This window comes from Kitasatospora sp. NPDC089797, assembly GCF_040684795.1.
In the GTDB taxonomy this organism is placed as follows: domain Bacteria; phylum Actinomycetota; class Actinomycetes; order Streptomycetales; family Streptomycetaceae; genus Kitasatospora.
In genome coordinates, this window is sequence record NZ_JBFBGS010000046.1 from 1 (window position 1) to 56,090 (window position 56,090).

Here is a 56,090-nt window from a genome sequence, read left to right on the forward strand (position 1 = left end):
GCCGCGGCCCGGGCGCCCGGGCCGCCGCTCGGCCTCGAGGCCACCCTCGACCAACCGGGAGGCGGTCAATGGGAGGCCGGTCGGGACGGCCCTCCCGACGCGGCGGGCCCCGGGGCGGCGCGCCGCAGGAGCGTGCGCATGGCGCCCTCCGGCCCGTTCGAGGCCGCCGCCCTCACGTGGCGGTGGCCTCCGGCTCCTGCGGGGCAGGTACGCGGCGCGGGAGCAGGAGCGGGGTGGCCAGGATGAGCAGCCCCGCGACCGTCAGCGCGGTGCGCGGGCCGGTGGCGTCGGCGAGCAGTCCGCCGAGCGCGGTGCAGACGGCGATGGACGCCTGTTGCCCGATGGACCAGGCCGACAGGGTGCGGGCGACCAGGTGCTTGGGCGTGCGTTCGAGCCGGTAGGTGGCGAGCACCGGGTTGTACAGGCTCATGTTGACGATGATCGCCAGTTCGACGGCCATCACCGTGACCAGCCCGACCACCCCAGGGCGGACGAAGGCCAGGCCGATCAGCCAGACGGCGCGCAGCGTGCCGACGGTCCGGAACACCCGGTCCCGGCCGTGGCGGGCCACGACCCGCCGGGCCAGCCGGGAGCCGATCAGCCCGCCGAGGCAGGGGGCGGCGAAGGCGAGGCCGTACTGCCAGGGCGGGAAGTGGAGTTGGCGCAGCAGGAGGACGGCCAGGACCGGTTCGGTGGCCATGATCAGTCCGCCGACGAGCAGGTTGTTGAGGTAGAGCGCCCGCAGGCCCGGGTCGCCGAGGATGTGCCGCCAGCCGTCGAGCAGCGCGCCGGCCCGTACCGGGTTCCCGTCGGTCGGCCGTTGCGGGGCCTCCTCCCGGCCGCGGATCGCCGTGATGCCGAGCGCGGAGAGCAGGTAGCTGAGCGCGTCGGCGACGACGGTGGTGACCGGACCGAACAGCGCGATGGCGGCGCCGCCGAGCGGTGGCCCGATCGCGATGGAGCTCCAGTTCGTGGATTCGAAGCGGGCGTTGGCCACCAGCAGGTCCTCCGGCCGGACGAGGGCCTTGAGGTGGGCGCCGCCGGCCGCGTTGAACGCGATCTTGGCGGCGGCGACCACGGCGGAGACCAGCAGCAGCTGGACGAAGCCGAGCAGTCCGAGGGCGTACCCGAGCGGGATGGTCGCCATCGCCGCGAACCGGGCCAGGTCCATCGCGATCATCACCGGGCGTTTGCGCCGGAACTCCACCCAGGGCGCGAGCGGCACCGCGATCAGCGCCCCCACCGCGGGGCCGACCGCGGACAGTGCGGACACTTCGGCGGGTCCGGCGTGCAGCACCAGGACGGCCAGTAGCGGCAGCGCCCCGAACCCCAGTCCGGAGCCGTACGCGCTCACCGCGTAGGCCGCCCACAGCCAGCCGAACCGCCGCCCCAGCCGGGGCCGGGCCACTCCGCTCACCATGCTCCGGCGCGCTCCTTCGGTGTCCCACCCGCACAATCCGACGTTGACCGGGGAGAGCTAACCGGGCGCCGTAGTGGCAGGTCAAACAACCGGTCGGCGCTCGTCGCACAACCGCTGGTTGTTCCCTAGGGTGGGTCGGCATGGACCTCGAAGCCGTACGCACCTTCGCCGCCGTCGCGGAAGCCGGCCAGTTCCAGAAGGCCGCCGCGGACCTGGCGATCACCCAGCAGGCCGTCTCCAAGCGCATCGCCGGGCTGGAGCGGGACCTCGGTGTCCGGCTGTTCACCCGCACCCCGCGCGGCGCCGAGCTGACCATCGACGGGCAGGCGTTCCTGCCGCACGCCGGTGAGCTGCTGCGGGCCGCCGAGCGCGCGGTGGACTCGGTGCGCACCGGGCGCCGGCCGCTGCGGGTGGACGTGATCGCCTCGCGGGTGGCGCCGTCGGGGCTGTTGCGCGAGTTCCACCGCACGAATCCCGGGATCGAGCTCGACGTGGTGATGCTGTTCGACGTCGAGGCGGCCGTGGGCGCGCTCCGCTCGGGCGCGATCGACGCGTCCTTCCGGGCCGTGGCCGCGCCCGGTCGGCCGCTGCCGGAGGGCATCGGCTCCGTCCGGGTGCTGGACGAGCCGTTGCAGCTCCTCGTCGGGCCGGGCCACGCGCTGGCGGAGGCCCGCTCGGTGACCATGGCCCAGCTCGCCGGGCACCGGATCTGGATGCCGGGGATCGCCCCCGGCACCGAGTGGGCCGCCTACTACGACGACCTGGTGGCCGGGTTCGGCCTCACCATCGAGGCGACCGGTCCCAACTTCGGCTCGGACGCGCTCCTGGACACCGTCGCCGACACCCCGGCCCTGGCCACCCTCATGAGCGAGCACACCCGGCTGGTCTGGCCGGCCGGTCACGGCCTGCGCCGCGTCCCGGTGACCGACCCGACGCCGGTCTACCCGCACTCGCTGCTGTGGCACCGCGACAATCCGCACCCGGCGCTGCCCGTCCTGCGCGCCCACCTGGCAGCCGCCCGGCCGGTCTTGGACGCGGCCGGCACCTGGCGGCCGGACTGGGTGCTGCCGAGCTGAGCGGGCGCCGCCGGCCGGCGGGTGGCGCTCAGGCCTCCTCGCGCCAGCCCTCGTAGGAGCCGGCGAGGGTGTCGAGGGCGTGCAGCAGGGCGGGGGTCCAGCCGGTGGACGGGGGGTCGAGGACGACCAGCCACTGGGCGTCCTCGGCGTCGTCCTCGCCGGCCAGCGCGTCGCGGACGATCTCCAGCTCGCCGAGGTCGGGGTGGGCGGCGGAGAGTTCCTCGGCGGCCTCGTCGGCGGTGTCGCGGTCGGGCAGGACGAGCAGCTGGCGGACGAACGGGTCGTCGACCTGCGGGAGGTCGGGGGTGCGGTTCTCGGTCACCGGGACATTCTCCAGGTCGGGCACGGTGGTCCGGCAATGCGGTCGGGTCCGCCCGGGGTACCGACCGTCCCGGCCGCCCGGGACCGTCGGTACCCCGGCCGCCCGGCCGTCCGGCCGTCCGGGCGGGAGTGTCCGCGGCGCGTGGGATGCTGGTAGGCGATGGCCAGGAAGAGTGCACCCGACGACCTGCTCGCCCCGCTGACCCTCGCGGTCGGCCAGGAGGAGCTGCTGCTGGACCGCGCGGTCGCCCAGGTGGTGGCCGCGGCGAAGGCGGCGGATCCGGACACCGACGTGCGGGACCTCCCGCCCGGTGGCCTGCAGCCCGGCAGCCTGGCCGAGCTGACCACGCCCTCGCTGTTCGCCGAGCGCAAGGTGATCGTGGTCCGGGCCGCGCAGGACCTCTCCGCCGACTCGGTGAAGGAGGTCAAGGCGTACATCGAGGCGCCCGCCGAGGAAGTGATCATGGTGCTGGTGCACGCCGGCGGGGCCAAGGGCAAGGGCCTGCTGGACGCCGGGCGCAAGGCGGGCGGGCGTGAGGTGGCCTGCGCCAAGCTCGCCAAGGCGAGCGAGCGACTGGCCTTCGTCAAGGGCGAGTTCCGCACGCTGGGCCGCTCCGCGACCCCGGAGGCCTGCCAGGCGCTGCTCGACGCGCTCGGCAGTGACCTGCGCGAACTGGCGGCCGCGTGCAGCCAGTTGACCTCGGACGTCGAGGGCACGATCGACGAGACGGTGGTGGCCCGTTACTACAGCGGCCGGGCCGAGGCGACCGGGTTCGAGGTGGCCGACCTGGCGGTCACCGGCCGGGCGGCGGAGGCGCTGGAGCGGCTGCGGTGGGCGCTGGCCGTGGGCCAGCCGCCGACCGGCATCACCTATGCGCTGGCCTCCGGCGTGCGCAGCATCGGGCGGCTGGCGACGGTCGGCCGGAACATGCGTCCGGCCGATCTGGCCCGCGAGTTGGGCATGCCGCCGTGGAAGGTGGACCGGGTCCGCCAGCAGATGCGCGGCTGGACGGGCGACGCGGTGGCCACCGCGCTGACCGCGGTCGCCCGGGCCGACGCCGAGGTCAAGGGCGGCTCGGCCGACCCGGCCTTCGCCCTGGAGCGCGCGGTGGTCGCCGTCGCCCAGGCGGCCCGGGCCGGCTCCCGGCCCTCGTACTGACCGCTCCGGCCCTCGTCCCGGCCGTTCCGGAGCCGCGCCGGCCGTTCCGGAGCTGCGGTGACCGCTCCGGAGCTGCGGTGACCGTTCCCGGCCCTCCGCGGTCACCCTCCGGAGCCGGGAGCGGCCCGGGCTACCTGCGCATCGCCCGTACCGCGTTGTCGGCGTCCGTCCGCAGGGCGGTGCGCAGGTCGTCCATGGACGGCGGGGTGTCCTTGCCCTGGCTGTAACCGGCGTTGTACGTGAGGTAGTAGGTCATCCCGCCGTCGCGGACGTCCAGCTCCGCGTACCGGCTGTGGTACGTGGGCGAGCCGTCGTCCTTGTAGAGGAAGTACGCCTCCTCGCCGATCCCTGGGACGTCGGTGACCTGGTAGCCCCGGCCCCGGTAGAGCTCCCGGTTGGCCCGGAGCTCGGGCGCCGGGTTGACCGCCTTGTGCAGGTCGGCGCGGATGTACACGGAGGCGTACTCGCCGGAGGTGCCGCCGCCGGCCCGCTTGAGCGACATCGAGCAGTTCATGCTGTCCAGCGCCGGGTTCCGGTCGGTGTGGTGGGACGGCGAGTTGCCGTCCGTGGTGACGGTGTACGTCTCCAGCAGCCGGGACGGCTTCGCGGTGGCGCAGAAGTCGTCCGAGAGGTGGTAGCCGCCGAGGCTGCGCGGTGACGAGTCGGTGCTGACCAGGTCCGGGACGACCAGGACGGCGGCGGCCCAGCCGGCCGAGGCGAGCAGGGCGCCGGCGAAGGCCCAGACGGCGTTGCGCCGCAGGTTCCCTCCCGGGCGGTCGGCGGCGGCCGCCGTCCGGGCCGGCGCCCCGGGCGGGGGACCGTAGCCGCCCGCCCCCGGCGGCGCCGCCCCGGGTGTCCGCTGCGGGAACCCGTATCCCGGCCCGGGTGCCGGGGACCGGCCCGGTGGTGGCGGCGGCGGTGGCGTCGACATGGAGGTTCCCCCTCGGAACGGACGCCGGGGCGCTCCCCGCACCCCGGTCACGCCGGACCGACGATAGCGGCCGGGCCGCACAACGCGACAGGCGCCGCAGTCGGCCTCGGGGAAGAGGCCGGCTGCGGCGCCTGTCGTACAGCTGGTGTGCACCGCACCCGCGTGGCGAACGCAGGCCGCGTGCGGTGCGAATATCGCACGCCTCGGGGTTCCGGGTAGAGGGCCGGCTCGCTCCGAGGCGGTGGGGGCTGGCGCCCCCGGAGGCGTCAGGCCTGGGCGGCGGTGTTGACGCGCTTGGTGATGGCCGACTTCTTGTTGGCGGCCTGGTTGGCGTGGATGACGCCCTTGCTCACGGCCTTGTCGAGCGCCTTGGAGGCGGCACGGGCCAGCACGACGGCCTTCTCGGTCTCGCCGGCGGCAGCGGCCTCACGGGCCTTGCGCAGGGCGGTCTTCAGCGAGGACTTGACGGCCTTGTTGCGCAGGCGCGCCTTCTCGTTGGTCTTGTTGCGCTTGATCTGGGACTTGATGTTCGCCACGAAGGAGCCTCAGTCTTGTCTAAAGGTTCACGGGTGTTCCCCGGCCGAAGGCTGGGGAGGGTTGCACTCGGAGGCCGTCGGACCAGCTGAGAGGGCATGCCGAGGCCAGGTGCAGCAGCCCACGCTACCAGGGGCCCGCCGTCGGCCCCAAACCGGCCGCCGTCCCGGGCGGCCGTTCCCGGGCCGTCCCGTGGCCCCGGGAGCGGCCCGCGGAAGGCTCCGAGGTGCCCGAACGGCATCCCGAGCCGCGGTCGTGGGAGGATGGGAGGAACTATTTCGATCGGACGAGACCGTCCGGTCCCCGGGATAGCCGGTCAGCGATGATCCGGACCGCCCCGGCCCCGGACCAACGGAGAATCGGACCAAGGTGCCCGCGACCCCCAGCAATGTGCCAGAGCCCAGCCGTACCGACCCGGCGCTGATCCGCAACTTCTGCATCATCGCCCACATCGACCACGGCAAGTCGACGCTCGCAGACCGGATGCTGCAGATCACCGGCGTGGTCGATCCCCGGCAGATGCGCGCCCAGTACCTCGACCGGATGGACATCGAGCGCGAGCGCGGCATCACCATCAAGTCGCAGGCGGTCCGCCTCCCGTGGGCCCCGAAGACCGGGCCGGACGCCGGGACGACGCACATCCTCAACATGATCGACACCCCGGGCCACGTGGACTTCACGTACGAGGTGTCCCGCTCCCTCGCGGCCTGCGAGGGCACCATCCTGGTGGTCGACGCGGCCCAGGGCATCGAGGCGCAGACCCTCGCCAACCTGTACCTGGCGCTGGAGAACGACCTCACGATCGTCCCGGTCCTCAACAAGATCGACCTGCCGGCCGCCCAGCCGGAGAAGTACGCCGCGGAGATCGCCCACATCATCGGCTGCGACCCGAGCGACGTGCTGCAGGTCAGCGCCAAGACCGGCCTCGGCGTCGAGGACCTGCTGGACCACATCGTCAACACCATCCCGGCCCCGGTCGGCGTCAAGGACGCCCCGGCCCGCGCGATGATCTTCGACTCGGTGTACGACTCCTACCGCGGCGTGGTCACCTACGTCCGTGTGGTGGACGGCCAGCTCACCAAGCGCGAGCGGATCCAGATGATGTCCACCGGCGCGACCCACGAGCTGCTGGAGATCGGCGTCATCTCGCCCGAGCCGAAGGTCGCCGACGGCCTCGGCGTCGGCGAGGTGGGCTACATCATCACCGGTGTGAAGGACGTCCGGCAGTCCAAGGTCGGTGACACCATCACCTCGATGCACAAGGGCGCCACCGAGCCGCTGGGCGGCTACAAGGACCCGCGCCCGATGGTGTTCTCCGGTCTGTACCCGCTGGACGGCTCGGACTACCCGCTGCTGCGCGACGCGCTGGACAAGCTGCGCCTCAACGACGCCGCCCTGGTGTACGAGCCGGAGACCTCGGTCGCGCTCGGCTTCGGCTACCGCTGCGGCTTCCTGGGCCTGCTGCACCTGGAGATCATCCGGGAGCGCCTGGAGCGCGAGTTCAACCTCGACCTGATCTCCACCGCCCCGAACGTGGTCTACCGGGTGGTCATGGAGGACGGCACCGAGCACACCGTCACCAACCCGAGCGAGTTCCCGTCCGGCAAGATCTCCGAGGTCTACGAGCCGGTGGTGCGCGGCACCGTCCTCGCGCCCAACGAGTTCGTCGGCGCGATCATGGAGCTCTGCCAGTCCCGCCGCGGCAGCCTCCAGGGCATGGACTACCTGTCCGAGGACCGGGTCGAGCTGCGCTACACGCTGCCGCTCGCCGAGATCGTCTTCGACTTCTTCGACCAGCTGAAGTCCAAGACCCGCGGCTACGCCTCGCTCGACTACGAGCCCATCGGCGAGCAGACCGCCCAGCTGGTGAAGGTCGACATCCTGCTGCACGGCGACCCGGTGGACGCCTTCTCCGCGATCGTGCACAAGGACAAGGCCTACAGCTACGGCGTGATGATGGCCGGCAAGCTCCAGAAGCTGATCCCGCGCCAGCAGTTCGAGGTGCCGATCCAGGCCGCCATCGGCTCCCGGGTGATCGCCCGTGAGACGGTCCGCGCGATCCGCAAGGACGTCCTCGCCAAGTGCTACGGCGGTGACATCTCCCGCAAGCGGAAGCTGCTGGAGAAGCAGAAGGAAGGCAAGAAGCGGATGAAGATGGTCGGCAGCGTGGAGGTCCCGCAGGAGGCCTTCTTCGCGGCGGTGACCCCCGCCGCGCTGGGGCCTAAGCACAATATGTAGCCGCGCGCGGCGCGACGGGATGGGCCCGGGCGTTGGCCGGCCCCCTTCCGCGTTCCGCAGCACCCGAGCGCCGAAGCACCGAAGAGCCGAAGAGCCGGGGAACCGAGGAGCCGAGGGCGGCCCCCGGCGGTTACTTCAGCGCGGCGAGGACGCCGGCGACGATCCCGGCCTTGGCCAGCCGTGCCGCCGTGCCGGTGACCACGGTGGGCCTCATCGAGTCGTCCGGGCCCACGAGTTGGAGCAGCCCGTCCCGCCGCCCGAGGCTGAGGCACTGCACCGTGTACCGGAACGAGAACGGCGCCCCGGTGCGTCCGTCCAGCAGCCGGCCGAGGTACCGGCCCTGCGGCAGCGCGGTGGCGCAGCCCATCCGCAGGGTGCCGACGCCGGGGACGGTGACGGCGGCGGCGTCGCCGACCACGTGGACGTCCGGGTGCGAGAGCGAGCGCAGGCGGTCGTCGACCAGGGCCCGGCCGCGGGCGTCGACGGCCAGTCCGGCCTCGGCGGCCAGCGGGTGCGGTTCCATCGAGGCGGCCCACACGGTGAGGTCGGCGTCGAGCGGTCCGGCGGCGGTGCGCAGCCCGTCGGCGGTGACCTCGGTGACGGCGGCCTGCTCGTGGACGGTGACGCCGAGCCGGTCCATGACCCGTAGGACGTGGGCCCGGCCGCGCGGGGAGAGCCAGCCGCCGACCTGTCCGGCGGCGACGATCCGGACCTTCCACCGGGGGTGGGCCTCGGCGAGTTCGGTGGCCAGTTCGATGCCGGTGGCGCCGCCGCCGACGACGGCCAGGGTGCCGGGGCGGTCGGCTCCGGCGATCAGCCGCCGCACCTCGGCGGCCCGCTCCACCGGGTGGGCGTGCTCGGCGGCGCCGGGGACGCCGTGCCAGGCGGTGCGGCTGCCGAGGGCGTGGACCAGGGTGTCGTAGCCGAGGGCGGTGCCGTCGTCCAGCAGGACCTTGTGCCCGGCCGGGTCGAGTTCGACGGCGCGGGCGCGGTGGTGTTCGATCCGGCGGCCGCGGACGAGGTCGCCGAGGGCGGGCCAGTCGCGGCCGCGGCCGGCCGCCGCCTCGTGCTGGCGGACGCGGTGCAGGAGCCGCTCCTCGGGGGCGACCAGGGTGACGTCGCGGTGCCGTGCGGCGCCCTTGGCCGCGCTGAGTCCGGCGTATCCGGCGCCCAGGACGACGATCCGCCGGCCGGTGCTGGTGGTGCTGCTGCTCATCTCGTCCGCCTCCCTGCGGGGCGCTCCGGTGGAGCGCTGTTCGGGAGGGGGACGACGTGGCCGGCCGGGGTGTGACGGTGTCCTGCGTCACAGTTCCACGGGTGTGATCCGGGTGAGCTTCTCGGGGTTGGCGACGACGTAGGCCTCGGTGATCCGCCCGTCGGCCAGGGCGAAGGCGACCACGCCGGTGACGGTGCCGGTGGCCTTCTCGTACCAGACCAGGCCGGGTTCGCCGTTGACCGTCGCGGTGCCGAGCCCGTACGCGGGGGTGAACCACTTGCCGACCAGGCCGGCCACCAGCCGGGCGACCTTCTCGGCGCCGCGCACCGGGCGGGCGGAGGCGCGGACGATGCCGCCGCCGTCGGCGTGCCAGACCACGTCGGGGTCGAGGACCTCCATCAGGCCCAGGATGTCGCCCCGGGTGCTGGCGGAGGCGAAGGCGGCGACGGCCCGGCGGTGCTCGGCCGGGTCGGCGCCGCCGGTGTGCCGGCCGCCGTCCTTGATCCGGCGGCGGGCCCGGGAGGCGAGCTGGCGGGTGGCGTCGGGGGTGCGGTCCAGGGCGGTGGCGATGGACTCGAAGCCGACCGCGAAGACGTCGTGCAGCACCAGGGCGGCCCGTTCGGCGGGGGTGAGCTGCTCCAGCACGGCGAGCAGGGCGAGCGAGACGGACTCGCCGCGTTCGGCCAGGTCGGCGGGGGAGTCGGGGCCGTCCGCGTAGGAGACGGAGGGCTCGGGCAGCCATTCGCCGTAGTAGGCCTCGCGGCGGGCCCGGGCGGAGCCCAGCTGGTCGTAGCAGAGCCGGGTGACCACGGTGGTCAGGAAGGCCCGGGGGTCGTCGACGGTGTCGCGGTCGGCGGACCGCCAGCGCAGCCAGGCGTCCTGGAGGACGTCCTCGGCGTCGGTGAAGGAGCCGAGCAGCCGGTAGGCGACCGAGCCGAGGTAGCGGCGGTTCGCCTCGAAGGCGTCCGGGGCCTGGTCGGGGGCGGCGGCGGGCTCGGCGGTCACGGGAGTCACCGTAGCGAAGGGTGCCGGGGATGCGAAGAGCCGGGACGGGTGGGTCCCGTCCCGGCTCCTCGGATGCCGGCTCCCGCGGCGGCTCCCACCGCGACACTCGCAGCGGGAGCCCGCGACGGCTCAGTCCACCTCGGCCACGGCCTCCGCGAACTGCGCCTGGTAGAGCCGGGCGTAGGCGCCGTCGGCGGCGATCAGGTCGTCGTGCGAGCCCTGTTCCACGATGGAGCCGTTCTCCATCACCAGGATGACGTCGGCGTCGCGGATGGTGGAGAGGCGGTGGGCGATGACGAAGCTGGTGCGGCCGGTGCGCAGCCGGGCCATGGCCCGCTGGATGAGCACCTCGGTGCGGGTGTCGACCGAGCTGGTGGCCTCGTCCAGGACCAGGATGGACGGCTGGGCGAGGAAGGCCCGGGCGATGGTGATCAGCTGCTTCTCGCCGGCGCTGACGCCGGTGCCCTCGTCGTCGATGACGGTGTCGTAGCCGTCCGGGAGGGTGCGCACGAAGCGGTCGACGTGGGCGGCCCTGGCGGCCTCGATCACCTGCTCGCGGGTGGCCGATCCGGCGCCGTAGGCGATGTTGTCGGCGATGGTGCCGCCGAACAGCCAGGTGTCCTGGAGGACCATGCCGATGCCGGAGCGCAGGTCCTCGCGGGACATCGCGGCGATGTCGATGCCGTCGAGGGTGATCCGGCCGGAGCTGACCTCGTAGAACCGCATCAGCAGGTTGACCAGGGTGGTCTTGCCGGCGCCGGTGGGGCCGACGATGGCGACGGTCTGGCCGGGTTCGACCTTGAGCGAGAGGTCGTCGATGAGCGGCTTCTCGGGGTCGTAGCGGAAGGCCACGTCCTGGAAGGCGACCCGGCCCCGGACGGTGTCCGGCTTCTCGGGCATGGCTGGTTCGGGGCTCTGCTCGGGGGCGTCGAGCAGTTCGAAGACGCGCTCGGCGGAGGCGACCCCGGACTGCACCAGGTTGGCCATGCTGGCGACCTGGGTGAGCGGCTGGCTGAACTGCCGGGAGTACTGGATGAAGGCCTGGACGTCGCCGATGGACAGCGCGCCGCTGGCCACCCGCAGGCCGCCGACGACCGCGACCAGCACGTACTGCAGGTTGCCGATCAGCATCATCGCGGGCTGGATGATCCCGGAGATGAACTGGGCGCGGAAGCTGGCGTGGAACAGCGCCTCGTTGTGCTCGCGGAAGGTCGCGGCGGACTCGCGCTGCCGGCCGAACGCCTTGACCAGGGTGTGGCCGGTGTACATCTCCTCGATGTGGGCGTTGAGTTGGCCGGTGGACTTCCACTGCTGGACGAACTGCGGCTGGGCCCTCTTGCCGACCCGGGCGGCGACGACGACCGACAGCGGCACCGAGACCAGGGCGATCGCGGCGAGCAGCGGGGAGATCCAGAACATGAACCCGAGCACACCGACCACGGTGAGCAGCGAGTTGACGATCTGTCCCATGGTCTGCTGCATCGACTGGCCGATGTTGTCGATGTCGTTGGTGACCCGGCTGAGCACCTCGCCGCGCGGCTGCTTGTCGAAGTAACTGAGCGGCAGTCGGGCGAGTTTGGCCTCGACGTCCTGGCGCAGCCGGTAGCCGGCGGACTGGATGGCCTTGGTGGCCAGGCGGCCCTGGACGATGCCGAAGAGGGCGGAGGCGAGGTAGATGCCGAGCACCCAGAGCAGGACGGCGCCGATGGCGCCGAAGTCCATGCCCTGGCCGGGGGTGAAGTCGACCGCGGAGAGCAGGTCGGCGATGCCGCCGTCGCCGTGGGCGCGCAGTCCGGCGATCACCTCGGCCTTGGAGGTGCCGGGTTGGAAGCGGGCGCCGATGACGCCGGCGAAGATCAGGTCGGTGGCGTCGCCGAGGATCTTGGGGCCGGTGACGGCGCAGCCGATGCCGAGCACGCCGAGCACCAGGACGCCGAGCAGCAGTTTGCGTTCGGGGCGCAGCAGGCCGAGCACGCGCTTGCCGGAGCCCTTGAAGTCCATGGACTTCTCGGTGCCCTGGCCGCCCATGAAGCGGCCCGGTCCGGCCGGGCCGCGGCGGGCGGCGGCGGCCTGGGAGTCGCTGGGGAGCTTGTCCTCGGGTTGGTCGGCGGGCCGTCCGGCGGTGGCGGCGGTCTTGCCGGCGGGCTTTCCTGGGGTGGTCACGCCGCCTCCTGCTCGGTGAGCTGGGAGAGCACGATCTCCCGGTACGTCGGGTTGTCGGCCATCAGTTCGCGGTGGGTGCCGGAGCCGACGACGGCGCCCTCGTCGAGGACGATGATCCGGTCGGCGTCGCGGATGGTGGACACCCGCTGGGCGACGATCAGCACGGTGGCGTCGGCGGTCTCGCGGGCGAGGGCCTTGCGCAGTCTGGCGTCGGTGGCGTAGTCGAGCGCCGAGAAGGAGTCGTCGAAGAGGTAGACGTCGGGGCGCCGGACCAGGGCCCGGGCGATGGCCAGGCGCTGGCGCTGGCCGCCGGAGACGTTGCTGCCGCCCTGGGCGATGGGGGCGTCCAGGCCTTCGGCCAGCTTCTCGACGAACTCCTTGGCCTGGGCGATCTCCAGGGCGTGCCAGAGTTCCTCGTCGGTGGCGTCGGGCCGGCCGTAGCGGAGGTTGCTGGCGACGGTGCCGGTGAACAGGTACGGCTTCTGCGGGACGATGCCGACGCTGTCGGCGATCGTGTCGCCGGAGAGTTCGCGCACGTCGACGCCGTCGAGCAGGACCTGTCCGGAGGTGGCGTCGAAGAGCCGGGGGACGAGGCCGAGCAGGGTGGACTTGCCGCTGCCGGTGGAGCCGATGATGGCGGTGGTCTCGCCGGGGCGGGCGGTGAGGTCGATGCCGCGCAGCACCGAGGCCTCGGCGCCGGGGTAGCGGAAGTCGACGTCGCGCAGTTCGAGGTGGCCGCGGCGCAGCAGTTCGGTGACCGGGGCGCTGGGCGGGACGACGCTGGAGGAGGTGCCGAGGACCTCTTGGACGCGTTCGGCGCAGACCTCGGCGCGCGGCACCATCATGAACATGAAGGTGGCCATCATGACGCTCATCAGGATCTGCATCAGGTAGGAGAGGAAGGCGGTGAGCGCGCCGATCTGCATGGCGCCGCTGTCGATCCGGTGGGCGCCGAACCAGAGCACGGCGACGCTGGAGACGTTCACGACCAGCATCACGGCCGGGAACATGACGGACATCAGCCGGCCGACCTGCCGGGCGACCTGGGTGAGGTCCTCGTTGGCCTCGCCGAACCGGTTCTGCTCGTGGTCGTCCTTGACGAAGGCGCGGATGACCCGGATGCCGGTGATCTGCTCGCGCAGCACCCGGTTGACGGTGTCGATCCGCACCTGCATGCTGCGGAACTTCGGGCGCAGCGCCCGGACCAGCAGGGTGACGACGACGCCGAGGGCGGGGATGACGGCGAGCAGCAGCCCGGACAGCGGGACGTCCTGGTTGAGCGCCATGATGATGCCGCCGACGCACATGATGGGTGCGGCGACCATCAGGGTGAAGCTCATCAGGGCCAGCATCTGGACCTGCTGGACGTCGTTGGTGGTGCGGGTGATCAGCGAGGGGGCGCCGAACTGGCCGACCTCGCGGGAGGAGAAGCTCTGCACCCGGTCGAAGACGGCGGCCCGGACGTCGCGACCGAAGGCCATGGCGGTGCGGGCGCCGTAGTAGACGGCGCCGATCGAGCACAGCGCCTGGACGAGGGTGACGCCGATCATCACGGCGCCGACGCGCAGGATGTAGCCGGTGTCGCCCTTGACCACGCCCTGGTCGATGATGTCGGCGTTGAGCGTGGGCAGGTAGAGCGCCGCGAGGGTGGACACCAGCTGGAGGGCCACCAGCAGGGTGATCGGTCGGGAGTAGGGGCGCAGGTACGCCCGGAGCAGTCTGATCAGCACTAGCACACTCTTGTCGTCGCCGGTCGGGTTCGCACCCCAATTCTCGTGGTTCCACGGCGTCGTACGGGCCAATCGGGGGCTGTCCGCTGGAGGTTTGCCGGGCCTTTGCCATTGCGGGGCAGGTCACCGGGCCGACGGGCCGGTCACCGGTGGTGCGGGGGCGTGTCAGCTCGATCCTCCCCCTTACGGAATGACCGATTTCCCCCTAGGCTGCTGACTGCGCCCTTGTTACTGACCGGTATCGCCCACCGCCCGCGTGGACCGGCGCCCGGTGCCCGCCCCCACGGACGCCGCGACAATCCCTCAGACGGCCACCCGCCTCCGGAGGTCTCGTTGAGTTCCGCGCAGTCCCTGATCGACTCCGGCAGTGCCGACATCGTCGCCGGGCGTCCGGCCTCCGTCGCCCACCTGTTCCTGGAGCGCGTCGCCGCCACCCCGAACGTCGAGGCCTACCGCTACCCCGTCTCGGTCGACGAGCACGCCGCGGACGGCGCACCGGGCGCCGAGCAGTGGCGCTCGCTGACCTGGGCGCAGACCGCGGTCCGGGTCAGAGCGGTGGCCGCCGGCCTGATGGCGCTGGGCATCCGGCCGGAGGACCGGGTCGCGCTGGCCTCCTCCACCCGGGTCGAGTGGGTCCTCACCGACCTCGGCGCGATGTGCGCGGGTGCCGCGATCACCACGGTCTACCCGAGCACCAACGCGGACGAGACCGCCTTCATCCTCGCCAACTCCGGCTCCCGGGCCCTGTTCGCGGAGAACGCGGCCCAGCTGGCCAAGGCCGTCGAGCACATCGACGAGCTGCCCGAGCTGCGCACCGTGATCCTCTTCGACGCGCCCGCCGAGGCTCCCGAGGCGGCCGGGCTGGACCTGATCACCCTGGCCGAGCTGGAGCGGCGCGGCACCGAGTACCTGGAGCAGCACCCGGACGCGGTCGAGAAGGCCGTGGCCGCGCTCGACCGGGAGCAGCTGGCCACCCTCATCTACACCTCCGGCACCACCGGCCGCCCTAAGGGCGTGCGCCTGGTGCACGACTGCTGGGCCTACGAGGGCAGGGCCCAGGAGTCCAGCGGCCTGCTCGGCCCCGACGACGTCCAGTTCATGTGGCTGCCGCTGTCGCACGTCTTCGGCAAGACCCTGATCTCCGGCCAGATCGCCACCGGCCACGTGATGGCGCTGGACGGTCGGGTCGACCGGATCATCCACAACCTGCCGGCCATCCGGCCCACCGTGATGGCCTCCGCGCCGCGCATCTTCGAGAAGGTCTACAACGGCATCGCGGGCCGGGCCCGGGCCGAGGGCGGCGCCAAGTACAAGATCTTCCTGTGGGCCGCCAAGGTCGCCCGCGAGCACGCCCGGGTGGTCCAGGAGAGCCGGATCGCCACCGGCGTCGAGAGCGCCCCGCTGGGCCTGCGGCTGCAGCACGCGGTCGCCGACAAGCTGGTGTACGCGAAGATCCGGGCGGCCTTCGGCGGCCGGCTGCGCGGCGCGGTCTCCGGCAGCGCCGCGCTCGCCCCGGAGATCGGCTACTTCTTCCTCGGCGCCGGGGTGCCGATCCTGGAGGGCTACGGGCTGAGCGAGACCAGCGCCGGCTCCTGCGTCAACCGCAAGGAGGACGTGCGGATCGGCACGGTCGGCCGCCCGCTGCCGGGCACCGAGGTGCGGATCGCCGAGGACGGCGAGATCCTGCTGCGCGGCCCCGGCGTGATGCGCGGCTACCACGACCTGCCGGAGAAGACCGCCGAGGTGCTGGAGCCGGACGGCTGGTTCCACACCGAGGACATCGGCGAGCTCAGCGCCGACGGCTTCCTGCGGATCACCGACCGCAAGAAGGACCTCTTCAAGACCTCCGGCGGCAAGTACGTGGCGCCCAGCGAGGTCGAGGGCAAGTTCAAGGCGGTCTGCCCGTTCGTCAGCAACATCCTGGTGATCGGCAACGGGCGCAACTACTGCACCGCGCTGATCGGCCTGGACGAGGCGGTGCTGATGCCGTGGGCCGCCGAGCGCGGCCTGGCCGGCCGCAGCTACGCCGAACTGGCCGTCGACCCGGCCGTGCAGCAGCTGATCGAGGGCTTCGTCAAGCGGGTCAACGCCGACCTCCAGCGCTGGCAGACGATCAAGAAGTTCCACCTGCTGCCGCGCGACCTGGACATCGAGCACGGCGAGCTCACCCCGAGCCTGAAGATCAAGCGCCCGGTCGTCGAGCGGACCTACGCGGACGCGGTGGCCGCGATGTACGCGGGCGCCAACGAGGCCTGAGCCCGGTTCCCGTACGGTCCGCGCGGGCTTCGCGGGCCGTACGGGACAATGGGGTCATGCCCTCCGCACTCCCCGACGGCGAACCGGTGCCGTCCGACGGTTCCCTGCCCGCGCACGCCCTCACCGGGCTGGGCCGGCGGCCGTTCGGTTTCTACCTGCACGTGCCGTACTGCGCCAGCCGCTGCGGCTACTGCGACTTCAACACCTACACCGCCACCGAGCTGCGCTCCTCCGGGGCGGTCGCCTCGCAGGAGACCTACGCGGACAACGTGGTCGCCGAGATCCGGCACGCCCGCAGGGTGCTCGGGGACGTCGACCTGCCGGTGGAGACGGTCTTCCTCGGCGGCGGCACCCCGACCCTGCTGCCCGCCCGCGACCTGGTGAAGATGCTCGCCGCGCTGCGGGAGGAGTTCGGGCTCGCCCCGGGCGCCGAGGTCACCACCGAGGCCAACCCGGAGTCCGTCGACCCGGCCTACCTGGCCGAACTGCGCGAGGGCGGCTACAACCGGATCTCCTTCGGCATGCAGAGCGCCCGCCCGCACGTGCTGCGGCTGCTCGACCGCCACCACACCCCCGGCCGCCCGGAGGCCTGCGTGGCCGAGGCCCGGGAGGCCGGCTTCGGGCACGTCAACCTGGACCTGATCTACGGCACCCCCGGCGAGTCCGACGACGACTGGCGGGCCTCCCTGGACGCCGCGATCGGCGCCGGGCCCGACCACGTCTCCGCGTACTCGCTGATCGTCGAGGACGGCACCAAGCTGGCCGCCCGGGTCAAGCGCGGCGAACTCCCGATGATCGACGACGACGTGCACGCCGACCGCTACCTCATCGCCGAGCAGGCGCTCGGCGCGGCCGGCTACTCCTGGTACGAGGTCTCCAACTGGGCCACCACCCCCGAGGGCCGCTGCCGCCACAACGAGCTCTACTGGACCGGCGCGGACTGGTGGGGTGCCGGCCCCGGCGCCCACAGCCACGTCGGCGGCGTCCGCTGGTGGAACGCCAAGCACCCGGCCGCCTACGCCCGGGCCCTCGCCGAGGGGCGCACCCCGGCCCTGGGCCGCGAGGTGCTGAGCGAGGAGGACCGACGGGTCGAGCGCATCCTGCTCGAACTGCGCCTGGAGCGCGGCATCCCGCTGGACCTGCTGACCGCCACCGGCCGCCGTGCCGCCGCCAAGGCCCTCGCCGACGGCCTCCTCGCCGAGGAGCCGTACGGGCAGGGCCGCGCCGCCCTCACCCTCCAGGGCCGCCTCCTGGCGGACGGCGTCGTCCGTGACCTGGTGGACTGATAGTCGTTAACGTGGTGTCAGCCGTCGGAGGGAGCGTGCGATGACCGCCATCGATGATCGGATGACCGGGATCTTCGAGAACCTGGAGGTCCCTGAAGGCTTCAAGGCCGAACTCATCAGGGGGGAAATCGTGATGATGGCCGGGCCCGACATGGTCCACAACCTCATCATCCGGGCGATCCAGCACCAGGCGCCGTACGCCCGGTGGAATGCCCTGACCACCCAGGATGTGGCCTTTCCTCGCGACGCCAGCGAGCCACAGCCGGACCTGGTCGTGTTCGAGCGTGGAACAGTGGAGGAGCACGGCCGGCTGTTGCCCGCGCTCGCGGTGACCCTGGTGGTCGAGGTGGTCTCGAAGACCAGCGTCCTGCGCGACTACCAGACCAAGCGGGAACTCTATGCGGAGGGCCAGATTCCCGCCTACCTGATCGTCGACCCGATCAAGGGCGTTTGTGTGCTGCTCACCGAACCTGGCCGGGCGGCCACCTCGGGCCAGCCGGACTATGCGGTTGAGCGGACCGCGAAGTTCGGTGAGCCGATCCCGCTGGACGTGCTGGAGCTCACTCTGGACACCTCGGAGTTCCAGACCTACTCCTGACCCGGCAGGGCCGTGAAGTCGATCAACTCCTCGACCTTGGCGAGGAGTTCGGGCTCCAGGTCCTTGTAGCTGTCCACCGTCGACAGGATCCGCTTCCAGGCGGCCGGGGTGTCCACCGGCCAGCCGAGGCGGCGGCAGGTGCCCTCCTTCCAGTCCTCGCCCCGGGGGACGGCGGGCCAGGCGGGGATGCCGACCGAGGAGGGCTTCACGGCCTGCCAGACGTCGATGTAGGGGTGGCCGACGACCAGCACCGAGTCGCCGGTGACCTGGGCGGCGATCCGGTGCTCCTTGGTGCCCGGGAGCAGGTGGTCGACCAGGACGCCGAGGCGGCGGCCGGGGCCGGGGGCGAAGTCGGCGACGATCGCGGGGAGGTCGTCGATGCCCCGGAGGTACTCCACGACGACGCCCTCGATCCGCAGGTCGTCGCCCCAGACCCGCTCGACCAGCTCGGCGTCGTGCCGTCCCTCGACGTAGATCCGGGACTCGCGGGCGACCCGGGCCCGGGCGCCGGGGACGGCGAGGGAGCCGGAGGCCGTGCGGGCGGGGGTGCGCGGCGCGGCAGGGGCGGCGGGGCGGACCAGGGTGACGGTCCGGCCCTCCAGCAGGAAGCCGCGCGGGACCAGCGGGAAGACCCGGTGCTTGCCGAAGCGGTCCTCCAGGGTGACGGTGAACCCCTCGGCCGTCTTCTCGCAGCGCACCACCGCCCCGCAGAAGCCGCTGGCCGCCTCCTCGACCACCAGGTCCCGCTCGGCCGGCACCTCGGGCGCCGGCTGCTGCTTCTTCCACGGCGGGGTGAGGTCGGGTCCGTACTGGTGGCTGCGCATGGGGGCGAGTCTACGGACGGCCCGTCAGAGGCCCGGCGCGCCCCACACCGGGAACCAGCGGCTGAGGTCCTTCTCCAGCCGCAGGTCGTTCCCCAGCAGCGCGTTGACCTGGAGCTCCAGCGGGCTGTTGCGCCGCTCCCCGCCGCCCGGCATCGGGGCGAACGGGTAGAAGGTGCCGCGCTTGTAGAGGTAGACCAGGGCCAGCGACTGCCCCTCCGCGTTGCGGAAGCCGACCAGCGAGCAGAGCAGCTGCGGGCCGAAGCCGTTGGCCTCCAGCTCGCTGTTGACCGCGTGCAGGTCGTTGACCAGCTCCGGCAGCTCCTCGGGGGTGTGCCGGGCGAGCAGCCAGGAGTAGCCGTAGCCGTCCTTGGAGGCCTCCACCGGGACGCCGCCGCGCTCGGTGTCGGCGTCCAGCAGGGCCCGGACCTGCTGTTCCACCTGGACGAAGGCCCCGCCCTCGACGGCGGCGAAGCAGACCGAGCCGAGCCCGGTGGGCAGGAAGCCCGCCCCGGCCTCCAGGGTGAGCGCGGCGGACGGCAGGCCGAACAGCTGGTCGAGGTCGGGCTTGACGGGCTTGGTGCGGCCGAACAGGGCGTCCAGGATTCCCACGGGGGTCCCTTCCGGGTAGGGGTCAGCGGCCGAGCTGCTCGGAGATCTTCGCCAGCTGGGCCAGCCGCTTCTCCAGCGTCGGGTGGGTGGAGAGCAGCTGGGAGGCGGTCTCCCGGGCGCTCAGCGCGGGGGCGAAGTAGAAGGCGTTGTACGGCTGGGACTTGCGCAGGTCCTCGGTGGGGATGGCGGCGATCTGCCCGGTGACCTTGGTGAGGGCCGAGGCCAGTGCGCTGGGCCGGCCGGTGAGCTGCGCGGCGGCCCGGTCGGCGGCCAGCTCCCGGTAGCGGGACAGCAGCCGGGTGAGCAGGAAGCTGATCGCGTAGACCACGATCGACACCAGCGGGATGATCAGCGCGGCGATGGCCGCGTTCTGGTCGTTGCTGTTGCGGTTGCCGCCCATGAACCCGCCGTACATCGCGATCCGGGTCATCGCCCCGGCGAGCACGCCGAGGAACCCGGCGATGGTCATCACCGCGACGTCCCGGTGGGCGACGTGCGACAGCTCGTGCGCGAGGACGCCCTCCAGCTCCTCCGGTTCGAGCCGGCGCAGCAGGCCGGTGGTGACGCAGACCACCGCGTTCTGCGGGTTGCGGCCGGTGGCGAAGGCGTTCGGCATGTCGTTGTCGGCGACCGCCACGCGCGGTTTGGGCATGTCGGCCAGGGCGCAGAGCCGGTCGACCGTGCCGTGCAGCTGGGGGTACTGCTCCGGGGTCACCTCGTGGGCGCCCATGGCCCGCTCGGTGATCTTGTCGCTGAACCAGAACTGGGCCACGAACAGCCCGCCGGAGATCAGCACGATCAGCGGCCAGGCCCCGCGCAGCAGCACGATCAGCAGGCCCGTGAAACCGACGTACAGCAGCCCGATCACGAACATCGTCCCGACCATGCGGCTGGTCAGGCCGCGGTCCGGCGCGAAGCGGGTGTGCTGGCCCGAGCTCGACATCGCTTGCTCCTCCGTTCGCCGTCGCTTTCGATGCTGCCACCCGGACGGCCCCGGGGCACCACCCGCGCGCACGGAGTGTCGGGGCGGCCGTCCGGAACTGCGGGCAGGATCACCCCGGCCGGGCCGTTCCTGCGGTAGGACCCGGGCCGTACACTGGCAGGTACGGTTTTGGCACTCGTGCGTGCAGAGTGCCAGGGTCGGGGTCCTCCCCGGAGCGGCTCGCAGCATCACAGACGGACAACGTGCGAAGACGGAGGTGCGTGCCCCATGGCCGGAGAGGTCCGCCAACTGGACGACCGCAAGCTCGCCGTGCTGCGCGCGATCGTCCAGGACTACGTGGGCACGGAGGAGCCGGTCGGCTCCAAGGCCCTGGTGGAACGGCACAACCTCGGGGTGTCCCCGGCCACGGTGCGCAACGACATGGCCGCGCTGGAGGAGGAGGGGTACATCCACCAGCCGCACACCAGTGCGGGGCGGATCCCCACCGACAAGGGCTACCGGCTGTTCGTCGACAAGCTCGCCGAGATCAAGCCGATGAGCTCCCCGGAGCGCCGCGCGATCCGGCACTTCCTCGACGGCGCGGTCGACCTGGACGACGTGGTCATGCGCACGGTGCGGCTGCTCGCCCAGTTGACCCGCCAGGTGGCCGTGGTGCAGTACCCCTCGCTGACCCGTTCCACGGTCCGGCACATCGAGCTGGTGGCGCTGGCCCCGGCGAAGGTGATGCTGGTGCTGATCACCAACACCGGCCGGGTCGAGCAGCGGATGGTCGACTGCCCGGGCACGGTCGGCGAGACGGTCCTGGCGGACCTGCGCTCGCGGATCAACGCGCGGGCGGCCGGCCAGCGGCTGCCGGACGTCCCGGGGCTGCTGGAGGAACTCCCGGCGGCCTTCGAGCAGGCCGACCGGCCGACCGTCAGTACGGTCCTGGCGACGCTGTTCGAGGCGCTCGCCGAACAGAACGAGGAGCGGATCATGCTGGCCGGCACGGCCAACCTGACCCGCTTCGGGCACGACTTCCCGCTCACCATCCAGCCGGTGCTGGAGGCGCTGGAGGAACAGGTCGTCCTGCTCCGCCTCCTGGGTGAGACCACGGACGCCGCGATGACGGTCCGGATCGGGCGGGAGAACGCGTACGAGGGGCTGAATTCCACCTCGGTCGTCTCGGTCGGTTACGGTTCGGGCGACGAGAGCGTGGCCAAACTGGGTGTGATCGGTCCGACCCGGATGGACTACCCGGGCACAATGGGGGCGGTGCGGGCGGTGGCACGGTACGTGGGCCAGATCCTGGCCGAGTCGTAGCACAGCAGCCGCCGTCGAGGGGTTCGACGGCGGAGACCAGTCGCAGCAGCACTACTACAGGCGGAACAAGCGGAGCATTTGGTGGCCACGGACTACTACGCGGTACTCGGCGTCCGACGGGATGCGGGGCAGGACGAGATCAAGAAGGCGTTCCGGCGCCTGGCACGCGAACTGCACCCGGACGTCAACCCGGACCCGAAGACGCAGGAGCGGTTCAAGGAGATCAACGCCGCCTACGAGGTGCTCTCCGATCCGCAGAAGCGCCAGGTCTACGACCTCGGGGGCGACCCGCTGTCGCCCGGCGGCGGCGGCGCGGGCGGCTTCGGGGCCGGCGCGGCGGGCTTCGGCTTCTCCGACATCATGGACGCCTTCTTCGGCGCCGCGGCCGGCCAGCGCGGCCCGCGCTCGCGCACCCGCCGCGGCCAGGACGCCATGATCCGGCTGGAGATCACCCTGGAGGAGGCCGCCTTCGGCACCACCAAGGAGCTCCAGGTCGACACCGCCGTCACCTGCACCACGTGCAGCGGCGAGGGCGCGGCCCCCGGCACCTCCGCGCAGACCTGTGACATGTGCCGCGGCAAGGGCGAGGTCTCCCAGGTGACCCGCTCCTTCCTGGGCCAGGTCATGACCTCCCGCCCGTGCCCGCAGTGCCAGGGCTTCGGCACCGTCGTGCCGACCCCGTGCCCCGAGTGCGCCGGCGACGGCCGGGTGCGCGCCCGTCGCACCCTGACGGTCAAGATCCCGGCGGGCGTGGACAACGGCACCCGCATCCAGCTGGCCGGCGAGGGCGAGGTCGGCCCCGGCGGCGGCCCGGCCGGCGACCTGTACGTCGAGATCGCCGAGACCACCCACGCGGTGTTCCAGCGGCGCGGCGACGACCTGCACTGCACCGTCACCATCCCGATGACGGCCGCCTCGCTCGGCACCCAGGTGCCGCTGCAGACCCTGGACGGGCTGGAGGAGGTCGACATCCGGCCCGGCACCCAGTCCGGCCAGTCGATCCCGCTGCACGGCCGGGGCATCACCCACCTGCGCGGCGGCGGCCGGGGCGACCTGATAGTGCACGTCGAGGTGCAGACGCCCACCAAGCTCGACGCCGAGCAGGAGGAGCTGCTGCGCCGGCTCGCCGTGCTGCGCGGGGAGGAGCGCCCGTCCGGCCAGTTCGCGCCGGGCCAGCAGGGGCTGTTCTCGCGCCTGAAGGACGCCTTCAACGGCCGGTAGTCGTCCACGCAGGGGTGCCGGGGGCTGGTCCCCGGCACCCCTGCGGTGTTCCCGTTCCCTTCCCGGAGGTTCCCCGTCATGACCGCGCCCGTCTTCGTCGTCGAGACCGAGCGGATCGCCGCCGCCGCGCCCGGGGCCGTGGTGCGGCTGGACGGGCCGGAGGGGCGGCACGCGGCCGCGGTGAAGCGACTGGAGGCCGGCGAGGCGGTGACCCTGGCGGACGGCCTGGGGCTCGGCGTGGACGGCACCGTCGCCGGGGTGCTCGGCAAGGACGCGATCGAGGTCACGGTCACCGCGGTGCGCCGCGAGCCGGAACCGGCGCCGCGGATCGTCGTCGTCCAGGCCCTGCCCAAGGGCGACCGCGGCGAACTGGCCGTGGAGACCATGACCGAGGTCGGCGTGGACGTGGTCGTCCCCTGGGCCGCCTCCCGGTGCATCACCCAGTGGAAGGGCGAGCGGGGCGCCAAGGCGCTCGCCAAGTGGCGGGCCACCGCCCGGGAGGCGGGCAAGCAGTCCCGCCGGCTGCGCTTCCCCGAGGTGCGCGAACTCGCGACCACCCGGCAGCTGGCGCCGCTGCTGGCGCAGGCCGCCCTCGCCGCGGTGCTGCACGAGGAGGGCGCCGAGCCGCTGGCGCAGGCCGCGCTGCCGGCCGGCGGGGACGTCGTGCTGGTGGTCGGCCCGGAGGGCGGGGTCTCCCCGGAGGAGCTGGCCGCCTTCGCCGAGGCGGGCGCCCGGCCGTACCGGCTCGGGCCCTCGGTGCTGCGCACCTCGACCGCCGGGGTGGCCGCCGGGGCGCTGCTGCTGGGGCGCACCGGCCGCTGGTCCTAGGGCTCCGACTCCTAGAGCCTCGACTCCCAGAGCCTCGACTCCCGGAGCTCCGACTCCCAGGGCTTCGACGGCGGGCCCGGGGAGGCCGGATTCCCGCACGCCGGACGGCAGTTGCCGGAAAACGGAGCGGATCGTACCCGCACCTGCCTACGCTGACCGGGTGACGGACTCGCTGAGCACCTCCACCGGCGCCTACCTGCGCCAGCCCCACCTCCACGGCGATCTGGTGGCCTTCGTCGCCGAGGACGACCTCTGGCTCGCCCCGCTGGACGGCGGCCGGGCCTGGCGGCTGACGGCCGACCACGTGCCGGTGCGTCACCCCCGGTTCTCCCCGGACGGTCGGCACCTCGCCTTCACCTCCACCCGGGACGGCGCCCCGGAGGTGCACGTGCTGCCGGTGGACGGCGGTCCGTCCCGGCGGCTCACCCACTGGGGCAACGAGCTGACCCGGGTGCAGGGGTGGACGGCGGACGGGCGCCCGATCGCCACCACCGGCGCGGGCGAGGCCGGCGGGCGCCGCAGCTGGGCGCACGCGCTGCCGCTGGACGGCGGCGCGGCGGCGCGGCTGCCGTACGGGCCGGTCGGCGGGCTGGCCTTCGAGCCGGACGGCGGGAGGGTGCTGCTGGTCACCGCCAACAACCGCGAGCCGGCCTGGTGGAAGCGCTACCGGGGCGGCCGGGCGGGCCGGCTGTGGCTCGGGCGGGACCGGTTCGAGCGCGTCCACGAGGAGTTGGACGGCAACCTCGACTCCCCGCTCTGGGTGGCCGGGCAGGGCGGCCGGGGCGGCCGGATCGCCTTCCTGTCCGACCACGAGGGCGTCGGCGAGCTCTGGTCCAGCCGCCCGGACGGCACCGACCTGCGCCGGCACACCGGCGACCCGGACGGCTTCTACGCCCGTGGCGCCGCCACCGACGGCACCCGGGTGGTCTTCCACCGGGCCGGCGACCTCTGGCTGCTGGACGACCTGGACACCGCCGCGCCGCGCCGCCTGGACATCCGGCTGGCCGGCCCGCGCACCGGCCGCCGCCCCCGCCCGGTGCCCGCCGCGCACTGGCTGGAGTCGGTCGCCCCGGACCGCACCGGCCGGGCCGGGGCCGTGGTGGTGCGCGGCAGCGTGCACTGGCTGACCCACCGGGAGGGCCCGGCCCGGGTGCTGGACGAGACCCCGGGCGTGCGCGCCCGGCTGGCCCGGGTGGTGCCCGCCCCGGACGGCACCCAGGGCGTGCTCTGGGTGTCCGACGCCGAGGGCGAGGACGCCCTGGAGTACGCCCCCGACGTGTACGGCCCGGAGCGCCGCCGGCTGGCCGCCGGGCAGCTGGGCCGGGTCAACTCGCTGGTGGTCTCCCCGGACGGCCGGCAGGCCGCGCTCGGCGTGCACGACGGCCGGGTGCTGCTGGTCGGGCTGGCCGACGGCGCCGTCCACCAACTGGACCGCAGCACCGACGGCGAGGTCAGCGGGCTGGTGTTCAGCCCGGACTCGGCCCGGCTGGCGTGGTCCCGCCCGGTGCACCGGATGGGCCCGTACTCGCTGCGCCAGATCGTGCTGGCCGACCTGGCCACCCGTACCGTCGGCGAGGTCACCCCGCAGCGCTTCCTGGACACCTCGCCCGCCTTCACCGCGGACGGCCGCTACCTGGCCTTCCTGTCGGTGCGCAACTTCGACCCGGTCTACGACGCCCACGCCTTCGGCCTGTTCTTCCCGAACGGCTGCCGCCCCTACCTGGTCACCCTCGCCGCCGAGACGCCGTCCCCGTTCGGCCCGCAGCGCGCCGGACGGGCCCCCGGCGGGGAGGAGGACGAGTCCAAGGCCCGCCCGGCGGACGGCGCGGAGGCCGCGGCCGGGGCCGGGCCCGCCACCGGGCTGGACCTGGACGGCATCGCCGACCGGATCGTCCCCTTCCCGGTCGAGGGCGGCCGCTTCCACGCGCTGCGCGCCGCCAAGGACGGCCTGCTGTGGACCAGGGCGCCGCTGCTCGGCGAACTCGGCGACGAGGCGGCCTCCCTGGAGGACGAGCGGCCCCGACCGGTGCTGGAGCGCTTCGACCTGCGCAAGCGCCGGGTCGAGCAACTGGTGCACGGCGTCGACGGCTTCGCGGTCAGCGGGGACGGCACCCGGGTGGCCGTGCTGGACGAGGGCGAGCTGCGGATCGTCCCGGCCGGCCACAAGGCGGGCGGCGAGGACGACGAGACCACCGTCGACCTCGCCCGGCTGCGGGTGACCGTCGACCCGGCCGCCGAGTGGCGGCAGATGTACGCCGAGAACGGCCGCCTGATGCGGGACAACTTCTGGCGCCCCGACCTCGGCGGGGTGGACTGGACCGGGATCCTGGAGCGCTACCGGCCGCTGGTCGAGCGGGTCGGCTCGCACGACGAACTGGTCGACCTGCTCTGGGAGGTGCACGGCGAACTCGGCACCTCGCACGCCTACGTGGTGCCGTACGGCCGCTACACCGAGCCCGCTCGGCGCCAGGGCCTGCTCGGCGCCGACCTGGTCGACGACGGCGGCCAGTGGCGGATCGGCCGGATCCTGCCCGGCGAGTCCTCCGACCCCCGGGCCCGCTCGCCGCTGGCCGCGCCCGGCGCCGCGATCCGCCCGGGCGACGCCCTGCTCGCCGTCAACGGCCGCCCGGTGGACCCGGTCGCCGGCCCGGCGCCGCTGCTGGCCGGCACCGCCGGGCAGCCGGTCGAGCTGACCGTGGTCGGTAAGGACGGCGGCGGCCCGCGCCACCCGGTGGTCGTGCCGCTCGCCGACGAGGAGGCCCTGCGCTACCACGACTGGGTGGCCGGCCGGCGGGCCGCGGTGCGCGACCTGTCCGGCGGCCGGCTCGGCTACCTGCACATCCCCGACATGCAGACGGCCGGCTGGGCCCAGCTGCACCGCGACCTGTCCACCGAGATGGCCCGGGAGGGCCTGGTCGTGGACGTCCGGGGCAACCGCGGCGGCCACACCTCGCAGCTGGTGATAGAGAAGCTGGCCCGGCGGATCATCGGCTGGTACGCGATCCGGGACACCGACCACGGGGTGCCCTACCCGATGGACGCCCCGCGCGGGCCGGTGGTCGCCATCGCCGACGAGATGTCCGGCTCGGACGGCGACATCGTGAACGCCGCCGTCCAGGCGCTCGGCATCGGGCCGGTGGTCGGCACCCGCACCTGGGGCGGGGTGATCGGCATCGACAGCCGCTACCAACTGGTCGACGGCACCCTGGTCACCCAGCCCAAGTACGCGATGTGGCTGGAGAACTACGGCTGGGGCCTGGAGAACCACGGCGTCGACCCGGACGTCGAGGTGCCCTTCGCCCCGCACCACTGGGCGGCCGGCGAGGACCCCCAGCTCGCCGAGGGCGTGCGGATCGCCCTGGAGACCCTGACCCGCACCCCGGCCCGGACCGGGCCGCCACTGCCCTGGGCGTGATCGGCTCGGCTAGGCTGCGCCCGTACGGCGCCGCGTCGACGGGATCCGGGCGAGCCCCGGCCGACGACCCGGCGCAATCCCACCGAAGTCACCGCAGTCACCGACGTCACCGCAGTCCCACCGAGACGAGGAGTACCCGATGGCCGGCGAGCCGCAGTCCGACTGTGTGTTCTGCAAGATCGTGGCGGGCGAGATCCCGGCGACCGTGGTCCGCAAGACCGAACGCGTCCTCGCCTTCCGCGACATCGCCCCCAAGGCCCCCGTGCACGTCCTGGTCATCCCGCACGTCCACTACCCGAACGCCGCCGCGCTGGCCGCCGCCGAGCCGGAGGTGGCCGGTGAACTGCTCGCCGAGGCGGGCGCGGTGGCGCGGGACGAGGGCATCGAGGACTACCGGCTGATCTTCAACACCGGCGCCGGCGCCGGGCAGACCGTCTTCCACGCCCACGTGCACGTGCTCGGCGGGACGCACATGACCGAGAGCATGGTCTGAGACCAGGTGTCCCCGCGCGAACTCGTCGTCCTCGGCACCGCCAGCCAGGTGCCCACCCGGCACCGCAACCACAACGGCTACCTGCTCCGCTGGGACGGCGAGGGCGTGCTGTTCGACCCCGGCGAGGGCACCCAGCGGCAGATGCTGCACGCCGGGGTCTCGGCCACCCAGATCACCCGGATCGCCGTGACCCACTTCCACGGCGACCACTGCCTGGGCCTCGCCGGGGTGATCCAGCGGATCAACCTTGACCGGGTCCCGCACCCGGTGGACGTCTACTTCCCGGCCTCCGGCGAGGTCTACTTCGAGCGGCTGCGGCACGCCACCGCCTACCACGAGACCGCCGTGCTGCGGCCCCGGCCGATCGACGAGCCCGGCCCGCTGCCCGCACCCGGCGCCCGCTTCGCGCTGGACGCCGTCCGGCTGGACCACCCGGTGGAGTCCTTCGGCTACCGGCTGTCCGAGCCGGACGGGCGCCGCCTGGTGCCCGAGCGGCTCGCCGCCCTCGGCGTGCACGGACCGGCCGTCGGCCGCCTCCAGCACGAGGGCGCGATCGTGGTGGACGGCCGCACCGTCACCCTGGACGAGGTCAGCGAGCCCCGGCCGGGCCAGCGGTTCGCCTTCGTGATGGACACCCGGCTCTGCGAGGGAGTGCACCAACTCGCCGAGGGCGCCGACATGTTGGTGGTCGAGGCGACCTTCGCCGACGCCGACGCCCGGCTCGCCGAGGAGCACGGCCACCTCACCGCCGGCCAGGCCGCCAAGGCCGCCGCCGAGGCCGGGGCGCGCACCCTGGTGCTGACCCACTTCTCCCAGCGCTACCCGGACCTCGGCCAGCACCTGGCCGACGCCCGCAAGCACTTCGACGGGGAGCTGGTGCTCGCCGAGGACCTCGCCAGGGTCCCCGTCCCGGCCCGCCGCCACCCGTGAACGCCGCCGGACGCCGCGGCGGAGCGGGGGAAAAGCGTTCGCGCGGCCCCGCGATCTGCCGCAGCATCGTCGGGTGCGGCCCCGCCGCCCGCCGCAGCGATCACGCTCGCGGCGTACCCTGGTGCCCCGGAGAGACCGAGCGGCACACGAGACCACGGATGGGATGAGGCAGGCCCAGCGCCGACCCATGAGTGACACATCGCAGACCCGTACCGACGGAAAGTCGCGCCCCGAACCGGCCGAGGACGGCCGGGTGAGCGCCCGGATCGTCATCCCCGAGAAGCACCCGATGGTCACCCTGCTCGGCACGGCGGACTCGCTGCTGCGCGTGATCGAGCAGGGTTTCCCGGCCGCCGACATCCACGTCCGCGGCAACGAGGTGACCGCCACCGGGGAGCGCGCCGAGGTCGCCCTCGTGCAGAAGCTCTTCAACGAGATGATGCTGGTGCTGCGCACCGGCCAGCCCCTGACGGAGGACTCCGTGGAGCGCTCCATCGCGATGCTCCGCGAGGAGGACCCGGACGGCCCGGCGCCGTCCCAGGTGTTCACCGCGAACATCCTGTCCAACCGGGGCCGCACGATCCGCCCCAAGACGCTCAACCAGCAGCGCTACGTCGACGCGATCGACAAGCACACGATCGTCTTCGGCCTCGGCCCGGCCGGCACCGGCAAGACCTACCTGGCGATGGCCAAGGCCGTCCAGGCCCTCCAGGCCAAGGAGGTCAACCGGATCATCCTGACCCGCCCGGCGGTCGAGGCGGGGGAGCGGCTGGGCTTCCTGCCCGGCACCCTCTACGAGAAGATCGACCCGTACCTGCGCCCGCTGTACGACGCGCTGCACGACATGATGGACCCGGACTCCATCCCGCGCCTGATGGCGGCCGGCACCATCGAGGTCGCCCCGCTCGCGTACATGCGCGGCCGCACCCTCAACGACGCCTTCATCATCCTGGACGAGGCCCAGAACACCTCGCCCGAGCAGATGAAGATGTTCCTCACCCGCCTCGGGTTCAACTCCCGGGTGGTGGTCACCGGCGACACCAGCCAGATCGACCTCCCGGGCGGCACCCGCAGCGGCCTCAAGGTCGTCCAGGAGATCCTGGTCGACGTCCCGGACATCCACTTCTCCGTCCTCACCAGCACCGACGTGGTCCGCCACAAGCTGGTCGGCCGGATCGTGGACGCCTACGAACGCTGGGACGCCCGGCAGGAGGCCGAGGAGAACTCCCCGGCCGTCCGCAAGCCGGCCCAGCGGCGCCCCGGCAAGACCGCCGCGGCGCGCGCACCCCGTCAGTCCCATCGCACCGAAAGCTGAGCACACAGCCCGTCATGTCGATCGACATCGCCAACGAGTCCGGCTGGGACGCCGATGAGGAAGCCATCCTCGACGTCGCCCGCTACGCCCTGGACAAGATGCGGATCCACCCGCAGTCCGAACTGTCCGTGATCCTGGTGGACGGTGCGGCGATGGAGGAGCTGCACATCCAGTGGATGGACCTGCCCGGACCGACCGACGTGATGTCGTTCCCGATGGACGAGCTGCGTCCCGGCAAGGAGGGCGAGGAGCTGCCGCAGGGCCTGCTCGGCGACATCGTGCTCTGCCCCGAGGTCGCCGAGCAGCAGGGCAAGGCGGCCCCCTCCAAGCACTCGATGGACGAGGAGCTCCAGCTGCTCACCGTCCACGGGGTGCTGCACGTCCTCGGCTACGACCACGAGGAGCCGGAGGAGGAGGAGGAGATGTTCGCCCTCCAGAAGCGCATCCTGGACGACTGGCGGGCGGGCCGGGGCCTCGGCGGCATCTCCCCGGCCCCCACCACCCACTGAGCGCGGGGCGCGAACTCCTGTGAGTGGTGAGAGTACGAGCTTCATCCTCGGTGCCGTGGCCCTGGTCGTGCTCGGCTGGCTGGCCGCGTGCGCCGAGGCGGGCATCTCCCGGGTCTCCCGGTTCCGGGCGGAGGAGGCCGTGCGCAACGGGCGGCGCGGCTCCGCGCGGCTGCTGACCGTCGCCTCCGACCCGTTCCGCTACCTCAACCTGGCGACCCTGATCCGGGTCGCCAGCGAGACCGGGGCCGCGGTGCTGGTCACCGCGGTGTGCGTGCGCAACATCCACCCGACCTGGCAGGCCGTGCTGCTGGCGTTCGGCGTGATGGTGCTGGTGTCCTTCGTCGCGGTCGGCGTCTCGCCGCGCACGATCGGGCGTCAGCACCCGATGTCCACCGCGACCGCGGCCTCCTTCGTGCTGCTGCCGCTGGCCGCGGTGCTCGGCCCGATCCCGCGGCTGCTGATCCTGCTCGGCAACGCGCTGACCCCGGGCAAGGGTTACCGGGAGGGGCCGTTCGCCTCCGAGGCGGAGCTGCGGGCCCTGGTCGACCTCGCCGAGAAGGACGACCTGATCGAGGACGAGGAGCGCCGGATGGTGCACTCGGTCTTCGAGCTGGGCGACACCATCGTGCGCGAGGTGATGGTGCCGCGCACCGACCTGGTGATGATCGAGCGGCACAAGACCGTCCGGCAGGCGCTCACCCTGGCGCTGCGCTCGGGCTTCTCGCGGATCCCGGTGGTCGGCGACAACGAGGACGACGTGGTCGGCATCGTCTACCTCAAGGACCTGGTGCGCCGCACCCACATCAACCGCGAGGCGGAGTCCGAGGAGGTCGGGGCGGTGATGCGCCCGGCCGTCTTCGTGCCGGACTCCAAGGCGGCCGGTGACCTGCTGCGCGAGATGCAGCAGCGCCGCTCGCACGTCGCGATCGTGATCGACGAGTACGGCGGCACGGCCGGCCTGGTCACCATCGAGGACGTCCTGGAGGAGATCGTCGGCGAGATCACCGACGAGTACGACCGGGAGATCGCCCCGATCGAGGACCTCGGCGACGGCTCGTACCGGATCACCGCCCGGCTGCTGGTCGAGGACCTCGGCGAACTGTTCGGCATCGAGCTGGAGGACGAGGACGTCGAGACCGTCGGCGGGCTGCTGGCCAAGCACCTCGGCCGGGTGCCGATCCCCGGCTCGGCCTGCGAGATCCCGCTGCCCGAGCCGGCCGCGGACGGCCTGACCGCCATCCTGCTGACCGCCGAGTCCTCGGCCGGGCGCCGCAACCGGATCGGTTCGATGGTCGCCTCGCCGGTGCGCGGGGCGGGGACGCCGGCGGAGGGCCCGGGCGAGTAGCGGGTGGGCGGTCGCCGCGCGACCATGGAGGGCATGACGCACAAACTTCGCGCGGAGTACGGCCCGCAGGGGGCGGCCGGCGGAGTCAAGTCCTGGCACGTGGTGCGGGACGAGGACCCGTCGACCGCGCTCTGCGGCCGGACCATCCCCGACGACGCCGAGACCCGGCCCGAGCAGGACTGGGGCACCGGGCTGCGCTGCTGCCAGCAGTGCGGCTCGCTCTACCTGCACGAGACGCCGCACATGCAGGGGAGCCATCCCTACAGCTAGCCCGGCGAGGCCGTGGCTGAGCGCTGGAGGTCGCCATGAAGCTGCAAGACGAACTGCCGACCGTCGATCGCCGGCTCGCCCTGGTGTGGCGGGTCGGGGCGGGGGCCGGGGGGATCTTCCTGATCGTGTTCGGGATCCTGGGGCTGGCCGACCACCCCGGTTTCCTGGCCACCCACGGTGACCGGATCGCCGGGCTGTCGACCAACGGGGCGCTGAGCATCCTGTCCATCGTGGCGGGTGCCGTCCTGCTGGCCGGAGCGGTGATCGGCGGGAACTTCGCGTCCAACCTCAACCTGGTGGTCGGGGTGCTGTTCGTGCTGTCCGGCTTCTACGGGCTGACGGTGCTCGGCCGGCCGGAGGCGAACATCCTCAACTTCCGGATGTCGAACGTGCTGTTCGCGTTCATCTTCGGGGTCATCGTGACCACCTTCGGCATGTACGGCCGGGTGAGCAGCCACCTGCCGCACGACAACCCGTTCTGGCGGGACCGGATCGAGCACGAGGAGCAGCTGCCGTCCGGCGCCGCGAAGACCTTCGTCAAGGTCCTCAACCCGAACCCCGGGCGGACCCACCCGGTCGGCCACTGAGGGCCGGCGGGGGCCGCCTATGCTCGGCGGCATGAGTGACATCGTCGAACTCGACCCCGAAGACAAGAAGATCATCACCCTGGCCCGCTCGGCCCGCGCCCGCAACGGCGTGGCCGAGGGGGCCGCGGTGCGTGACGAGACCGGCCGCACCTACGTGGCCGGGACGGTCGCGCTGGAGTCGCTGCGGCTGAGCGCCCTGCAGACGGCGGTGGCGATGGCGGTGGCCAGCGGGGCGAAGTCGCTGGAGGCGGCGGCCGTGGTGAGCGAGGCCGAGCAGCCGGCCGAGGCCGACCTGGCGGCCGTGCGGGACCTCGGCGGGGCCGGGACGCCGGTGCTGCTGGCGGGCCCGGACGGGACGCTGCGGGTGGCGGCCGAGGCCCGCTGAGGGGGCCTGCCGGGGCTTGCCCCCATGAACCAAACAGATAATCTCACCGGGGGAGTGGACTCGGTGAGGGGCTGGGACATGGGGGTACTGGCGTTCGTCGCCGGACTGCTGCTGTTCGTGATGGGCATGGGCAAGTGGCAGGAGACCGGCACGGTCTACTGGCTCTGGGGTTCGCTCGCCTTCCTGCTGCTGCTGGTGGTGTTCTCAGTGGTCGGCCGGGGCGGCCGCAAGGGCTGATCGGCGGCCGCCGACCGGCCCCGGACGGCGGGGCTCCGGTGATCAGGGAGAATGGAGCCCATGAATGCCCCTTCCTCCTCGTACCGCTCCGGGTTCGCGTGCTTCGTCGGCCGTCCCAACGCGGGCAAGTCGACCCTGACCAACGCCCTGGTGGGGACGAAGGTCGCGATCACCTCCGACCGCCCGCAGACCACCCGGCACACCGTGCGCGGCATCGTGCACCGCCCGGACGCCCAGCTCGTGCTGGTCGACACCCCCGGCCTGCACAAGCCCCGCACCCTGCTCGGCGAGCGCCTCAACGACCTGGTCCGCACCACCTGGGCCGAGGTCGACGTGATCGGCTTCTGCCTGCCCGCCGACCAGAAGATCGGCCCCGGCGACAAGTTCATCGCCAAGGAGATCGCCGGGATCAAGAAGACCCCCAAGGTCGCGATCGTCACCAAGACCGACCTGGTCGACTCCAAGCGGCTGGCCGAGCAGCTGATCGCCATCCACCAGCTCGGCCTCGAGCTGGGCTTCGAGTGGGCCGAGATCATCCCGGTCTCCGCGGTGGGCGACAAGCAGGTCGAGCTGGTGGCCGACCTGCTCACCAAGCTGCTCCCGGAGGGCGACCAGCTCTACCCCGAGGGCGACCTCACCGACGAGCCCGAGCAGATCATGGTCGCCGAGCTGATCCGCGAGGCCGCCCTGGAGGGCGTGCGGGACGAACTGCCGCACTCGCTGGCCGTCGTGGTCGAGGAGATGCTGCCGCGCGAGGGCCGCCCGGCGGACCGTCCGCTGCTGGACATCCACGCCAACGTCTACATCGAGCGGCAGAGCCAGAAGGCGATCGTGATCGGCGCCAAGGGCGCGCGGCTCAAGCACGTCGGCACCACCGCCCGCAAGCACATCGAGGCGCTGCTCGGCACGCCGGTCTACCTGGACCTGCACGTCAAGGTGGCCAAGGACTGGCAGCGCGACCCCAAGCAGCTGCGCAAGCTGGGTTTCTGACGGCGGGTCGGGCGTGACCCCGGGGCCCGTCCGGACACCGTCCGGGCGGGCCCCCGTCGTCCGTCCTACGCGCCCTCGCGCAGCACCAGCGAGACCAGCTCCCGCTGGGAGTCGGTGAGTTTGGGGTCGGCGCAGTAGACCGTCCGCCCGTCGACGGTGATCTCGTAGTGGAAGCCGTCCGGCACGCCGTACGAGGGCGCGCGCAGCCCGCCCGCGACGGCTTCGCGGGCGAGCGCGTGGACGTGCGGGGCGTCCGTGCGGTCGGCGGTGTCGAGCTCCGCGTGGCGGAGGATTCCGGCAAGGCCGCCGGTCCGGGTCACCTGGATACGCATGGTGTCCATGGTGCTACGCAGGGAAGGCTTTTGCGGCACTTTTCCCCGACCGTGACCTTAAGTCGGTCTCAATCCGCTCTCAACCGGCGGTGAACCGGTCGTTCCCGGTCAGCCGGGACTGACGCCGACCTGCGCCCAGGAGGCCGTCACGGTGTCCGCGACCGAGGTGTGGTCGGGGTAGCGGGCCTTGGCGGCGGCCACCGTCGCCCGGGCGAAGGCGGTGAAGTCGGCGGTGGCGGTCAGCCCGCCGCCGGTCAGGGCGTCGTACCAGATCCGCCCGGCCTGCTCCCAGGAGTGGCCGCCCAGGGCGGTGGCCAGCAGGTAGAACGCGTGGTTGGGGATGCCGGAGTTGATGTGCACCCCGCCGTTGTCCTCGGCGGTGTCCACGTAGTCCCGCATGTGCGCGGGCTGCGGGTCCTTGCCGAGCCGGGGGTCGTCGTAGGCGGTGCCGGGCGCCTTCATCGAGCGCAGCGCCGTGCCCTGGACGCCGGGGGCGAGCAGTCCGGCGCCGATCAACCAGTCGGCGCCGGCGGCGTCCTGGTGCAGCGCGTACTGCTTGACCAGCGAGCCGAAGACGTCGGAGACCGACTCGTTGAGCGCGCCGGGCTGGTCCTGGTACTCCAGGCCGGCGGTGAACTGGGTGACGCCGTGGGTGAGTTCGTGGCCGATGACGTCGATGCAGGCGGTGAAGTCGCCGAAGATCTCGCCGTCGCCGTCGCCGAAGACCATCTGCCGGCCGTTCCAGAAGGCGTTGTCGTAGTTCTGCCCGTAGTGCACGCTGGCGTCCAGCCGCAGCCCGTGGCCGTCGACGGAGTCGCGCCCGAAGACCTCGGAGTAGAGCGCGAAGGTGGCCCCGAGGCCGTCGTAGGCGTGGTTGACGGAGGCGTCGGCGACCGGGGGGCGGCCCTCGGCGCGGACGGTGTGCCCGGGCAGCCGCTGGGTGTGCCCGGCGTCGGCGATCATCCGGTCGAGGCCGGGGTCGGCGACGGCCGGCGGGGGAGCGGTGAGCCGGGCCGCGCGGTGCGCGGCGTCGAGGAGGAGGGAGCGGACGGCGGGCTCGTGACCGGCCTCGGCGAGGCGGTCCAGGACGTACGGCGGGATGATCGCGTGGATCCGTACTGCGGCACTCATGTGGCCCAGGGTGAGGCCGCGATGACCGGTTGTCACCACCTTCGGCGTTCCCGGCCCCCGTCTCAAGGAGTGGAACGGGAGCCCGGATCACTGCGGGGGCGCGCGGGCCTGGGTTACGCTGGGCCCCATCATGCGCAACGGGCTGCTTCTTCTTAGCTGCCGCGTCGAGGGCCTGTAGTCCACTGGGGCCGGCTCCCTCGCCGCGGGGAACGAGCTGTGCGCGGAACCGGCGGTCCACCGCTGTCGCGCGGCGCAGCCGAGGCCGGCCAGTCGGTGTTGACCCCTCCCGACCCGCCCGGTACCCAAGCATCCACAGGAAGCCGAGAGTCACCTCCATGACCGAGCAGACCTCCGCCGCGTCCGTCCCCGCCGCCCGCGCCTTCGTCGACCGGCCGACCCCGATCACCGCCGCCTCCGTGCGCCAGCAGCCCTCGGGCATGCGGTACGGGCGCTACCTGCCGTTCGGCACCGTCGACCTGCCGGACCGCAGCTGGCCGGAGAAGGTGATCACCAAGGCTCCGCGCTGGCTCTCCACCGACCTGCGGGACGGCAACCAGGCGCTGATCGACCCGATGTCCCCGGCCCGCAAGCGGAAGATGTTCGACCTGCTGGTGGCCATGGGCTACAAGGAGATCGAGGTCGGCTTCCCGTCCTCCGGCGCCACCGACCACGCCTTCGTGCGGTCGCTGATCGAGGAGGGGGCGATCCCGGAGGACGTCACCATCTCGGTGCTGACCCAGGCCCGCGAGGAGCTGATCGAGAGGACCGTGGAGTCGCTGGTCGGCGCGCCGCGGGCGACCGTCCACCTGTACAACGCGACCGCGCCGCTGTTCCGCCGGGTGGTGTTCCGCAACGACAAGGCGGCGACCAAGGCGATCGCCGTGGACGGCACCCGGCTGGTGATGGAGTACGCGGAGAAGCTGCTGGGCGACGACACCGTCTTCGGCTACCAGTACTCGCCGGAGATCTTCGTGGACACCGAGCTGGACTTCGCGCTGGAGGTCTGCGAGGCGGTGATGGACGTCTGGCAGCCGGGCGAGGGCCGCGAGATCATCCTGAACCTGCCGGCCACCATCGAGCGGGCCACCCCGAACGTCCAGGCCGACCAGTTCGAGTGGATGTCGCGGAACCTGACCCGCCGGGAGTTCGTCTGCCTGTCGGTGCACCCGCACAACGACCGCGGCACCGCGGTGGCCTCGGCCGAACTGGCCTACATGGCGGGCGCGGACCGGATCGAGGGCTGCCTGTTCGGGCAGGGCGAACGGACCGGCAACGTCGACCTGGTGACGCTGGGGATGAACCTGTTCTCGCAGGGCATCGACCCGCAGATCGACTTCTCCGACATCGACGAGGTGCGCCGCACCGCCGAGTACTGCAACCAGATGGAGGTGTACCCGCGCCACCCGTACGCCGGTGACCTGGTGTACACCTCCTTCTCCGGCTCGCACCAGGACGCCATCAAGAAGGGCTTCGAGGTCCTGGAGGCGGACGCGAAGGCGGCCGGGGTGCCGGTGGCCGAGCACACCTGGGGCGTGCCGTACCTGCCGATCGACCCGAAGGACGTCGGCCGCACCTACGAGGCGGTCATCCGGGTCAACAGCCAGTCCGGCAAGGGCGGGGTGGCGTACGTCCTGAAGAACGACCACAAGCTGGACCTGCCGCGCCGGATGCAGATCGAGTTCTCCCGGATCATCCAGGCCAAGACCGACGCCGAGGGCGGCGAGGTCAGCCCGGCGGAGATCTGGCGGGTGTTCGAGGACGAGTACCTGCCGACCACGGACAACCCGTGGGGCCGGCTGTCGCTGGCCGGTTCGCGCACCCTGACCACCGAGGACGGCCGGGACGCGCTGACCGCGGAGGCCGTGGTGGACGGTGCGCCGGTGACCCTGACCGGTACCGGCAACGGCCCGGTCTCGGCCTTCGCGGACGCGCTGGCCCGGATCGGCGTGGACGTACGGGTGCTGGACTACGCCGAGCACGCGCTGAGCGAGGGCGGCGACGCCCAGGCGGCCGCGTACGTGGAGTGCGCGGTGGACGGCAAGGTGCTGTGGGGCGTGGGCATCGACGGCAACACCGTGCTGGCCTCGCTGAAGGCGATGATCAGTGCCGTCAACCGCTCGCAGCGGGGCTGATTCGTACGGGTGGTACGCGAAGGGCCGTCCTGCGGGGCGGCCCTTCGCCGTGCGCGCCCCGCGTTGTGGTCTGCGCCACACTTTTTCGGATCGGAAGCCGTTCGAGGTACTGACACGTGCCGGTAACCATGGCAACATCGATCCACCGGAAAGCCGGGTCGGTGGGACGGCCTCGGCGTCCGGTCGCGTGACCTGCCCTTCGTTGTGCAGGCCGCCTGCCATGTCTGGGGAGTGGCGCCGTGACCAGGTTGTGGGGTGTTCGCCCGAGGTGGCGGACCGACGTTCTCGGTGACTTCTTCTGTCCGGGCTGCGGCGGGGACCGCAACTACCGCCGGCAGCACGGCCGGCGGTGGCTGCGGTTGCTGGGGACTCCGGTCGTCCCGCTCGGGCCGGTGATCGGCAGCGTGCAGTGCACCGGCTGCCTCGGGCGCTACGGCGTCGAAGCGCTGGAGCAGCCCACCAGCGTGCGCCTCGGCGCGATGCTGCGGGACGCCCAGTACACCATCGCGCTGGCCGTGCTCGCGGCCGGCGGCACCGCCCACCGGGCGGCCCGCGAGGCGGCCTGCACGGCGGTGCGCGAGGCCGGGTTCGAGGACTGCGGCGAGGCCCAGGTACTGGCCGCGCTCGCCGCGCTGTCCGGGCTCGGCGGCGAACTGCACGACGCCCGCGGGATGTCCGGGGGCCTGGCCGTGGAACTGCACGCGGTGCTCGAACCGCTCGCCCCCTACCTGGCCCAGCAGGGCCGGGAGCGGCTGCTGCTGCAGGGCGCCGCGATCGCGCTGGCGGACGGGCGCTACCTGCCGCACGAGCGGGACGCGCTGGACGCGGTCGGCACCTGCCTGGACCTGCCGAAGGGCCGGGTGCCGGCGCTGCTGGAGGCGGCGACCCGGGCACCGTACGAGAACCTGTAGCACCGCACCGGGAGTTGCCGGATCCGCCCGCCGGAACCGCCCGCCCGCCGGAACCGCCCCCGCCGGGCCTGCCCGCCCGCCGGACCTGCCGCCCGAGGACCTTCCGTATCCCCCACAAACGGGCCCGCCCCCCTCCGGGCCCGCCGTGACCCGCACCGCAGTGGTCCTCCCCCACGGCCCCGGTGCGGGCAACACGGCTGTCCGCCGCTGTCGGTGGCTGGTGGACAATGGGGGACATGAGTCTTTTCCGGGACGACGGCGTCGTGTTGCGGGCGCAGAAGCTCGGCGAGGCCGATCGGATCATCACCCTGCTGACCCGCCAGCACGGCAAGGTGCGGGCGGTGGCGCGCGGGGTGCGGAAGACCAAGTCCAAGTTCGGCGCCCGGCTGGAGCCCTTCTCGCACGTGGACGTGCAGTTCTTCAGCCGGGGGAGCGAGCTGGTGGGGCGCGGGCTGCCGCTGTGCACCCAGGTGGAGACGATCGCGCCGTACGGCGGTTCGATCGTCACCGACTACGGCCGCTACACCGCGGGCACCGCGATGCTGGAGACGGCCGAGCGCTTCGCCGAGAACGAGGGCGAGCCGGCCGTGCAGCAGTACCTGCTGCTGGTGGGCGGGCTGCGCACGCTGGCGGCCGGGGTGCACGAGTCGCACCTGGTGATGGACGCCTTCCTGCTGCGCTCGCTCGCGGTGAACGGGTACGGCGCGAGCTTCACCGACTGCGCCAAGTGCGGTCTGGAGGGACCGAACCGTTTCTTCTCGCTCCCCGCCGGTGGGGTGCTGTGCGTGGACTGCCGAGTGCCCGGATGTGCCGTACCCTCCCCTGAGACACTGGTACTGCTCGGGGCGCTGCTGTCAGGGGACTGGCGGACGGCCGACGCCTGCGAGCCGCGGTACTGGCGGGAGGGCAGCGGCCTGGTCGCGGCCTATCTGCAGTGGCACCTGGAGCGGGGCATCCGCTCGATGAGATACGTGGAGAAGTGAGCACATGGCAGCGCGACGGCTCTTCGGCGGCGGCAAGCAGCGGGACTACACCCCTCCGACCCCGCACCCCAGCGGCGCCAAGCCCCCGAAGATCCCCGGCGAGCTGGTCCCCGACCACGTCGCCATCGTGATGGACGGCAACGGCCGCTGGGCCAAGGAGCGCGGGCTGCCCCGCACCGAGGGCCACAAGGTCGGCGAGTCCGTCGTGCTGGACGTCCTCAAGGGCGCGATCGAGCTGGGCGTCAAGAACATCTCGCTGTACGCCTTCTCCACCGAGAACTGGAAGCGCTCGCCCGACGAGGTGAAGTTCCTGATGAACTTCAACCGGGACGTCATCCGCCGCCGCCGGGACGAGATGGACGCGATGGGCGTGCGGATCCGCTGGGCCGGCCGGATGCCCAAGCTGTGGAAGAGCGTCGTCCAGGAGCTCCAGGTCGCCGAGGAGCAGACCAAGGCCAACGACGCGGTGACGCTCTACATGTGCGTCAACTACGGCGGCCGGGCCGAACTCGCGGACGCCGCACAGGCGCTGGCGCTGGACGTGGCGGCCGGGCGGCTGGACCCGAAGAAGGTCAACGAGAAGACCCTCGCCAAGTACATGTACCACCCGGACATGCCGGACGTGGACCTCTTCCTGCGCCCCAGCGGCGAGCAGCGCACCTCCAACTTCCTGCTCTGGCAGTCCGCGTACGCGGAGTTCGTGTTCCAGGACGTGCTCTGGCCGGACTTCGACCGGCGTGACCTGTGGCGCGCCTGCGAGCAGTTCGCGATGCGCGACCGGCGCTTCGGCGGGGCGATCCCCAACGAGCTGCCCTCGCCGCTGGAGCTGCCGGCCCAGCGCTGACCACGCGATCCGACGAAGGGCCCGCGGGAGGTTCCCGCGGGCCCTTCGGCCGTGCCCGTACCGGCTGCCCCGGTACGGGTGTCAGCCCTTCTTCGCGCAGTCCGCGCAGGTGCCGAAGATCTCCAGGGTGTGCGCGATGTCGCTGAACCCGTGCTCGGCGGCGACCGAGTTGGCCCAGCGCTCGACCGCGGGGCCCTCGACCTCCACGGTGGCGCCGCAGTGCCGGCAGACCAGGTGGTGGTGGTGCCCGCTGCTGCACCGGCGGTAGACGGCCTCGCCGTCGGCGGTGCGCAGCACGTCCACCTCACCGGCGTCGGCGAGCGACTGCAGGGTGCGGTAGACCGTGGTCAGACCGACGGAGTCCCCGCGGTGCTTGAGCAGGTCGTGGAGCTCCTGGGCACTGCGGAAGTCCGCGATCTCGTCCAGGGCCGCCGAGACGGCGGCGCGTTGCCGGGTCGAGCGGGCGCGCGGCGACGGGCCTGCGGTGGTCACCGTGGGTCCTCCTGGGGTCGTGGGCGTCACGCACCTCATTGTGCCAGCCCGGCCCCCTGCTCCGGGGTGGTCGCGTCGGAGGAAGTCTTTCCCGGGACTTGGCCCGGGGTTTGGCCGGGGGTCCGGACCGGTGCCTGGCCGGGGATCCGGCCCGGGGTTCGGCCCGGTGCCTGGCCCGGGAGGAGGACGTCGCAGACCTGCGGTCCCCGGTCGGCCGCGCCGGGGCGGCGGTGGCGGCGCCGGGCGAGCGGCGCGGCGATCAGGCTGAACACCGCGAAGACCGCGATGGCGAGCAGCACGATGGCCGGGCCGGAGGGCACGTCGAGCTGGTAGGAGCCGGTGACGCCGGCCAGCGAGACCACCACGCCGAGCGCGATCGAGGCCGCCTGGGTGGCGGCGAAGGAGCGGGTGAGCTGCTGGGCGGCCACCACCGGGACCACCATCAGGGCGCTGACCAGCAGCAGCCCGACCACCCGCATGGCGACCGTGACGGTGACCGCGGCCATCACCGCGAGCAGCAGGTTGAGGGTGCGCACCGGCACGCCGGTGACCCGGGCGAAGTCCTCGTCCTGGCAGATCGCGAAGAGCTGGCGGCGCAGGCCGACGGTGACCGCGATGACCACCGCGCCGAGCACCGCGATGGTGGCGAGGTCGGCGGGGGCGACGGTGAGGATCGAGCCCCACAGGTAGCTCTCCAGCGAGCCGGCCCCGGCCTGGGCGGACATCGAGACGAGCAGCTTGCCGCAGGCCATGCCGCCGTAGAAGAGCATCGCCAGGGCGATGTCGCCGCGCTGGTTGCCGCGCGAGCGGACCAGCTCCATGGTGACCGCGCCGAGCACGCAGACCAGCACGGCCATCCAGACCGGGCTGGTCTGGAAGATGAAGCCGAGGCCGACGCCGGTCATCGCGACGTGGCCCATGCCGTCGCCCATCAGGGCCTGGCGGCGCTGCACCAGGTAGATGCCGACGGCGGGGGCGGTGATCCCGACCAGCACGGCGGCGAGCAGGGCGCGCTGCATGAAGTCGTAGGAGAGCATCTCGGTCATGCGAGCAGCCTCGGCGGGGTGAGGTCGGCGTGCGGGTGGACGTGGTCGTGGCCGGGCAGCGCGTGCAGTCCGGTGTTCGGCACCGGCGGGCCGTCGTGCGCGACGCAGCCGTCCCGGAGCACCACGGCGCGGTCGATCAGCGGCTCCAGCGGGCCGAGTTCGTGCAGCACGAGGAGGACGGAGGCGCCGCGCCCGACCTCGGAGCGCAGGGTGTCGGCGAGCACCTGCTGGCTGGCGGCGTCCACGCCGGCCATCGGCTCGTCCATGATCAGCAGGTCGGGGGTGCCGACCAGGGCGCGGGCGATCAGCACCCGCTGCTGCTGGCCGCCGGACAGGTCGGCGACGCCGTCCCCGGCCCGGTCGAGCATGCCGACGGCCGCCAGCGCGCGGTCCACCGCGGCGCGGTCCTTGCGGCGGAACGGCAGCAGCCGGTGCTGCGGCAGCCGGCCGGTGGAGACCACCTCGCGGACGGTGGCCGGGACGCCGGAGGCGGCGGTGGTGCGTTGCGGGACGTACCCGATCCGGTGCCAGGCGCGGAAGGAGCCGTACGGGGTGCCGAACAGCTCCAGGGAGCCCTGCTCCAGCGGTACGGAGCCGATCACGGCCTTGACGGTGGTCGACTTGCCGGAGCCGTTGGCGCCGAGCAGCGCGACCACCTCGCCGGGGGCCACGGTGAGGTCGACGCCGCGCAGCACCGGCCGGCCGCCGCGCTCGGCGACGGCGTCACGGAGGCGGACGGCCGGGGGTATCGGGTGGGTCATGGCGGTGCGTCCCGTCAGCTGGTGGCGGAGGGGGTGGGGGCGGCGGACGCCGCGGGCGCGCCGAGGGCGGCCTGGAGGTTGGCCAGGTTCTGCCGCATCACGCTCAGGTAGTCGTCCTTGGCGGGGTCCTTGACGCCCTCCAGCGGGTCCAGGACGGCGGTCTTGAGGCCGAGGTCCTTGGCGACGGTCTCGGCGAGCTTGGGGCTGACCAGGGTCTCGAAGAAGACGGTGGTGACGCCGTTGTCCTTGGCGGCCTTCTGCACCGCGGCGAGGCGGGCCGGGGTGGGCTCGGACTCCGGGTCGACGCCGTTGATGGCGACCTGGGTGAGGCCGTAGTGGTCGGCGAGGTAGCCGAAGGCGGCGTGGCTGGTGACGAAGGTCTTGGTCCCGGTGTCCTTCAGCCCGGTCCGGAAGTCCTGGTCCAGGGCGGTGAGCTTGGTGACCAGGTCGTCGGTGTTCTTCTGGTAGTCGGCGGCGTGGGCCGGGTCGGCCTTGGCGAACTCGGCGCCGACGCTCTTGGCGATCGCGGCGTAGCGGGTCGGGTCGAGCCAGATGTGCGGGTCGCCGGCCGGGCCCTCGTGCTGGTGGCCGTCGGCCTCGGCGGTGCCCTCGTCGAGGTGGTGGTCGACCAGCGGGCTGGCCGCGGTGGCGTCGATCTTGTGCTTGCTGGCGGACTGGCCGACGGCCTGGTCGACGGTCGGCTGCAGGCCCTTGAGGTAGATGATCGCGTCGGCCTTCTGGACCCCGGCGACCTGCTTGGCGGTGAGCTCCAGGTCGTGCGGCTCGACGCCGGGCGCGGTGAGGTCGGTGACCGCGACGTGCTCCTTGCCGATCTGCTGGGCCAGGAACTCCATCGGGTAGAAGGAGGCGACGACGTTCAGCTTGCCGTCCGTGCCCTTGGCGCTGCTGCTGCCGCTGCAGGCCGTGAGGGCCAGTGAGGCGGCGAGGGCGGTGGTCGCGAGGGCGGCGGTCGTGCGGGTCCGGCGGCTGAGCAGTCCGATCATCATGACAATCATTCTCATCTCAAGTGGAAATGATTGTCAACTCACTCGGATGGGTGAACGGCAGGTGACGATGGGTGGGGGGAGCCGGACGATACCGATTTGAACCCCGTACCCGTCTGGCCGGTAACCTGAGGTATTCGGGTACGAGCAACCAGCCGTGCCCTGACCGTGCCGTACGTACTGAAGAGAGCACTGTGGCCGCCGACAAGATCGACACGATCGTCAGCCTGAGCAAGCGCCGTGGCTTCGTCTACCCCTGCAGCGAGATCTACGGCGGCACGCGTGCCGCCTGGGACTACGGGCCGCTGGGTGTGGAGCTCAAGGAGAACATCAAGCGCCAGTGGTGGCGCACGATGGTCCAGGCCCGCGAGGACGTCGTCGGACTGGACTCGTCGGTGATCCTGGCCCGCGAGGTCTGGGAGGCCTCCGGCCACGTCGCCACCTTCAACGACCCGCTGACCGAGTGCCTCTCCTGCCACAAGCGCCACCGGGCCGACCACCTGGAGGAGAAGTACGAGGCCAAGCACGGCTTCCCGCCGCCGAACGGTCTCAAGGACGTCAACTGCCCCGACTGCGGCACCAAGGGCCAGTTCACCGAGCCCAAGGACTTCTCGGGCATGCTGAAGACCCACCTCGGCGTCACCGAGGAGGCTAGCGGCCTGGCCTTCCTGCGCCCCGAGACCGCCCAGGGCATCTTCACCAACTTCAGCAGCGTCCAGACCACTTCGCGCAAGAAGCCGCCGTTCGGCATCGCCCAGACCGGCAAGAGCTTCCGCAACGAGATCACCCCCGGCAACTTCATCTTCCGCACCCGCGAGTTCGAGCAGATGGAGATGGAGTTCTTCGTCAAGCCGGGCGAGGACGACCAGTGGCACGAGTACTGGCTCCAGCAGCGCTGGGACTGGTACGTCGACCTGGGCATGCGCACCGAGAACATGCGCTTCTTCGAGCACCCGAAGGAGAAGCTGTCCCACTACGCCAAGCGCACCGTGGACATCGAGTACCGCTTCAACTTCGGCGGCTCCGAGTTCTCCGAGCTGGAGGGCGTCGCCAACCGCACGGACTACGACCTGCGGGTGCACAGCGAGGCCTCCGGCAAGGACCTCCGGTACTTCGACCAGGAGAGCGGCGAGCGGTACTTCCCGTACGTCATCGAGCCGGCGGCCGGCCTCAACCGCGCCATGCTGGCCTTCCTGATCGACGCCTACTTCGAGGACGAGGCGCCGAACGCCAAGGGCGTCATGGAGAAGCGCGTCGGCATGCGGCTCGACCCGCGCCTGGCCCCGGTCAAGGTCGCCGTCCTGCCGCTGTCGCGCAACGCCGACCTCTCGCCGAAGGCCCGCGGCCTGGCCGCCGACCTGCGCACCGCGTGGAACGTCGAGTTCGACGACGCGGGCGCGATCGGCAAGCGCTACCGCCGCCAGGACGAGATCGGCACGCCGTTCTGCGTGACGGTCGACTTCGACACCCTCGAGGACAACGCGGTGACCGTCCGCGACCGCGACACCATGTCGCAGGAGCGGGTGTCGCTGGACCAGGTCAAGGGCTACCTGGCGGCGCGTCTGATCGGCTGCTGAGTCCGGCACTCCGGTGCTGTGACGGTACGGCTTCGGGGAGCCCCCGGCCGTCCTCCGGTGGAGGGCGGGCGGGGGCTCCCCGCCGTTGGTTCCGGCGCCGGGCGCCCGGTGTCGTCGCTCGGTGGCGCCGGGTGTTACCGCCGGCCCCAGCGGGAGCGCGGGGCGGTCGGCGGGGCGGTCGGCAGACCTGCCGCGCGCAGCGCCGCGAGGGTGGTGCGGTGGCGGGGCGGGTCGGTGAGCAGCGCGGCCAGCAGCTGCCGGTAGAGCTCGGGGTGGCCCTCCAACGCGGCTGCCAGCCGGACCAGTTCGACCGGCGGGCGCAGTGCGGCCAGGTCCTGCAGCAGCAGGGCGGCCAGTGCGGGCGGCAGTTCCGTGGCGAGGCCGGCCAGGTCGGCGGTCGGGCGGCCGGCCGCCTGGCGCAGCAGGGTCCGGACGTCGGCGGGGCGGCCGTGCTGCTGGAGGCAGGCGGCGAGGGAGGTGAGCTCGGGGGTCGGGGCCGAGCCCCATTCCCAGAGCAGGGTGGCGCCGTCGGCGTGCTGCCCGGCCCGCTCCAGGGCGGCGAGCAGGCCCGGGACGGCGGACGCCGGGTAGGCCCAGAACGCGTGGAACAGGTCGGCGGCCTCCTCGGCCAGTCCCAGGTCGCGCAGCTCGGTCAGGACGGCGACCGCGTGCTCCGGGGGGCTCCCGGCGGCGGTCCGGGCCAGGTGGAGCGAGGCGCCGGTCGGGCCGCGCTGGGCGAGCATCCCGACCAGCAGGGCGGTGTCGTCGGGGGTGAGCCGGGCGGCGGCCCGGTCCAGCAGTTCCTCGGCCTCGGGGAAGGCGCCGCTGCGGTGGAGGCCGGTGATCCGCTCGGTGAGGGTGCCGAGGTCCGGCCGGGCCGGCGGCGGCTGTTGTCGGTGCGGCTCGTCCTGCGTGGGTGGCCGCGGGGCCCGGTAGGGCTGTGGGAGCGGCCGGGGCTGCGCGTGGGGCTGTGCTTGGGGTTGCGTTTGGGGCTGTGCTCGGGACTGTGTTTGGGGCTCGGGCGGGGCGGGCCGAGGGTGCGGGCGCTGTCTGAGTTCCAGCTCCAACTCCTGTAATTGATCGCTCAGTTGCAGGCAGCGCGCGCCCAGGCCGGCGCGCAGCGTGCGGGCCTGGGCGAGCTGCCGCAGCAGGTCGCCGTCCGGCCGCCGGCGGCCCGGGGCTGCCCGTATCGCCTCGTTCAGCCGCCGTTCACGTTGGCTCGCGTACCGGCTCGCGCGGAGCAACTCGTCCAGTTCTGCCCGGAGTTCGGCGGCCCGTTGCTCGCCCTCCGGCGGCCGGCCTGCGGATTCTCCCGTCGACCGCATGCGCATGATCGCCCCAACCTGTCCATCTTCACCCTGACTGCGGGACATCCTGGCGTCGGAATGTGGCGATGGAGTTACGAGAGCGCGACCAGTCGTGCCCGAGTGGTGTCAAGGAGCGCGCAGAGGGCGGGCGTTGGCGGGAGTGCGCCGGTCGCGCTCCCGGTGGGGCGGTGGGGCGCGACCGGCCTCATCCGCCCAGGCGGGCCCGCGCCTCCATCAGGGCGAACCCGAGCAGGTTCAACCCCCGCCACTCCAGCGGGCGTTCGGCCCGGATGTCGTCCGAGGCCAGCCCGATGCCCCAGATCCGGTCCACCGGGCTGGCCTCGACCAGGACGCGGCCCCCGGTGCCCAGCAGGTACTCCCGCAGGGCCTCGTCCTGGCCGAACTTCGCGACGTTGCCGCGGACCACCAGCTCGAACCGGCCCGCCGCCCAGGCCTGTTCGTCGAAGCCCCGGACTAGTCGGCCCAGTTTCTTCGCCTCGGCGGGCGTCCGGGCCGCCAGCACCTGCCGGGCGACCTCCTCGTCCCCGAACATCCGGGCCTTGCCCGCCATCATCCAGTGCTCGGCGGAGGCGTACGCCACTCCGTCGACGGTGAACTCCCCGGGCCACCACTGGCTCAGGCACTCCTGCCGGGCCCCGCCGCCCTTGCGCGCGGTGTGCCCCCAGAACATCACCCACTTCGGCCGCTCCCCGGCGGCCATCAGGGCTGCCAGCCCCTCCCGGTCGCGGATGTCGGCGAAGACCCCCACACGTTGCTCGCTCATAATCGTCATTCTGACACGAAGGGTCCGGGGGTGGCCAACCCTTTGTCGGCGGTGGGCGTTCAGGCGGTCCGGGGCCGGCCGTGTTCGGCGGCCTCGGTCAACTCCAGGAAGCGCAGGCCGAGTTCGGTGACCTCCTGGGCCGTCCAGTCCTGCGCCGGGCCGTCCAGACCGATCTCGGCGCAGGCGAGGCCGGGGGCGGCGTCGGTCCACTCGGGGATGAACCAGATCCGCTCCTGCTCCGCGAGCGCGAGGACGGCGGCGTTCAGGGCGCGCGCCGGGTGCGGGAGCCAGAGCTGGAACTCGTGGGTGGTCGGCGCGGCCGGGAACAGCCGGGCACCGGGGAGGGCCGCCAGGGCGGGGGCGAGGGTGGCCGCGTGGCGGGTGTAGCCGGGGATCAGCGGGAGCACGGTGTCCAGGCCGATGAGCGCGGAGAGGGCGGCGGGCCACTGCTGGTAGAGCTGGCCGCCGTAGCGGTGGCGCCAGGTGCGGGCGTAGGCGGTGAGCGCCTTGTCGCCGGCGAGAGCGGCGCCGCTGATGCCGCCGAGGTCCTTGTAGAAGGAGACGTAGACGCTGTCGGCGAGGGCGGCGATCTCGTGGAGCGGCCTGCCGAAGTGGGTCGTGGTGTTCCAGAGCCGGGCGCCGTCGAAGTGCACCCGGGCGCCGCTCTCCCGGGCGGCGGCGACCAGGTCGACCAGGTCGTCCCAGCTGGGCAGCAGGAAGCCCGGGTCGCGGAGCGGGAGTTCGACCGCCAGGGTGCCGAACGGCTCGCCGAGGCCGCGGAGTTCGGCGGCGGTGGGTTGGCGGGTCGCGGTGGTGGGCCAGAGGCCGCGCAGGCCGGTGAGCTGGAGGTGGGCGTGCCGCTCGTGCCGCTCGATGTGGCTGAGCGGGTGGAGGGCGACGGCCCGGTTGCCGGTCCGTTCGGCGTGGTGGCGCAGGGCGACCTGCTGGGCCATGGTGCCGGTGGGGAAGAAGACCGCGTCCTCCGTGCCGAGCAGGGCGGCCGTGCGCTTCTCCAACTCCCCGACCGGGCCGCCGGTGCCGTAGAAGTCCGGGTGGTCGCCCGGCTCGACCGCGGCGAGGAGTGCGGTGAGCCGCTCGTGCATGGTCGGGGGCCGGCTGCCGGAGAGGAAGCGGGTGCAGGCCCGGCGGGCGGCCCTCAGGCGGTCCCAGTCGATCTGGTCATCGGTCATCCGGCGATTGTCGGCCGGTCGGGCGGGTGCGCCAACCGCTTTTCCGGCGCTCAGCCGGCCGGGGCGTCGAAGGCGCGGAAGAGGGAGAGGTCCGGCGCCCGGTCGCGGATCGCCGTCCACTGCTCCCGGAAGTCGTTCCGGAGCCGGGACGGCGGCCAGGGGGCGGGTCGCAGCTCGGGCGGCAGGAGCGGGTCCTGTTCCAGCGCCCGGCTGAAGGCGTCGGACAACTCCAGTGCGGCTACGACGAGTTCGGTGGGGTCGGAGGTCGTCGGGGACTGCCGGGCGAGCGCGTCGGCGAGCGGCCGGTAGGCCCGGACGGTGTCGGCGGCGGGCCAGAGCCGCTCGGCGGTCGACGCCGGGTCGGTGAAGCCCGGACCGGTGAGCCGGGTGGCCTCGGCGGTGATCAGGTAGCCGCCGACCGTGGACTCCGAGGTCTCGGTGACGAGTTCGGCCCGAAGGTCGTGCGGGCTGAGGTAGGCGCCGGGGGCGAGCGGGGCGGCGCCCAGCCGGGTCAACGCGGCGCGCAGGGCGTCGCGTTCGGGCCGGTGCTGCTCGGGGACGGAGAAGGTGTGGAGCCGCCAGTGGCCGTCCCAGGGGGCCCGGCCGGCGTCCTGTGCGTAGGCGAGCGCGATGAACCGGGCGTCCTGGTCCGTCCGGAGCCGGCCGGTGTCGGTCAGCAGCAGCCGGCCCTTGCGGCCGCGGCCCTCCTGCCGCAGGACGCCCGCCGCCTCCAGCCGGCGGATCGCCAGCCGGACCGGCTGATCGGCCAGCCCGGCCGCCGCGGCGAGGTCGTAGACGTAGGCGAGGGAGGCGGTGCCCTGCGGGTCGAAGCAGGCCTCGACGACCGTCCGCGGCGCGGCTCTGTAGTCGGACAACGGGGGACCTCAGCTCTCGATCGCGCCCCCGGCGGCGGCCCGGGCGCCCTCCCAAGGGTAGCCGTGGCGGCAGAAGGCCTCGGCGATGACGGCGGGCCCGCCCTCGACGTCGTCGTCGAACAGCACCCGGCCGACCGGGGACTCGATCCGCACCTTGCCGCCGTGCCGGAACACGCCGCCGACCTGCTCGCGGGCGATGACCCGGGTGTCGTCGCCCTCGATGACGGTGATCCGCTCGTCGGTGATGCGCAGGACGGCGGCCTGGTGGGTGAGGAAGAGCCCGATCAGCAGGCCGATGACGGCCAGCAGCGCGGGGCGGCCGATCACCATGCCGGGGGAGTCGAAGGAGCCGAGGAACCGCACCGTGTCCGCGTACGGGACCGGGTGGTCGGCGGCGAAGCGGAGCAGCCACGGCACGGCGAAGCCGAGGCCGGCGCCCGCTCCGGTGCAGAGGATCCAGATGACCGCCTTGGTGTCGAGGGGCATCCGGAGCTCGGTCTCGGCGGGGCCCATGTCGAATTCTTTCGTCATGAATACGACCGTAGCAGAGATGATAGATATGGGCTCTGGGGGCGCGCCCGGGTCACGGGGAGGGGGAGCGGTGCTGTCGGCGCCGACCCCGTCCGCGCGGTGAACCAGCCTGCACGGAAGGCCACGTGAGGGGCGCGCCGGCGGTTTCGGTCCTGCGCTGCCGGGTTGGGTGTCGCGGCCACGGGCTTCGAGGCCGTCCGCCTGATCATCGAGGCGCTGGGGTCGGTCCTCCGGCCGGGGTCGCGGGCGCCCCGAAGCGGGCGAGGAGGTGCCAGACCTTCTTGACCGCCTGCGGGTCGTGTCGGCCGGTCGCGGCGGCCGTCCCGACGATCCGGGGGTCGAGCACGCCGTCCACGGCGATCCGGGCGCCCAGATCGACGAACTCCGGGCCGCGGTAGTCGGGGTGGCGGCGGAGTTCCTCGACGGTGAGCCGGAAGCCGGGGTGCCACTCGACCGGGCAGGGGAGGCGGCGGGCGGCCCGCTCCACGGAGCTGCCCCGGTAGCAGGGGTCGAGCACCAGGGCTTCGACGTCCTCGGCCAGCCGGACCGGGCCGTGGAGGTGGGCCTCGATGCAGTCGTCCAGGGCGTCCTGCCGGTCGGCCGAGGCGATCGGGATGAGCCCCATGCGCTCCGCGGTGCCGAAGTCGGTCGGTTCCCGAACGCTGTCCGGGTAGCAGAAGGTGGTGCGCGCCAGGGTGTGGGCGGCGAGCCGGAAGTGGGCCGAGCCGAAACGCGGTGCGGCACCGACCGGGTTGCGGCGGTGGTCCAGCGCGCCGTAGACGGGCCGCTCGCGGGGCGCCGCGTCGTCGTAGGCGCCGTTGAAGATCCGGCTCTCCCAACGCCACCGGTCGCCGCCCGGGTGGGCGGTCAGGCCGCCGTTGCTGGTTCCGGTGGCGAACTGGGAGAGGTAGCGGCCGTCCTCGGCCAGGGCCGTCAGGATGGGTCGGCCGCGCGAGGCGCGGTCCGGATGGAAGTTGAGCGTCACCCGTAGGGCCGGGTCGATCGGCGGGCCGGAGGACAGCGCGGCCACCTGCTCGATGGCCCTGGCCTGCGGCGTCCCGGGGGTGTCGGAGGTCATGCGCGCAGTGTCGCGCGGGACGGCCCGCGGGCGCACCCGGGTTTCGTCGGGCATGCCCGGCCGGGGGCGGGGCCGGTTCGCGCTTCGGCGGGGCCTGTTGGGGCTTCGGCGGGGCCTGTTGGGGCTTCGGCGGGGCCCGCCCGGGTGTGGGCGGCGGGCCCCGCGCGGGCCGTCAGGAGTACTGCTGGTGCAGGTTGTCGGGGAGCAGGCCGTTGCCGTGGTGGGTGGCGAAGCTGGAGTAGATGCCGCGGATCCGGGTGGCCTGGGAGGTCCGCTGCCGTTCGATCAGCAGTCCCTCCGTGCCACCGGCCCCCTGGCGGTGGGCCCGCTCGCGGCGGGCCAGGTACAGCGTGGTCCCGGCGACGACGGCCGCCAGGGCGGCCAGGAACACGAGAACGAAGCTCATGGGCTCCCCCTTCCTCCGGTTCGATCAGGTGTGCCGGTCAAGTATGGCGGACCGGCCCGTCGGGTCGCCATGGCCTGAAGTAGCTTGTGCGGCATGCCGAATGACGATCGAGGAGCCACCCCCGTGACCGCGCCCGCGCCCGCTCCCGCGGCCCTGAGCCTGCCCACCCGCTTCGACGGCGACCCGGACCGGGTCGCGCTGGTCGTCCCCGGCACCGGCTACACGCCCGCCCGGCCGCTGCTGCACTTCGCCGGCTCCGTCCTGCGTCGGCACGGCTGGACGGTCCAGGAGCTGTGGTGGCACCTGCCCGCCGATTTCGCCGGGTTCACCATGGCGCAGCGGATCGCCTGGGTGGAGCGGCAGACCGCCGGGGCGGTCGACGCCGAGGGCGGCGCCTGCCGGTTGCTGGTCGGCAAGTCGCTGGCCTCCTTCGCGGCCGGCGTCGCCGCCGACCGGGGTCTCGCGGCCGCCTGGCTGACCCCGGTGCTGACCGTCGACCACGTGGTCGACGCCCTCCGGCGCACCGGGGCCCCGACCCTCCTGGTCGGCGGAGGCGCCGACCGGCTGTGGGACCGGCGCCGCGCCGACTCGACCGGTCTCCAGGTCCTGGAGCTGCCCGGCGCCGACCACGGTCTGGAACTGCCCGAGGACCCGATCGGCTCGGTCGACCTCCTCCGGGCCACCGTCGCCCGCCTGGACGCCTTCGTCGGCTCGCTCGACTGAGCTCCGCGCCCGGGGCTCGGCGCCCGATCGCGGTGCGGTGTCGACGAGCTGACGGCGTCGACGAACGGTACGGCGAGGGCGGGCGTCCTGCGTCGGCCGCGCTCCGACGAGCGTCACCGCCGCGTCGGGAACCCGTGCCGTCGGGCCGCCGCCGTGACGGCCAGGGCGAGCGCGAGCAGGGCCAGCGCGGACCAGGGCAGCGAGGTCGCCCCGGCGTGGTCGAGGAGGAGGCCGCCGGCGGACGCGGCGGCGGCGATGCCGAGGTTCCAGCAGGTGACCAGCAGTGACTGGGCCAGGTCGGCGGCGGTGTCGGCGGCGTCGGCGACGGCGGTCTGGAGCAGGGTGGCGACGCCGCCGAAGCCGAGGCCCCAGACCGCGGCCGCCGCGTAGACCGGCCAGGCTGCCGAGCCGAGCAGGGCGGCGGCGACGGTCAGGGCCGCGGCGGCGACGAGGAGGCAGGCGGTGAGGGTCAGGGTCCGCAGGTGCCGGTCGATCAGGGTGCCGGTGACGGCGATGCTGACCAGTGAGGTCAGGCCGAGGACGAGCAGCACGGTGTCGGTCCGTCCGCCGAGGCCCAGTGGTTCGATCAGCGCCGCGACGTAGGTGTAGAGGATGTTGTGGGCGAGCACGAAGGCCGCGGTGACGGCCAGCACGGCGGCCACGCCGGGGATCCGCAGCACCCGTCGGAGCGGCAGCCGGTCGCCCGGGGCCTGGCCGGGGGCGGCGGGAACGGCGGTGGCGATCCAGCCGACCAGGGCCAGGGCGAGCACGCTCATCAGGCCGAAGGCGACCCGCCAGCCGGCGGCCCCGGCGAGCAGGGTGCCGGCCGGTACCCCGATGGAGAGGGCGACGGTGGCGCCGCTCATCGCGACGGCCATCGCCCGGCCGCGCTGTTCGGGCGCCACGATGCCGCGGGCGTACCCGGCGAGCAGCGCCCAGAGCAGTCCGGCGACCAGGCCGGCCGCGAAGCGCGCGGCCATGGTGAGCGCGTAGTCGGCGGAGACCGCGGTCACCGCGTTGGCCAGGGTGAAGCCGCCGACGGCCAGCAGCAGCAGTCGCTTGCGCGGCCAGCCGGCGGTGGCGGCGGTCAGCGGGATGGCGGCGACGATGGAGCCGACCGCGTAGAGGGTGACGGACTGTCCGGCGCCGGACTGGCTGACGCCGAGGTCGGCGCTCATCGCGGGCAGGACGCCGGCGGGCAGTGCCTCGGTCATCAGGGTGATGAACCCGGCGGTGCTCAGGGCCAGCAGGGCGGGCCAGGGCAGCCGGGCCGGGCCGGCGGTGCGGGCATCGGCGTCGGCGCAGGCATCGGCGGCACTGTCGGCGACGGCGGTGCGGGCATCGGTCGGAGGAGTCAAGGAGGGGGCGGGGGAACGGAGTTCGTTCGTCGGCATGGGCCGATGGTCTATCGTTGACATCCATGTCAAGGTCCAGTCGGGGCGGCCCGGCCGGGATGTGAGGGTGGTCACATGCGGATCGGCGAACTGGCCCGGCGGACGGACACCGCGCCGCGCCTGCTGCGCTACTACGAGACGCAGGGGCTGATCCTCCCGGTCCGCGAGGCGAACGGCTACCGCGACTACGACGAGCGCCTGGTCGACCGGGTCCTGCAGATCCGCGGGCTGCTGGACGCCGGGCTGCCGACCCGGATCATCAAGCAGATCCTGCCCTGCCTGGACGCCCCGCGGACCATCCACTTCACCGACGCCACCCCGGAGATGCTGGAGACCCTGGAGACCGAGACGGAGCGGATGACCCGCCGGATCCAGTGCCTGACCCGCAACCGGGACGCGATCCGGGAGTACCTGGACGTGGTCAAGGCCCTCGCCTGACCGTCGGCCGGTCGGCCCTGCGGGTCGGCACGACCGGACCGCTTCGGGAACGCCCTTGACCTTGACACCGGTGTCAGTGTCGACCCTTGTTCCCATGACCGACACCGTCCTCCACCACACCGCCTTCGGCGACGGCACCCCGCTGGTGCTGATCCACGGCTACACCGTCGACCACCGCGTGCTGCTCCCGCTCGAACCGGCCTTCGCCGACCGCCCGGGCTGGCGCCGCCTCTACCTCGACCTCCCCGGCCACGGCGCCAGCCCCCGGCTGCCGGGCCCGACCTCGGCGGCCGCCCTGGCCGAGGCCGTCTTCGACTGGATCGACGCCGAGTTGGGCGACCGCCCGTTCGCCGTGGTCGGACAGTCCTTCGGCGGCCAACTGGCCCGGGCGGTGACCGCGCGGTACGGGGAGCAGGTGCTCGGCTCGGCCCTGCTGGTGCCGGTGGTGCACTGGGCCGGGGACCGGACCCTGCCCGCGGAGACGGTGCTGGAGCGGGACGAGGACCTGCTGGCCCGGCTCCCGGCGGCCGACCGCGAGCTCTTCGGCTACGTCATGGCCCGTCTCACCGAGCCGGTCTGGGAGCTCTTCGCGCAGTACGTGCTGCCCGGCCTGCGGGCCCACGACGAGGCGGCCGCGGCCGAGTTGGAGACCGCCTTCCTGCTGCCGGACTGGCCGGAGCGGCGGGCACCGGAGCACCGCGGGCGCCATCTGCTGGTCACCGCCCGGCAGGACGCCCTGGTGGGCTGGCGCGATCAGCTCGCCCTGCTCGACCACTACCCGCGGATGGCCGCGGCGGTGCTCGACGGGGTGGGCCACAACCCGCAGGTGGAGAGCGCCGCGGCGGTACGGGAGCTGGTCGGCCGCTGGCTCGACGGGCTCCGGGACTGACGCGGCCGGCGCCGGGGCCGGGACCGACGCGGCCGCCGCCGGGGGCCGGGGCGCGGGAGCGCCGGAACGGGGGAACGCAGAAGCACGACAGAAGCGCCGGAACACCGGAATGCCGGAACGGCCCCGCGACCGGAGGAACCGGTCGCGGGGCCGTTCGCCGTCGCCCGTGGGCCCGTGGGCCGGTCGGACTCAGCCGATGGAGCGCGGCAGTCGGGTGGTCAGGTACAGCACCGTGAAGGAGCCCAACAGCTGGATGCCGAGGCACAGGGCGAGCGCGCGGCCCATCCCGAGGCTGGGGGAGAGGGAGAGGTAGAGGGTGCCGAGGGTGGCGACGCCAAGGGCGAGGCTGGACTGCTGGGCGGTGGCGAGGACGCCGCTGCCGACGCCCGCGCGGGCGACGGGGACCTTGGAGAGCACGACCCGGAACAGCGGGGTGCCGATCAGACCCTGCCCGATGCCGGCCAGGGCGACGCCGGGGGCCATCCGCAGCGGGGAGAAGTGGTCGGCGTCGGCGAGGACGGTCAGCGCGATGGTGGCGAGGCCGACGGCCTGGACGACGGCGCCGGCGCTGAGCACCCGGCTGCCCCAGCGACCGATCAGCCGCGGGCCGGAGAGCGAGGCGGTGAAGTAGCCGACGGCCATCGGGACGAGCGCCCAGCCGGCCGCGACCACGCCGAGCTTCAGGCCCTGCTGGAGGGCGATGGCGATGACGAACATGAAGCCGCCGAAACCGGCGAAGTAGGGGAGGGCGATGCCGAGGCCGCGCCGCATCTCGGGGATCCGCAGCAGGGTGGGCGGCACCAGCGGGGTGTCGCCGCGCTGCTCGGCACGGCGCTCGACCAGCACGAAGGCGACGGCGAACAGCGGGAACAGCGCGAGCAGCACCCAGGACCAGAGCGGCCAGCCGGCCGCGCGGCCCTCCATCAGCGGGACGAGCAGGGAGAGCAGCGTGGCGGTGAGCAGCACGGTGCCGGGCACGTCCACCGCGGCGGCCCGGCTGGCCCGGCTCTCCGGCACGTAGCGGACCGCGAGGACCATGGTGACCAGCGCGAACGGCACGTTCAGCAGGAAGACCGAGCGCCAGCCGGTGCCGAACAGGTCGGCGGCGACCAGCATCCCGCCGAGC

At 73.1% G+C, this 56,090-nt stretch carries 54 protein-coding genes (1 of these 54 running past the window's edge); 28 read left to right on the plus strand and 26 right to left on the minus strand.

The genetic code is table 11. The features are described 5' to 3' along the window. Positions 1-172 precede the first annotated feature (172 nt). A complete protein-coding gene (locus AB0O91_RS30515) occupies positions 173-1,420 on the minus strand; it encodes an MFS transporter (protein ID WP_363439818.1) in 1,248 nt (415 codons plus the stop codon). A gap of 140 nt (positions 1,421-1,560) precedes the next feature. Here AB0O91_RS30515 and AB0O91_RS30520 point away from each other — a divergent pair, with 140 nt between their 5' ends. Continuing rightward, positions 1,561-2,496, plus strand: a complete 936-nt coding sequence (locus AB0O91_RS30520) for a LysR family transcriptional regulator (RefSeq protein ID WP_363439820.1) — start codon at positions 1,561-1,563, stop codon at positions 2,494-2,496. A gap of 28 nt (positions 2,497-2,524) precedes the next feature. On the opposite strand, the gene AB0O91_RS30525 is transcribed toward AB0O91_RS30520, so the two are convergent. Next, positions 2,525-2,818: a hypothetical protein gene (locus AB0O91_RS30525; protein WP_363439823.1), complete on the minus strand. Its 294-nt coding sequence runs from the start codon at positions 2,816-2,818 to the stop codon at positions 2,525-2,527. 159 nt (positions 2,819-2,977) lie between these two features. On the opposite strand from AB0O91_RS30525, the gene holA reads away from it, so the two are divergent. Beyond that, positions 2,978-3,976, plus strand: coding sequence for a DNA polymerase III subunit delta (gene holA, locus AB0O91_RS30530; RefSeq protein ID WP_363439826.1), 999 nt, complete (start codon positions 2,978-2,980; stop codon positions 3,974-3,976). A 130-nt stretch (positions 3,977-4,106) separates the two neighbouring features. On the opposite strand, the gene AB0O91_RS30535 is transcribed toward holA, so the two are convergent. Then, positions 4,107-4,907 (minus strand): hypothetical protein, encoded by an 801-nt coding sequence (locus AB0O91_RS30535; RefSeq protein ID WP_363439829.1) that lies wholly within the window; start codon positions 4,905-4,907, stop codon positions 4,107-4,109. 266 nt (positions 4,908-5,173) lie between these two features. Next, positions 5,174-5,443 (minus strand): 30S ribosomal protein S20, encoded by a 270-nt coding sequence (rpsT, locus tag AB0O91_RS30540; protein ID WP_329931122.1) that lies wholly within the window; start codon positions 5,441-5,443, stop codon positions 5,174-5,176. Positions 5,444-5,810: 367 nt separating this feature from the next. Between rpsT and lepA the strand changes: the two genes are divergently transcribed. Next, positions 5,811-7,679 carry a translation elongation factor 4 gene (gene lepA, locus AB0O91_RS30545; protein ID WP_363439832.1) on the plus strand — a complete coding sequence of 623 codons (1,869 nt, stop codon included), beginning with the start codon at positions 5,811-5,813 and terminating at the stop codon, positions 7,677-7,679. A 130-nt stretch (positions 7,680-7,809) separates the two neighbouring features. Here lepA and AB0O91_RS30550 read toward each other — a convergent pair whose 3' ends face one another. The 4 genes from AB0O91_RS30550 to AB0O91_RS30565 all read right to left on the minus strand — a co-directional run bounded on the left by AB0O91_RS30550 (position 7,810) and on the right by AB0O91_RS30565 (position 13,793). Next, entirely contained in the window at positions 7,810-8,895 is a 1,086-nt protein-coding gene (locus tag AB0O91_RS30550) for an FAD-dependent oxidoreductase (RefSeq protein WP_363439835.1), read from the minus strand. Between the two features lie 87 nt (positions 8,896-8,982). Beyond that, complete coding sequence (gene sigJ, locus AB0O91_RS30555; protein ID WP_363439838.1) at positions 8,983-9,900, minus strand: RNA polymerase sigma factor SigJ; 918 nt, start codon at positions 9,898-9,900, stop codon at positions 8,983-8,985. 129 nt (positions 9,901-10,029) lie between these two features. Further along, positions 10,030-11,928, minus strand: a complete 1,899-nt coding sequence (locus AB0O91_RS30560; RefSeq protein ID WP_363440002.1) for an ABC transporter ATP-binding protein — start codon at positions 11,926-11,928, stop codon at positions 10,030-10,032. A 131-nt stretch (positions 11,929-12,059) separates the two neighbouring features. Next, a complete protein-coding gene (locus AB0O91_RS30565; protein ID WP_363439840.1) occupies positions 12,060-13,793 on the minus strand; it encodes an ABC transporter ATP-binding protein in 1,734 nt (577 codons plus the stop codon). A gap of 333 nt (positions 13,794-14,126) precedes the next feature. Between AB0O91_RS30565 and AB0O91_RS30570 the strand changes: the two genes are divergently transcribed. Genes AB0O91_RS30570 through AB0O91_RS30580 form a run of 3 tightly spaced genes read left to right on the plus strand, consistent with a single transcriptional unit; the run spans position 14,127 to position 17,933 of the window. Beyond that, entirely contained in the window at positions 14,127-16,049 is a 1,923-nt protein-coding gene (locus AB0O91_RS30570; protein ID WP_363439843.1) for a long-chain fatty acid--CoA ligase, read from the plus strand. Between the two features lie 56 nt (positions 16,050-16,105). Next, positions 16,106-17,335 carry a radical SAM family heme chaperone HemW gene (gene hemW / locus AB0O91_RS30575; RefSeq protein ID WP_363439846.1) on the plus strand — a complete coding sequence of 410 codons (1,230 nt, stop codon included), beginning with the start codon at positions 16,106-16,108 and terminating at the stop codon, positions 17,333-17,335. A 40-nt stretch (positions 17,336-17,375) separates the two neighbouring features. Further along, entirely contained in the window at positions 17,376-17,933 is a 558-nt protein-coding gene (locus AB0O91_RS30580) for a Uma2 family endonuclease (protein WP_363439849.1), read from the plus strand. On the opposite strand, the gene AB0O91_RS30585 is transcribed toward AB0O91_RS30580, so the two are convergent. The 3 genes from AB0O91_RS30585 to htpX are packed head-to-tail and all read right to left on the minus strand — an operon-like array spanning position 17,924 to position 20,309. Next, entirely contained in the window at positions 17,924-18,757 is an 834-nt protein-coding gene (locus tag AB0O91_RS30585; RefSeq protein ID WP_363439852.1) for a DUF3097 domain-containing protein, read from the minus strand. The two genes, AB0O91_RS30580 and AB0O91_RS30585, sit on opposite strands and share 10 nt — an antisense overlap. A gap of 24 nt (positions 18,758-18,781) precedes the next feature. Beyond that, positions 18,782-19,366: a hypothetical protein gene (locus tag AB0O91_RS30590; protein WP_363439855.1), complete on the minus strand. Its 585-nt coding sequence runs from the start codon at positions 19,364-19,366 to the stop codon at positions 18,782-18,784. Between the two features lie 22 nt (positions 19,367-19,388). Beyond that, positions 19,389-20,309, minus strand: a complete 921-nt coding sequence (gene htpX, locus AB0O91_RS30595) for a zinc metalloprotease HtpX (RefSeq protein WP_363439858.1) — start codon at positions 20,307-20,309, stop codon at positions 19,389-19,391. Between the two features lie 267 nt (positions 20,310-20,576). Between htpX and hrcA the strand changes: the two genes are divergently transcribed. From hrcA to era, 14 genes are all read left to right on the plus strand, one after another. Beyond that, positions 20,577-21,611: a heat-inducible transcriptional repressor HrcA gene (hrcA, locus tag AB0O91_RS30600; protein WP_363439861.1), complete on the plus strand. Its 1,035-nt coding sequence runs from the start codon at positions 20,577-20,579 to the stop codon at positions 21,609-21,611. A gap of 81 nt (positions 21,612-21,692) precedes the next feature. Continuing rightward, the gene (gene dnaJ, locus AB0O91_RS30605) at positions 21,693-22,832 is read left to right on the plus strand and encodes a molecular chaperone DnaJ (RefSeq protein ID WP_363439864.1); all 1,140 of its coding nucleotides are present in this window, start codon (positions 21,693-21,695) and stop codon (positions 22,830-22,832) included. 78 nt (positions 22,833-22,910) lie between these two features. Continuing rightward, the gene (locus AB0O91_RS30610) at positions 22,911-23,660 is read left to right on the plus strand and encodes a 16S rRNA (uracil(1498)-N(3))-methyltransferase (protein ID WP_363439867.1); all 750 of its coding nucleotides are present in this window, start codon (positions 22,911-22,913) and stop codon (positions 23,658-23,660) included. A gap of 160 nt (positions 23,661-23,820) precedes the next feature. Next, complete coding sequence (locus tag AB0O91_RS30615; RefSeq protein ID WP_363439870.1) at positions 23,821-27,075, plus strand: S41 family peptidase; 3,255 nt, start codon at positions 23,821-23,823, stop codon at positions 27,073-27,075. A gap of 139 nt (positions 27,076-27,214) precedes the next feature. Beyond that, positions 27,215-27,568 carry a histidine triad nucleotide-binding protein gene (locus tag AB0O91_RS30620; protein ID WP_363439873.1) on the plus strand — a complete coding sequence of 118 codons (354 nt, stop codon included), beginning with the start codon at positions 27,215-27,217 and terminating at the stop codon, positions 27,566-27,568. A gap of 6 nt (positions 27,569-27,574) precedes the next feature. Next, positions 27,575-28,498: a ribonuclease Z gene (locus tag AB0O91_RS30625; protein WP_363439875.1), complete on the plus strand. Its 924-nt coding sequence runs from the start codon at positions 27,575-27,577 to the stop codon at positions 28,496-28,498. 289 nt (positions 28,499-28,787) lie between these two features. Then, positions 28,788-29,813 (plus strand): PhoH family protein, encoded by a 1,026-nt coding sequence (locus AB0O91_RS30630; RefSeq protein ID WP_363440005.1) that lies wholly within the window; start codon positions 28,788-28,790, stop codon positions 29,811-29,813. Between the two features lie 14 nt (positions 29,814-29,827). Next, entirely contained in the window at positions 29,828-30,322 is a 495-nt protein-coding gene (gene ybeY, locus AB0O91_RS30635; RefSeq protein WP_363439878.1) for an rRNA maturation RNase YbeY, read from the plus strand. Between the two features lie 55 nt (positions 30,323-30,377). Further along, a complete protein-coding gene (locus AB0O91_RS30640) occupies positions 30,378-31,667 on the plus strand; it encodes a hemolysin family protein (RefSeq protein ID WP_363439881.1) in 1,290 nt (429 codons plus the stop codon). 33 nt (positions 31,668-31,700) lie between these two features. Further along, entirely contained in the window at positions 31,701-31,937 is a 237-nt protein-coding gene (locus tag AB0O91_RS30645; RefSeq protein WP_363439883.1) for a hypothetical protein, read from the plus strand. 35 nt (positions 31,938-31,972) lie between these two features. Further along, positions 31,973-32,524: a DUF4383 domain-containing protein gene (locus tag AB0O91_RS30650; protein ID WP_363439886.1), complete on the plus strand. Its 552-nt coding sequence runs from the start codon at positions 31,973-31,975 to the stop codon at positions 32,522-32,524. Between the two features lie 31 nt (positions 32,525-32,555). Then, the gene (locus tag AB0O91_RS30655) at positions 32,556-32,909 is read left to right on the plus strand and encodes a cytidine deaminase (RefSeq protein WP_360228748.1); all 354 of its coding nucleotides are present in this window, start codon (positions 32,556-32,558) and stop codon (positions 32,907-32,909) included. Positions 32,910-32,987: 78 nt separating this feature from the next. Beyond that, positions 32,988-33,146 carry a hypothetical protein gene (locus tag AB0O91_RS30660; RefSeq protein WP_363439890.1) on the plus strand — a complete coding sequence of 53 codons (159 nt, stop codon included), beginning with the start codon at positions 32,988-32,990 and terminating at the stop codon, positions 33,144-33,146. Positions 33,147-33,206: 60 nt separating this feature from the next. After that, positions 33,207-34,136, plus strand: coding sequence for a GTPase Era (era, locus tag AB0O91_RS30665; protein WP_363439893.1), 930 nt, complete (start codon positions 33,207-33,209; stop codon positions 34,134-34,136). A gap of 65 nt (positions 34,137-34,201) precedes the next feature. Here era and AB0O91_RS30670 read toward each other — a convergent pair whose 3' ends face one another. Together AB0O91_RS30670 and AB0O91_RS30675 are read right to left on the minus strand one after the other, a co-directional pair. Beyond that, positions 34,202-34,468, minus strand: a complete 267-nt coding sequence (locus tag AB0O91_RS30670; RefSeq protein WP_363439896.1) for a protealysin inhibitor emfourin — start codon at positions 34,466-34,468, stop codon at positions 34,202-34,204. Positions 34,469-34,576: 108 nt separating this feature from the next. Beyond that, positions 34,577-35,599, minus strand: a complete 1,023-nt coding sequence (locus AB0O91_RS30675) for a M4 family metallopeptidase (RefSeq protein ID WP_363439899.1) — start codon at positions 35,597-35,599, stop codon at positions 34,577-34,579. A 335-nt stretch (positions 35,600-35,934) separates the two neighbouring features. Between AB0O91_RS30675 and leuA the strand changes: the two genes are divergently transcribed. The 4 genes from leuA (at position 35,935) to AB0O91_RS30695 (ending at position 40,469) form a co-directional block, all read left to right on the plus strand. Then, on the plus strand, positions 35,935-37,731 hold the full coding sequence (leuA, locus tag AB0O91_RS30680; RefSeq protein ID WP_363439902.1) for a 2-isopropylmalate synthase: 1,797 nt from the start codon (positions 35,935-35,937) through the stop codon (positions 37,729-37,731). A 239-nt stretch (positions 37,732-37,970) separates the two neighbouring features. Continuing rightward, positions 37,971-38,642 carry a TerB family tellurite resistance protein gene (locus AB0O91_RS30685; RefSeq protein ID WP_363439905.1) on the plus strand — a complete coding sequence of 224 codons (672 nt, stop codon included), beginning with the start codon at positions 37,971-37,973 and terminating at the stop codon, positions 38,640-38,642. A 236-nt stretch (positions 38,643-38,878) separates the two neighbouring features. Further along, on the plus strand, positions 38,879-39,625 hold the full coding sequence (recO, locus tag AB0O91_RS30690) for a DNA repair protein RecO (protein ID WP_363439908.1): 747 nt from the start codon (positions 38,879-38,881) through the stop codon (positions 39,623-39,625). A gap of 4 nt (positions 39,626-39,629) precedes the next feature. Next, positions 39,630-40,469, plus strand: a complete 840-nt coding sequence (locus AB0O91_RS30695; RefSeq protein ID WP_363439911.1) for an isoprenyl transferase — start codon at positions 39,630-39,632, stop codon at positions 40,467-40,469. 81 nt (positions 40,470-40,550) lie between these two features. On the opposite strand, the gene AB0O91_RS30700 is transcribed toward AB0O91_RS30695, so the two are convergent. Genes AB0O91_RS30700 through AB0O91_RS30715 form a run of 4 tightly spaced genes read right to left on the minus strand, consistent with a single transcriptional unit; the run spans position 40,551 to position 43,775 of the window. Continuing rightward, positions 40,551-40,961 (minus strand): Fur family transcriptional regulator, encoded by a 411-nt coding sequence (locus tag AB0O91_RS30700; protein WP_360228723.1) that lies wholly within the window; start codon positions 40,959-40,961, stop codon positions 40,551-40,553. Between the two features lie 35 nt (positions 40,962-40,996). Then, positions 40,997-42,007, minus strand: coding sequence for a metal ABC transporter permease (locus AB0O91_RS30705; RefSeq protein WP_363439916.1), 1,011 nt, complete (start codon positions 42,005-42,007; stop codon positions 40,997-40,999). Then, positions 42,004-42,768: a metal ABC transporter ATP-binding protein gene (locus tag AB0O91_RS30710; RefSeq protein WP_363439919.1), complete on the minus strand. Its 765-nt coding sequence runs from the start codon at positions 42,766-42,768 to the stop codon at positions 42,004-42,006. The genes AB0O91_RS30705 and AB0O91_RS30710 overlap by 4 nt, the downstream gene beginning before the upstream one ends. Before the next feature lie 14 nt (positions 42,769-42,782). Beyond that, positions 42,783-43,775, minus strand: coding sequence for a metal ABC transporter substrate-binding protein (locus tag AB0O91_RS30715; protein WP_363439922.1), 993 nt, complete (start codon positions 43,773-43,775; stop codon positions 42,783-42,785). Positions 43,776-43,966: 191 nt separating this feature from the next. On the opposite strand from AB0O91_RS30715, the gene AB0O91_RS30720 reads away from it, so the two are divergent. Further along, entirely contained in the window at positions 43,967-45,349 is a 1,383-nt protein-coding gene (locus AB0O91_RS30720) for a glycine--tRNA ligase (protein WP_363439924.1), read from the plus strand. Positions 45,350-45,483: 134 nt separating this feature from the next. Here the strand turns inward: AB0O91_RS30720 and AB0O91_RS30725 are convergent, their stop codons facing one another. The 7 genes from AB0O91_RS30725 to AB0O91_RS30755 form a co-directional block, all read right to left on the minus strand. Beyond that, positions 45,484-46,680 carry a hypothetical protein gene (locus tag AB0O91_RS30725; protein WP_363439927.1) on the minus strand — a complete coding sequence of 399 codons (1,197 nt, stop codon included), beginning with the start codon at positions 46,678-46,680 and terminating at the stop codon, positions 45,484-45,486. 181 nt (positions 46,681-46,861) lie between these two features. Beyond that, positions 46,862-47,377, minus strand: a complete 516-nt coding sequence (locus tag AB0O91_RS30730; protein WP_363440008.1) for an NADAR family protein — start codon at positions 47,375-47,377, stop codon at positions 46,862-46,864. A 122-nt stretch (positions 47,378-47,499) separates the two neighbouring features. Further along, entirely contained in the window at positions 47,500-48,630 is a 1,131-nt protein-coding gene (locus tag AB0O91_RS30735) for a beta-eliminating lyase-related protein (RefSeq protein WP_363439930.1), read from the minus strand. 50 nt (positions 48,631-48,680) lie between these two features. Next, complete coding sequence (locus tag AB0O91_RS30740) at positions 48,681-49,505, minus strand: PaaX family transcriptional regulator C-terminal domain-containing protein (RefSeq protein WP_363439933.1); 825 nt, start codon at positions 49,503-49,505, stop codon at positions 48,681-48,683. 9 nt (positions 49,506-49,514) lie between these two features. Then, a complete protein-coding gene (locus AB0O91_RS30745) occupies positions 49,515-50,036 on the minus strand; it encodes a hypothetical protein (protein WP_363439936.1) in 522 nt (173 codons plus the stop codon). 205 nt (positions 50,037-50,241) lie between these two features. Beyond that, entirely contained in the window at positions 50,242-51,114 is an 873-nt protein-coding gene (locus AB0O91_RS30750; protein ID WP_363439939.1) for a DUF3626 domain-containing protein, read from the minus strand. Positions 51,115-51,286: 172 nt separating this feature from the next. Continuing rightward, a complete protein-coding gene (locus AB0O91_RS30755) occupies positions 51,287-51,520 on the minus strand; it encodes a hypothetical protein (RefSeq protein WP_363439942.1) in 234 nt (77 codons plus the stop codon). A gap of 123 nt (positions 51,521-51,643) precedes the next feature. Between AB0O91_RS30755 and AB0O91_RS30760 the strand changes: the two genes are divergently transcribed. Next, a complete protein-coding gene (locus AB0O91_RS30760) occupies positions 51,644-52,243 on the plus strand; it encodes an alpha/beta hydrolase (RefSeq protein ID WP_363439945.1) in 600 nt (199 codons plus the stop codon). A gap of 113 nt (positions 52,244-52,356) precedes the next feature. Here AB0O91_RS30760 and AB0O91_RS30765 read toward each other — a convergent pair whose 3' ends face one another. After that, positions 52,357-53,637 carry an MFS transporter gene (locus tag AB0O91_RS30765; protein WP_363439948.1) on the minus strand — a complete coding sequence of 427 codons (1,281 nt, stop codon included), beginning with the start codon at positions 53,635-53,637 and terminating at the stop codon, positions 52,357-52,359. 75 nt (positions 53,638-53,712) lie between these two features. On the opposite strand from AB0O91_RS30765, the gene AB0O91_RS30770 reads away from it, so the two are divergent. Together AB0O91_RS30770 and AB0O91_RS30775 are read left to right on the plus strand one after the other, a co-directional pair. Continuing rightward, positions 53,713-54,075 carry a MerR family transcriptional regulator gene (locus tag AB0O91_RS30770; RefSeq protein ID WP_363439951.1) on the plus strand — a complete coding sequence of 121 codons (363 nt, stop codon included), beginning with the start codon at positions 53,713-53,715 and terminating at the stop codon, positions 54,073-54,075. Between the two features lie 94 nt (positions 54,076-54,169). Then, on the plus strand, positions 54,170-54,964 hold the full coding sequence (locus tag AB0O91_RS30775; RefSeq protein WP_363439954.1) for an alpha/beta fold hydrolase: 795 nt from the start codon (positions 54,170-54,172) through the stop codon (positions 54,962-54,964). A 189-nt stretch (positions 54,965-55,153) separates the two neighbouring features. Here AB0O91_RS30775 and AB0O91_RS30780 read toward each other — a convergent pair whose 3' ends face one another. After that, positions 55,154-56,090, minus strand: the 3' portion of a protein-coding gene (locus AB0O91_RS30780; protein WP_363439957.1) for an MFS transporter. It continues 521 nt past the right edge of the window; 937 of the gene's 1,458 nt are visible here — the last part of the coding sequence; its start codon lies off the right edge, out of view — the gene reads right to left on this strand; it ends in the stop codon at positions 55,154-55,156.

Excerpts from the sequence above, each read along its gene's own strand:
- AB0O91_RS30745 (WP_363439936.1), bottom strand. The coding sequence starts at position 50,036 with ATGACGAAAGAATTCGACATGGGCCCCGCCGAGACCGAGCTCCGGATG.
- hemW (WP_363439846.1), top strand. The coding sequence starts at position 16,106 with ATGCCCTCCGCACTCCCCGACGGCGAACCGGTGCCGTCCGACGGTTCC.
- era (WP_363439893.1), top strand. The coding sequence starts at position 33,207 with ATGAATGCCCCTTCCTCCTCGTACCGCTCCGGGTTCGCGTGCTTCGTC.
- hrcA (WP_363439861.1), top strand. The coding sequence starts at position 20,577 with ATGGCCGGAGAGGTCCGCCAACTGGACGACCGCAAGCTCGCCGTGCTG.
- AB0O91_RS30765 (WP_363439948.1), bottom strand. The coding sequence starts at position 53,637 with ATGCCGACGAACGAACTCCGTTCCCCCGCCCCCTCCTTGACTCCTCCG.
- AB0O91_RS30580 (WP_363439849.1), top strand. The coding sequence starts at position 17,376 with ATGACCGCCATCGATGATCGGATGACCGGGATCTTCGAGAACCTGGAG.
- holA (WP_363439826.1), top strand. The coding sequence starts at position 2,978 with ATGGCCAGGAAGAGTGCACCCGACGACCTGCTCGCCCCGCTGACCCTC.
- leuA (WP_363439902.1), top strand. The coding sequence starts at position 35,935 with ATGACCGAGCAGACCTCCGCCGCGTCCGTCCCCGCCGCCCGCGCCTTC.
- AB0O91_RS30585 (WP_363439852.1), bottom strand. The coding sequence starts at position 18,757 with ATGCGCAGCCACCAGTACGGACCCGACCTCACCCCGCCGTGGAAGAAG.
- AB0O91_RS30660 (WP_363439890.1), top strand. The coding sequence starts at position 32,988 with ATGGGGGTACTGGCGTTCGTCGCCGGACTGCTGCTGTTCGTGATGGGC.
- AB0O91_RS30515 (WP_363439818.1), bottom strand. The coding sequence starts at position 1,420 with ATGGTGAGCGGAGTGGCCCGGCCCCGGCTGGGGCGGCGGTTCGGCTGG.
- AB0O91_RS30650 (WP_363439886.1), top strand. The coding sequence starts at position 31,973 with ATGAAGCTGCAAGACGAACTGCCGACCGTCGATCGCCGGCTCGCCCTG.
- AB0O91_RS30630 (WP_363440005.1), top strand. The coding sequence starts at position 28,788 with ATGGTCACCCTGCTCGGCACGGCGGACTCGCTGCTGCGCGTGATCGAG.
- AB0O91_RS30675 (WP_363439899.1), bottom strand. The coding sequence starts at position 35,599 with ATGAGTGCCGCAGTACGGATCCACGCGATCATCCCGCCGTACGTCCTG.
- AB0O91_RS30560 (WP_363440002.1), bottom strand. The coding sequence starts at position 11,928 with ATGGGCGGCCAGGGCACCGAGAAGTCCATGGACTTCAAGGGCTCCGGC.
- htpX (WP_363439858.1), bottom strand. The coding sequence starts at position 20,309 with ATGTCGAGCTCGGGCCAGCACACCCGCTTCGCGCCGGACCGCGGCCTG.
- AB0O91_RS30735 (WP_363439930.1), bottom strand. The coding sequence starts at position 48,630 with ATGACCGATGACCAGATCGACTGGGACCGCCTGAGGGCCGCCCGCCGG.
- AB0O91_RS30645 (WP_363439883.1), top strand. The coding sequence starts at position 31,701 with ATGACGCACAAACTTCGCGCGGAGTACGGCCCGCAGGGGGCGGCCGGC.
- AB0O91_RS30755 (WP_363439942.1), bottom strand. The coding sequence starts at position 51,520 with ATGAGCTTCGTTCTCGTGTTCCTGGCCGCCCTGGCGGCCGTCGTCGCC.
- AB0O91_RS30655 (WP_360228748.1), top strand. The coding sequence starts at position 32,556 with ATGAGTGACATCGTCGAACTCGACCCCGAAGACAAGAAGATCATCACC.
- AB0O91_RS30705 (WP_363439916.1), bottom strand. The coding sequence starts at position 42,007 with ATGACCGAGATGCTCTCCTACGACTTCATGCAGCGCGCCCTGCTCGCC.
- AB0O91_RS30520 (WP_363439820.1), top strand. The coding sequence starts at position 1,561 with ATGGACCTCGAAGCCGTACGCACCTTCGCCGCCGTCGCGGAAGCCGGC.
- AB0O91_RS30725 (WP_363439927.1), bottom strand. The coding sequence starts at position 46,680 with ATGCGCATGCGGTCGACGGGAGAATCCGCAGGCCGGCCGCCGGAGGGC.
- AB0O91_RS30750 (WP_363439939.1), bottom strand. The coding sequence starts at position 51,114 with ATGACCTCCGACACCCCCGGGACGCCGCAGGCCAGGGCCATCGAGCAG.
- AB0O91_RS30550 (WP_363439835.1), bottom strand. The coding sequence starts at position 8,895 with ATGAGCAGCAGCACCACCAGCACCGGCCGGCGGATCGTCGTCCTGGGC.
- AB0O91_RS30670 (WP_363439896.1), bottom strand. The coding sequence starts at position 34,468 with ATGCGTATCCAGGTGACCCGGACCGGCGGCCTTGCCGGAATCCTCCGC.
- AB0O91_RS30695 (WP_363439911.1), top strand. The coding sequence starts at position 39,630 with ATGGCAGCGCGACGGCTCTTCGGCGGCGGCAAGCAGCGGGACTACACC.
- AB0O91_RS30535 (WP_363439829.1), bottom strand. The coding sequence starts at position 4,907 with ATGTCGACGCCACCGCCGCCGCCACCACCGGGCCGGTCCCCGGCACCC.
- AB0O91_RS30730 (WP_363440008.1), bottom strand. The coding sequence starts at position 47,377 with ATGGCCGCCGGGGAGCGGCCGAAGTGGGTGATGTTCTGGGGGCACACC.
- AB0O91_RS30770 (WP_363439951.1), top strand. The coding sequence starts at position 53,713 with ATGCGGATCGGCGAACTGGCCCGGCGGACGGACACCGCGCCGCGCCTG.
- AB0O91_RS30610 (WP_363439867.1), top strand. The coding sequence starts at position 22,911 with ATGACCGCGCCCGTCTTCGTCGTCGAGACCGAGCGGATCGCCGCCGCC.
- recO (WP_363439908.1), top strand. The coding sequence starts at position 38,879 with ATGAGTCTTTTCCGGGACGACGGCGTCGTGTTGCGGGCGCAGAAGCTC.
- AB0O91_RS30775 (WP_363439954.1), top strand. The coding sequence starts at position 54,170 with ATGACCGACACCGTCCTCCACCACACCGCCTTCGGCGACGGCACCCCG.
- AB0O91_RS30620 (WP_363439873.1), top strand. The coding sequence starts at position 27,215 with ATGGCCGGCGAGCCGCAGTCCGACTGTGTGTTCTGCAAGATCGTGGCG.
- AB0O91_RS30710 (WP_363439919.1), bottom strand. The coding sequence starts at position 42,768 with ATGACCCACCCGATACCCCCGGCCGTCCGCCTCCGTGACGCCGTCGCC.
- AB0O91_RS30715 (WP_363439922.1), bottom strand. The coding sequence starts at position 43,775 with ATGATGATCGGACTGCTCAGCCGCCGGACCCGCACGACCGCCGCCCTC.
- ybeY (WP_363439878.1), top strand. The coding sequence starts at position 29,828 with ATGTCGATCGACATCGCCAACGAGTCCGGCTGGGACGCCGATGAGGAA.